Origin of the sequence: Rhodococcus oxybenzonivorans (genome assembly GCF_003130705.1) — a bacterium.
Taxonomy (GTDB): domain Bacteria; phylum Actinomycetota; class Actinomycetes; order Mycobacteriales; family Mycobacteriaceae; genus Rhodococcus_F; species Rhodococcus_F oxybenzonivorans.
Genome location: NZ_CP021354.1, coordinates 1,197,024 through 1,254,694, shown reverse-complemented (window position 1 = coordinate 1,254,694; position 57,671 = coordinate 1,197,024). Strand labels below are relative to the sequence as shown.

Genomic DNA, 57,671 nt, shown 5'->3' with positions numbered 1-57,671 from the left:
ATCATGTCCACCCCGGTGGGATTGGGCGCGACCACCCAGGGTTGGCGGCCCATCTCGGTGAAGATCCAGCCGGCGCTGTTGGCGAGGAAGGGTGTCGGGATCGCGGCGATGCTGAGCCACGAGAACCACTTCTGGTCGGGGACACGGTTGCCGCGGGTGAGCCACAACCCGGCCACCGCAAGCAGAGCGGACCCGGCGGCCAGACCGATCATCGCGCGGAACGACCAGTAGGTGACGAATAGGTTGGGGCGATAGTTGCCCGGACCGAACTGTTCCTCGTACTGGGCCTGCAAATCCTCGACGCCCTGCAACGTCACCCCGGTGAACTCGCCCTCGGCGAGATAGGACAGGACGAACGGCACCTCGAGCACATGCTTCACACCGTCGCAGTTGTTGTGGGTGCCGACCGTGAGAATGGAAAAGTCGGGGTCGGTTGCGGTGTGACACAACGATTCTGCCGACGCCATCTTCATGGGTTGCTGCTCGAACATCAGCTTGCCCTGCACGTCGCCGGTGTAGACGAGTCCGACACCGGCGGCAATCACCACCAGGAGCGACAGGCGCGCGGCCGGACGGAACATGGTCCGTGCGTCACCTTCGAGCTTCGCCGCCTCGGGTGCGGTGGCCGTCCGCGCCCGTCGCATGTTGCGCACCATCCACCATCCGGAGATACCCGCGACGAACGTTCCGGCGGTCAGGAACGCCCCTGCCACCGCATGCGGGAAAGCTGCCATCGCCGTGTTGTTGGTGAGCAGCGCCCAGATGCTGGTGAGTTCTGCGCGACCGGTGTCGGGGTTGTACGTGGCGCCGACCGGATGCTGCATGAATGAGTTGGCCGCGATGATGAAGTACGCGGACGCATTCACCCCGACCGCGACCAGCCAGATGGTCGCCAGGTGGACGAGCTTCGGCAGCCGGCCCCAGCCGAAGATCCACAGCCCCAGGAAGGTCGACTCGAGGAAGAATGCGACGAGCCCCTCGAGCGCCAACGGGGCGCCGAACACGTCTCCCACGAAGCGCGAGTACTCGCTCCAGTTCATGCCGAACTGGAATTCCTGCACAATGCCGGTCGCGACCCCGAGCGCGAAGTTGATCAGAAAGAGCTTGCCGAAGAATTTGGTGAGCCGATACCAGTGGGCCTTGCCGGTGACCACCCACATCGTCTGCATTGCAGCGATCAGAGGCGCGAGCCCGATCGTCAGCGGGACGAGAATGAAGTGATAAACGGTGGTGATGCCGAACTGCCACCGAGAGACATCCAGGGTATCCATGGCTACTCCGAAACTGGGCCCTAGGACAGGCTTCGGGGTCGAGGCGTGGGCATCCGCTCGATCCCTGTGCGCGTGATCCTGTCGAGGCAGTCCTTTTTGCGAGACGCTTCCCTCGCACGACTTCCCCGACGGGACCTAGCTACTACCGAATGTAGTAGGCCTGTCAAGCCTCGGCAGACTCCGAGCCCGCGGTCTCGACCGCAAGGTCCACCAGCTTCACGATCTCGTCAGCGAGAGGGGGCTCCGGAAGCACCAGTCCGTCGATCTTGCGCACCCGAGCCGCCATGGTGACGCTGGAGATCAGCCAAACACCTTCTGCAGTAATGAGATCCGCAGGACGCAGTGCAGCATACTCACAGCGGAAGCCTCTTTTGGACGCCACGTCGTACAGCGCCTGCTGCGTAGTCCCCGGCAGGATGCCGTGCTCCGGCGGCGGGGTGAGGAGCGTTTTCTCCCGGGCGATGACGACCGTGGAACGTGGCCCTTCCAACACATTGCCTTCACTACTGACGAAGATCACATCGTCGGCGCCCAACGTCGCCGCGTAGCGCAGAGCCGCCATGTTGGTCGCATATGACAAGGTCTTGGCCCCGAGCAGCTGCCACGGCGCACTCGCCGACAGGTCCACGGAGTACCCACGCGCCAGTGTGAGAACCGACACGCCGTCGCGACGAGCGTCGAGAATGCGATCGGACACCGCACCGATCGTGACGAACGCCGTCGGGTCACCCCCAGATTCCCTCCCTCGGCTGAGCACCAGACGCATCGCACCCTCGCGTTCTGAGCCCCACTGTTCCACGGCAAGTTCGATCGCGAGGCGCCACTCGTCGAGATCCAGCATCGGCAGGGCGAGTGCCCGGGCGGACGTCACGAGCCGGGACAGATGCGGTTCCACCTTGAGCGCCCGGCCGCCGCGCACGAGCAGTGTCTCGAAGACACCGTCGCCGCGCACCACCGCCAGATCGTCCGCGTACAGGAGCGGGGCGTTCGCATCGCGTACCTCGTGGTCCAGCGTCACCAGCACTGCATCAGACATGGAGCCAGCCTATCTACCCTGCCTGCCGCCCCACCCCCTCCGTGGTCCCTAGACTGGGTTCGTGGTCGACAAACTGCCCGTTTCACCCAGTCCACTTCTCACGGCCCCGGGCGCTGTCCGCGCGCCCGACGACTCGCCGGACGCCGGGGTCGCATGGCACCACGGCGACCCCCTCGGGGAACAGCGCAGCGCCGAGCGTTCCGCCGTGGTCATCGATCGGTCTCACCGTTTCGTCCTCGCTGTCGCGGGTGCCGAACGACTGACCTGGCTGCACACCATCTCCAGCCAGCACATCGCCGCCCTCGCCGACGGCGAGGGTGCGGAGAACCTCAGCCTCGACGTCAACGGCCGCGTCGAACACCACTTCGTGCAGACCGACCTCGCCGGCGTCACCTGGATCGACACCGAGACCGGTCGCGGACCCGACCTCCTGTCGTTCCTCACCAAGATGGTGTTCTGGGCCAAGGCTGAGCCCCGCGACGGGAACGAGCTGGCGGTCCTGAGCGTGATCGGACCGGACGCTCCCGCCGCACTCGAGGGAGCCGGAGCCGCCGCACCCACCGAGCCTTACGCCGCCGCCGCGCTGGCGGGCGGCGGATTCGTTCGCCGCATGCCATGGCCTACCGACTCCTCGTTCGACCTGCTGGTGCCACGCGAGCAGCTGACCGACTGGTGGGCCCGGCTCACCACGGCGGGAGCCGCACCAGCCGGAACGTGGGCCTTCGAGGCGCTCCGGGTCGCGGCCCTGCGGCCCCGCCTCGGACTCGACACCGACGAACGCACCATCCCGCACGAGGTCCGGTGGATCGGCGGTCCTGCCGAGCACGGGGCCGTCCACCTGGAGAAGGGCTGCTACCGCGGGCAGGAGACGGTGGCCCGTGTTCACAATCTCGGCAAGCCGCCCCGGCACCTCGTGCTGCTGCACCTCGACGGGAGCGCCGAAGGTCGCCCGGAAACCGGTGATCCTGTCACCGCAGGCGGCCGCACAGTGGGCCGTGTGGGCACGGTGATCGACCATCACGAATTCGGTCCCATCGCCCTCGCCCTGATCAAACGCTCCATTCCCATCGACACCGAGTTGGTCACGGGACCGTGCGCCGCCTCCATCGATCCCGACTCCGTTCCCACCGAGGAGACCGTGCAGGCCGGCCGGGCCGCCGTCGAGCGGCTGCGCGGACGGTGAGCGCAGGCGCCGGGGCGGCCGGCGAGGTGCTGGCCATCTGTGTCCTGCACACCGAGCGGGACAGTGGTATCCGACGCGTGGAACGCACGGCTATCGACAAGCGTCCCGTGGACGGTCCGATACGGGTGACGGCAACCGGGCTGGCAGGCGACTACGTCTGCGACACCAAGTACCACGGCGGCCCGTTCAAAGCCGTGTACGCGTATCAGGAAGACGAGGCGCGGCGGTGGGAGGCGGACCTCGGCCGCGAGTTACCACCGGGCTGGTTCGGCGAAAATCTGCGGGTACGCGGCGTCCCGACGAGCGACGCGGTGATCGGGGAGCGTTTGCGGATCGGCACCACCGAGCTGGAAGTCGACAGCCCCCGGACGCCCTGCCGCACCTTTGCGGTGTGGGCAGGCGAGGAGCACTGGGTCAAGCGCTTCACTCAGCGCGGGGACACGGGGGCCTACCTGCGGGTGGTGACGGAAGGGTCGATCAGTGCCGGTGACACCGTGCACCGCCACCATGTACCCGCGCACGGTGTCACCGTGCGTGATCTCTTCACCGGCCGCGACGCCGAGCGCTGCGCCGCTCTCCTCGCGCAGCAGGAGGATCTCTCGCCGGCCGCCGCCCAGATGGCCCGGCGCATCGTCGAGCGAGCGGGCATCGCCGAGCCGGAGGACAGGGTGACGACGTGAGCATCGAACTCGTCGAGGTGGTTCGATCGGGTTTCCGCGAGTGCGTTCATCGAGGATCCGCGGTGATCCTGGGTCCGGACGGCGACACTGCCGTCGCGGTCGGTGAGGTGCACACGCCGATCTACCCGCGCTCGTCCAACAAACCCTGGCAAACGGTGACCCTCCTCAGGAACGGCTTCGCGCCGACGAGTGCGGAGGAACTCGCGATTGCGACCGCCTCGCACGAAGGGGAATCGGACCACGTCGAGCTGGTCGAGGAACTACTTCTCCGCCACGGACTCGACGAGGATCAGCTCCGCTGTCCCGCGGACCTCCCGTCCAACGAACTCGCCCGCGCCGAACTGCTGGCGGCCGGAGAGCTCCCCCGGCCGGTCTACATGAACTGCTCGGGCAAGCATGCCGCGATGCTCGCCACCTGCCTGGCCAACGACTGGCCGCTGGACAGCTACCTCGAGCCGACGCACCCGTTGCAACTCGCGGTGGTCGAGACCCTCGGGTCGATCAGCGGTGACGTCGACGCGGAGTTAGGTATCGACGGTTGCGGCCTCCCGATCGTCCCGCTGTCGTTGACGCATCTGGCGCGGGCATTCGCGCGACTCGTCACGGCCGAGCCCGATTCACCGGAGCGCGCCGTCGCCGATGCCATTCGGGAGCACCCCTATCTGATCTCGGGCACCGGAAAGGACGACGCCCGGCTGATGCCGGTGGTGCCCGGCCTGGTGTCGAAGGCCGGCGCCGAGGGCGTCTACGCCGGAGCACTGCCGGACGGTTCGGCGTTCGCGCTCAAGATCGAGGACGGCCACGAGCGGGCCCGCCTGCCGCTGGCGGCAGCCCTGCTGCACAGGATGGGCGCGGAGTGGACGGAGGACCTCGCTGCCCTCGCCTCGCAGCCCGTGCTCGGTGGCGGCGTCCGGGTGGGAACGGTCCGCGCGATTCCCGGAGTGTTCTGAGCCGAATAATTTCGGCATTCTGGCTGCTCGCGCACTGGGTGAGACACAACAGACACCACGACAGGCGGTGGATGGAAGCGCGAGCGACTTTTCCACGCTAGAGTGTGGGCAGGAACTTACACACTCAAACGGGGCCGCCAAATTCCCCAGGCCGCCCCGCGAAAGCGCGAGGGGGTCAGCCATGGGCCGCGGCCGGGCTAAGGCAAAGCAGACCAAGGTTGCACGCGAGTTGAAGTACAGCGTACCGACCACGGATTTTGACAGCCTGCAACGAGAGCTCTCAGGTGGGTCGTCCAACTCGCATCGGGACGAGGTCTTTGCTGACCAGCGTGCCGACAGGGAGGGGTACTCCTTGGAGGACGATGACGACTGGCGGCGCTGATAGTAGCGACAACGAAATGAGGGGGAGCCGAGTCCGGCTCCCCCTCATTTCCACATCTTCAGCCGGACAGGGCCGCTAGCTCGCCCCGTCCGGCTTTGTCAGATCGTCGTCAGAATCGCGGGTGGTCCCCGGCGAGCTGAGCCCGCAGCTCCGAGGCGTCGTGCGACTTCTTGATGCTGCCCAACGTCCAGCAGTCGATGTGCCGTGCCGTCAGGACGGCCAGCGCACGATCGACGTCTTCGGGAGCCACGATGGCAACCATGCCGACACCCATGTTGAACGTCTGTTCCATCTCACTGCGCTCGACGCGACCGCGCTGCGCGATCATCGCGAAGATGGGAGCGGGGCTCCAGGTTCCGCGATCGAGTTCGGCGACGAGCCCCTTGGGCATGACCCGGGCCAGGTTGTTGGCAAGTCCCCCGCCGGTGACGTGACAGAACGTGCGCACGTCGGTCTCGGCGGCGAGGGCCAGGCAGTCCTTTGCGTAGATCTTCGTGGGCTCGAGCATTTCTTCGCCCAGCGTGCGGCCGAACTCGTCGACGTGGGCCGTCAAGCTCATGTGGTCGATCTCGAGCAGCACCTTGCGAGCGAGCGAGTAACCATTGGAATGCAGACCGGAGGAGCCCATGGCGATCACGACGTCGCCGGGCCGGACCCGGTCGGGACCGAGGACCTGGTCGGCCTCGACTACGCCGATGCCGGTCGCCGACAGGTCGTAGTCACCGTCGGCCATCACGCCGGGGTGCTCTGCCGTCTCGCCGCCCAGCAGCGCGCAGCCGGCCTGGATGCAGCCCTCGGCGATGCCGCTGACCAGCTCGGCGACCCGCTCGGGGACGACCCGTCCGACAGCGATGTAGTCCTGGAGGAACAGCGGCTCGGCGCCGCACACCACGAGATCGTCGACGACCATCGCGACCAGGTCGAGTCCGACCGTGTCGTGCTTGTCGAGCGCCTGGGCGACGGCGAGCTTGGTGCCGACACCGTCCGTGGAGGCCGCGAGCAGCGGCTCCTTGTAATCACCCTTGAGCGCGAACAGACCCGCGAATCCACCCAGACCCCCGAGAACCTCGGGACGGCTGGCCTTCTTGGCCAGGGGCGCGAAGAGTTCCACCGCCCGATCGCCTGCGGCGATGTCGACTCCCGCGGCGGCGTAGGACGCTCCAGGGCGACTTGTCGGATCCTCGGTCATGTGGTTGTTACTCCAGCCTTCTGTTGCTCGTCAATGTGGTGTCGGTCGGGCAATCGAGTGCTGTGATTGCGCCCTTACGGTACCGGAGCACATTCGACGGCCGACCCGATGTACTGGCCTAGGGTCGGCTGAGCGCGTGCGCGTTGTCGTTGTCCCGGGTGGCGGGACCGCCTGCCGCGCTCTCGAGCATTCCTTCGAGGACGTTCTTGCCGATCGACGTTTCCGTCGGAAGTGCGATGGGATAGGTGCCGGTGAAGCACGCCGTGCACAGCCGCGTGGCGGGCTGCTCGGTGGCCGCGATCATCCCGTCGGTGGAGATATAGCCGAGGGTGTCGGCGCCGATGGATCGGCGGACGCCTTCAAGCATCTCGTCGAAGCTTCCGGGCTCGGCTCCGCCACCGGCGCCGTTGGCGATCAGCTCGGCGGGCGAGGCGAAGTCGATGCCGTAGAAGCAGGGCCATTTGACCGGCGGTGAGGCGATCCGGACGTGGATTTCGAGAGCACCCGCCTCCCGCAGCATACGGATGAGTGCACGCTGCGTGTTGCCGCGGACGATGGAGTCGTCCACCACGACGAGACGTTTACCTCGGATGACTTCCTTGAGCGGATTGAGTTTGAGCCGGATACCGAGCTGACGAATGGTCTGGGACGGCTGGATGAATGTACGGCCCACGTAGGCGTTCTTCATCAACCCCTGGCCGTACGGAATTCCCGACCCCTGCGCGTACCCGACCGCGGCGGGGGTGCCCGACTCCGGAACCGGAATCACGAGGTCGCCGTCGGCCGGATGCTCGGTGGCGAGTCGACGGCCGATCTCGACGCGGGTGGAGTGCACCGAACGGCCGGCGATCACGCTGTCCGGGCGCGCCAGGTACACGTACTCGAACACGCAGCCCTTGGGCTCGGGGTTCGCGAAGCGGGAGGAGCGGACTCCGTCGGCATCGATGGCGAGGAGTTCACCGGGCTCGATGTCGCGGACGAAGGATGCACCGACGATGTCGAGGGCGGCGGTCTCGCTGGCGACCACCCAGCCGCGGTCCAGGCGGCCGAGACAGAGTGGGCGGATGCCGTGCGGGTCTCGGGCCGCGTAGAGAGTGTGCTCGTCCATGAAGGTGAGACAGAACGCGCCGCGCAGCGTCGGCAGCAGCTTCATGGCCGCCTGCTCGATGGTGCTGTCCGTGGCGGCATGCGCGAGGAGCGCACCGACGACATCCGAATCGGAGGTGGCGCCGCCAGGGCGCTTGTCGTTGACCAGCCCGGCTTCCCGCGCCCGTCCGGCCAACTCCGCCGTGTTCACCAGGTTGCCGTTGTGTCCGAGAGCGATGCCGCTGCCCGCGGCGGTGGTCCGGAAGATCGGCTGGGCGTTCTCCCACGTGGTCGATCCCGTGGTCGAGTACCGGCAGTGCCCTACGGCGACGTGCCCGGGCATGGCGGCCAACGTCTGCTCGTCGAACACCTGACTGACCAGACCGAGGTCTTTGAACACCAGCACCTGGGAGCCGTCCGCGACGGCAATGCCTGCCGCTTCCTGTCCACGGTGCTGCAGAGCATAGAGCCCGTAGTACGTGAGTTTCGCCACATCCTCTCCCGGCGCCCAGACGCCGAAGACGCCGCATTCTTCGCGGGGTTCGTTCTCGTCCTCGTCGGACGGGTTCGAAGAGAGGAGATTAGGACTGTTGACCGACAGATCGGCTCTGGTCACCGGGGTGCTCCCTGGGGATGGGCGTGTGAGGGGCACCCACAGTCTACGTGCCGTCGGCGGTCGGCTCGGCCACGGTGCCCTATGCGTGTGTGCAGATCCGGGACGGACGGGCCGACATCGGTTAGTTTCGATACCGATCGGAAGCTCGGATCGACAGAGTGGGGTCTTCCGTTGACTGTCCGCACCACGGCTCCGACCGCGGCCACACGCCTCCTCGACGCCTTCGAGGGCGTCATCGGAATACCACTTCCGGTGCGCGTCCGATGCTGGGACGGCTCCGAGGCGGGGGCCGATGCGGACCTCACCGTCGTGTTCCGGAACCGCCGGGCGATCCGCCGAGTGCTGTGGTCGCCGAACGAGCTGGGGTTCGTGCGGGCCTACGTGTCCGGCGACCTCGAGATCGACGGCGACATCTTCCGGTTGCTGACCCTCCCCCAACTCGTCGACCGGCTGGGTAAATTGAGCCTCCGCAGCCCGGATCGGCGCATCGTCCTGCGGTCACTGGCCACGTTCCTCCGTCTCGCCGGTCCCGGCCTGCCACCGCGGCCGCCGTCCGTGGAGGTGTCGCGACGCCGCGGCGCCAAGCACACCAAGGCGCGCGACGCATCATCCGTCTCCCACCACTACGACGTGGGCAACGATTTCTACCGGCTCTTCTTGGGCCCGACGATGGTGTATTCGTGCGGATACTGGGACCGGCAACCGAAGAGTTCCGGCGACAGCGGAACGCTCGACGACGCGCAGATCGACAAACTGGATCTGATCTGCCGCAAGCTCGGACTCGGACCGGGCATGCGACTGCTGGACATCGGTTGCGGCTGGGGGTCGATGGCGCTCCATGCCGCCGAGAAGTACGACGTGTCCGTCGTCGGGATCACGCTGAGCCGTGAGCAGTGCCAATGGGCGCGGGCGCGGGTGGAGGAGGCGGGACTGACCGACCGGATCGAGATTCGGGTGCAGGACTATCGCGACGTCGCCGACGGGCCCTACGACGCCATCTCCAGCATCGGTATGTCGGAACACGTGGGCGCGTCGGCCCTGCCCGGATACGCCGCGAAGCTGTTCGGCCTCCTGAAGCCGGAAGGACGCCTCCTCAACCATGCCATCGCGTCGGTCGTCGCACGCGAGGGCGGCAACGGCAACGGCCTGATCGACAACTACATCTTCCCCGACGGGGAGGTGCTGCCGTTGAGCAGAACGGTGGACGCATTCGAACGCGCCGGACTCGAAGTCCGCGACACCGAGGCGCTGCGCGAGCACTACGCGCTCACTCTGCGCGCCTGGGTCGACCGGTTACGCGACTCCTGGGACGACGCGGTTCGTCTCGTCGGCGGTGAACGCGCCCGTACCTGGCTGCTCTATCTCGCCGCCAGCGCGCTGGGCTTCGAGGAGAAGGACCGGCTGACGATTCATCAGGTGCTCGCCGTTCGTCCGTCCGACGACGGGTCGAGCGGGCTGCCGCGCACCCGTTCGTTGTGGCTGGGCTGACTACACCCGCAGCAGCGGCAACCAGTGGGCGATCTCCCCGGCGCGGGCCCCCGACACGGTGACCCCGCCGCCCTGAGTCGCCTCATCGAAGTCGATCAGGCCCGTCACGAGGAGCAACCACGTCCGCGGGTCGGTTTCCACCACGTTGGGTGGTGTGCCCCTCGTGTGGCGCGGGCCCTCGATGCACTGCACCGCCACGAACGGGGGAACCCTCACCTCGACACTCGATCCGGGGGCCACCTGCTCGAGAGTTCGGGCGCTGAGCCGGACCGCCGCAGCGAGGACGGTCCGGGACGGCTTCTCGACGGTGTCCCCGCGTAACCACGGGCCGATTTCCAGGACGGCCGCCCTCATCTCGGCTGGGTTCACGGCTCGACGCGGCATGCCTTCAATCTACTGGTCCGGGTTCCGCGGCCCGGGCGGCCACCGCGCCGGCGACGTTGACCGAAAGGTGCAGCAGTGCGGGCGCTACGACGCTGCCGCTCCGGCGCCTCAGCTCTTCGAACAACACCCCCGATGCGGCGGTGACGATCACCGTGCCGAGGACACTCTCGTGCGCGAGTCGGGCGGCCCGAACGTGCCAGAGTCCGAACGTCACCGCATGCAACGCACGCGCGGTCCGCGGTGACCACACCCGTTGCAGGACGGCGCTCAGGACGCTGCGGAACAGCAGTTCCTCGGCGACCACCGTGCCCACGGGTATCCGAAAACCGACCCAGCCGTAGAAGTCCGCGGAATACGCTGCGCGCGGTATCCCACTTCGCCACGGCTGCGCCACTACGGCCGTGGCACCTGCGACCACCGGGATCAGAGCGGCCGCCGCGCCGTATCGCAGTCCCGCAGGCACTGTGGAAGGGGACACCCCTAGTTCGTTCCGGCTGTACCCGGCGGCGCGCGCCACTCCCACCGCTGTCAGCGCCGTTGCGGCGCCGGCGACCGCGCGCCCGTACGGCCCCCACCCGCACCGCGGAAGTATCCCGTTGTTCCACACCACGACCGCCGTTGCCACCAACACGGACGACGATCTGCTCACTTCTCGGGACCCTCGCTACCGGCAAGCATGTCGAGGGCCGTCCGGACCCGCATGGTGTCGAGCGGTGTCCATCCCTCGGGCTGAGCAACGGTGACCCACCCGTCGAGCACCAGCGTCCCGTAATTGTGACCGTGCCCGTCCGGAACTCCGGCCGCGTTGGTGAGATCGGCCGACACCTGCCAGAACGTCACGAAGGGAAACCATTTCATCGACGGTGAGCGGTCGTCGCCCGGCGGTTCCTTCAACCAGTCCGGTCTGGTGAACGCGAGGTCCGGCGACCACCACACCACCGGATCGGATGCGTGTTGCACGTAGAGGATCCGGGGAGAGAGCCACTCCCCGGTGTTGTCGACCATGTCGGCGGCGTCGTCGGCGAATCGCACCACCAGACCCGCGGAGTACTCCGGATCCACCTCAGAGGTGCCGGGGTCACGACGCTCGATCAACTGCCCCCACAAGCGGTTTGCATTGGGCGGGCCGACCCAGAGCACACCGTCGACGGTCTGCCGGATGTCGGTCAGCGTGTCGAAGGCACCCTCCCCCGCCTGAGTCCCGAGACTCTCGCCGTAGACCAGCAATTTGGGACGGGTTGCCTCGGGCTCCTGGAGCCAACGTTCGTGCACCCGGCCGATGAGTTGCCTTCCCGCCTCGGCGGCCTTGTCTCGGTCGGCGAGGAAGGACACCCAACTCGGCAGGAAGGAATACTGACTGGCCACCAACGCGGTGTTTCCGTTGTGAACGAGCTCGATAGCCTGCGCTGCAGTGGGATTCACCCATCCCGTTCCCGTGGTCGGAATGATCACCAGCACCTCGCGCTGGAATGCCCCGGTCCGCTCGAGTTCGTCGATGACGATGTCCATGCGGGCCTCCGCGTCCTCGGCCGTCTCGAGGCCGGCATAGACACGGATCGGGTTTACGGCCGGTGTGCCGTTCGCTGCAGTGAGTCCGGCTGCGTCCAGCCCCCGGGAGACGAAGTTGCGGCCCTCGTACCCGAGCGTGTCCCACGGCGCGAACGACGCCGGGCTGCCCGACTTTTCGGGGTCGACCGGCTGGACGACACCGTCCCGGGTGGACGAATTCTGCAGGCTGAACCCGAGATTGGCGACGGCATAGATGCCGCGTACCAGAACCCCGTCGACGAGGAGCAGGAACAACACCGTGACGATGAGGATGCCCGCTGTCGTGGCGGTGGGAATTGCGAGGTGCCAGCGCCGGATCAAACGGCCCGCTATCCATCGCACCAACTCGCGCAGCAGCCGCCACCCCGAGACGATGGCCCCACCGACCAGCAAGCTGAGCCCACCGGTACGGATGTATCCCGTGGTCGAGGTGCCCTCGGCGCCCATGAGGCCGGCGATCTCCCGCTGCCACGCCGCCGAGTACCCGAGCATCACCAGGCTCACCACCACGGAGGTGACCGTGACGAATACCGTGATCGTGGTGGACCGTGACTCCGGCAGCGGCCACCACGCCTTGCGTCGCAAAAAGTACCGGCGCACGGCCCAACCGAGCGCCGTACCGAACGCGTAGCCGATCGCGGCGTTGATCCCCCCGATCAGACCCTGGAACAGCCAGTCGCGAGGCAGCAACGACGGCGTGAGCGACCAGCAGAAGAACAGCGTCGCACAGGCGATGCCGGTGACGTCGAGACGCAGTAGACGCCACAATCTTTCGAGCCGGGAGTCGCGAAGACGGATCGATCCACCGAGCCGCGGGCGTTCCCGCGGCTCGGTGTCAATCCTGTCCAGCGCCCCCGATTCGACCACGCATCACCCGAACAACGCCGGCAGGGTCGCTTCTGACGTCGCCCGCAGTTCGGCAAGGGTGATCGAGAATTGTCCCTGGATCTCCACGGAGTCGGAGCCTTCGTCCACCACACCGATGCGCACCCACGGGAGGTTACGTGCCGTGCACATTCCGGTAAAGCGAGTTTCTTCCGTACGCGGGACGGCGACGAGCACGCGGCCCGACGACTCGGAGAACAAGGTGACGAACGGATCGGCGTCGTCGGGAAGCAGGATGCGGCAACCGGTTTCACCGGCGAGCGCGGCCTCGACGACAGCCTGCGCGAGGCCACCCTCCGACAGATCGTGTGCGGCAGACACCAGCCCGTCACGCGACGACGCCAGAAGGATGTCGGCGAGAAGCTGCTCGCGGTCGAGATCGACCCGCGGGGGAACGCCGCCGAGATGTCCGTGCTCGACCTGCGACCAGATCGAACCGTCGAATTCGTCGCGCGTCTCGCCGAGCAGGATCAGCGTTTCACCGGGTTCGAGACCGAGGCCCGTGGGGATGCGCCGGTGCACGTCGTCGATGACGCCGAGCACCGCGACCACCGGGGTGGGCAGGATCGGCGTGGAACCGGTCTGGTTGTAGAAGCTCACGTTGCCACCGGTGACGGGAATGCCCAGCTTGGCGCAGCCATCGGCCAGACCGCGCACGGCCTGCTGGAACTGCCACATCACGCCCGGGTCTTCCGGGGATCCGAAATTGAGGCAGTTGCTGACGGCCTTCGGGGTGGCTCCGGTGACGGCAACGTTGCGGAACGCCTCGGCGAGTGCCAGCTGCGCTCCGGTGTACGGGTCGAGTGCGGTGTAGCGACCGGACGCATCGGTGGCCAGGGCGATGCCGCGGCCCGTCTCCTCGTCGATCCGGATGACACCGGAATCGGCATTTTCGGCCAGTACCGTGTTGCCGCGGACGTAACGGTCGTACTGCTCGGTGATCCACTTCCGGCTGCACAGCGCCGGCGACGCGATCATCTTCAGCAGCGTCGCCTTCAGCTCGTCGGCGGACTCGGGCCGCTTCAGCCCCGCCGTGGTGTTCGCGACCAGCGCATCCTGGCTCGCGGGCCGCTGCACGGGACGCTCGTAGACAGGGCCCTCGTGGGCGACGGTGCGCGGCGGCACGTCGACGACGGTTTCGCCGTGCCAGGAAATGGTGAGATGGTCACCGTCGGTGACCTCGCCGATCACCGTGGCGAGAACGTCCCACTTCTTGCACACGGCCATGAACGCATCCACGTTCTCGGGAGTCACGACGGCACACATACGTTCCTGCGACTCGCTGGACAGCACCTCCGCCGCCGTCATGCCCGTCGCGCGCATCGGGACCTGCTCGAGGTCGATGTGCATGCCGCCGTCGCCCGCCGCGGCCAACTCGGACGTGGCGCAGGACAGTCCGGCACCACCGAGGTCCTGGATACCGACCACGAGCTTGGCGGCATACAGCTCGAGACAGCACTCGATGAGCACCTTCTCGGTGAACGGATCACCCACCTGCACCGCCGGGAGCTTCTTTCTGCTCTTCGATGCTCCGCCGTCGGCTTCGTCCCCGCTCTCGTCGCCGTCGAACGTCTCCGACGCAAGCACGGACACGCCGCCGATGCCGTCGAGTCCGGTGCGGGCACCGAACAGAATGATCTTGTTACCGGCACCCGAGGCGAAGGCGAGATGCAGATCCTCGACGCGCATGGCACCAGCACACAGGGCGTTGACCAGAGGATTTCCGGCGTACGACTCGTCGAACACGGTTTCGCCGCCCACGTTGGGCAGCCCGAGCGAGTTGCCGTAGCCACCGACACCGCGCACCACACCGTCGACCACGCGCCGCGTGTCGGGGGCATCCGCCGCACCGAAACGCAGCTGGTCCATGACGGCAATGGGCCGCGCGCCCATGGCCATGATGTCGCGGACGATGCCGCCGACACCGGTGGCCGCACCCTGGTAGGGCTCGACGTAGGACGGATGGTTGTGGCTTTCGACCTTGAAGGTGACGGCCCAGCCGTCACCGATATCGACCACGCCGGCGTTCTCCCCGATACCGGCGAGCATCGAGGAACGCATCTCGTCGGTGGTGGTCTCACCGAAGTACTTCAGGTGCACCTTGGAAGACTTGTACGAGCAGTGCTCACTCCACATCACCGAGTACATCGCCAGCTCGGCCTCGGTGGGGCGCCGGCCCAGGATCTCCTTGATACGGGCGTACTCGTCGTCCTTGAGGCCGAGCTCCTTGTAAGGCTGCGCGACTTCGGGGTTCGCGGCGGCGGCGGTGACGGTATCGACCGGGTGTGCTGACACTGGAGGTGTGGTCCCTTCCCTACGGGAGTCAAGAGCGGCAAGCCGGAGTCAGGGCCGGCCGGTGAGCCGGGTGGCGACGAGCCGTACGTCAGTCTATCCGGCACCTTCTTCCGCCATCGACCTGGCGCTCACCGGCCTGCCCGGCATCAGGTTGTCGGTGTGAGGAACGCCGCAAGGGCGTCGGAGTATGCCCGCACGTCGCGGGCACCCATCAGCTCCCGGGACGAGTGCATTCCCAACTGAGCGGCACCGACGTCGACGGTGCTCAGACCGGTTCGTGAGGCGGTGATCGGGCCGATGGTCGACCCGCACGGCAGATCGGCGCGGTGCACATACCTCTGCAACGGCACGCCGGCCTGATCGCACGCCAGCGCGAACGCTCCTGCGCCCGCCGCGTCGGTGGCGTAGCGCAGATTCTGATTGACCTTGAGGACCGGCCCGGCGTTGACGGCGATCTGGTGTGCGGGTTCGTGGCGGTCCGGATAGTTGGGGTGGGTGGCGTGCGCCATATCGCCCGACGCACACACCGAGCCGGCCATGGCCTGCAGGAATTCTTCGCGCCCGCCACCCCGGCCGAGCACGATGCGCTCGAGAACGGTGTTGAGGAGGTCCGAGAACGCGCCGCGATCCGACATACTCCCGACCTCCTCGTGATCGAAGAGCGCGAGCACGGGCACGTGATCACCTGCCGGGTACTCGGCGGCGGCGAGCAGCGCCTGGGTTCCGGCGTAGCAGGTGCCCTGGTTGTCGAGCCGCGGCGCGCTGACGAGATCCTCATCCGTCCCGACCACCGCACTGGGCGCGAGGTCGTGGGTCATCAGTTCCCAGCCGAGCACCGAATCGGCAGGCACCTCGGCCCGGTCCGCGACGAAGTCGATGAAGGATCGACGCTCCGAACCGACACCCCAGACCGCGTTGAGGTGTCGTTGCGGGTCGAGATGCACTCCCTTGCGATCCTCCGACAGGTGAATCGCGAGCTGCGGGACCCGCAGGATCGGTTGGTCGATGCGGACGAGTTTCTGTTCCACCACGTTGCCGACCCGCACGCTCAGGCGTCCCGAGATACCCAGGTCGCGGTCGAGCCACGAATTGAGCCACGCACCCCCGTACGGCTCGAGACCCACCATCTGCCACCCGGCCGACCACAGATCGGGATGCTGCTTGACGCGCAGGTTCGGGCTGTCGGTGTGCCCGCCGACGATGCGGAACGGCGCCGTCCGCCCGACCCTCTCGGTGCTCCAGGCGATGAGCGATCCGCCGCGAACCAGGAAGTAGCGGCCAGGTTCGCCGGGCCATGAGTCCGTCTCGTGCAGCTCGGTGAATCCGTTGCCGGACAGCAACATCGACACCGTCGCGCACACATGGAAAGGCGACGGTGACGCATCGACGAAGGTGCACAGGCCCTGGGCGTCGGCCCACGTAGTGGAATGCATGGAGCCAATCATGCAGGACGCGGTGTTAGCTGTGGGGACCCGAGACGCAGAACTGATTGCCGTCTGGATCGGCGAGGGTGACCCAGCGGAACCCGCCCATCTCACGTTGCGCCACCTCCGTCGCGCCCCCGGCGGTCAGTCTGCCCACCTCGCCGTCGAGATTCTCGGACGTCAGGTCGAGGTGAATGCGATTCTTCCCCGGCGTGGGGTCGTCCACCTTCTGGAAGGCGAGCTTGTACGGCGAGTTCGGAAGCGTGACGACATAGAACCATCCGTCGTTCTCCTGCTCGACGGTGCCCGCAGTCTGCTCCGCCCACCAGGTGGCCAGGGGTCCGGGATCTGTGCTGTCGAAGGTGATCATGCCGAGTTCGAGTGCCATGGGCGCACCCTATCCCCGCTCACCGACACGTTTTCAGCTCCTGCGCAAGCCGCTGTGTCACTCCGTTGCCGGTGTGATGTGCAGGATCCCGAGGATCGACAACAGATCCTTGCAATCGTGGGCATCGCGCGATCGCGACGCGACCGCCCGCTGCGCCTTCCGGATCGTGTCGGCATCGACTTCGTGCTCCACCTCGAAGACGGAAGCTTTACGTTCGGCCACGTCGATTTCCTTCCCCGATGTCACCGTGTGGTGTATTGCGTGCGGTGTCGGTCTTCAATGAACGGTGTCATGCTCGCGGATCGCAGCGGGCCACGAACCCGCGAGCGTGCAGCGAGCTGCGACCGACACCACGTCAGCCGCGTCCTGTCGCCGGGAGAACGCCTCCCGCTGCCGCGTAGCGCCGTTGCCCTGAGACAGGATCTTCTTCATCATCTTCTCCACCCTGCTGCGTTCACCGAACTCGTCGAGTTCCGTCTGCACGTGACGGATCAGCGAGGACAGCTGGCGCGCAGGTGAGGTCAACCGCGAAGAGGTGATGTCGAGCAATTGCCCGCTGACGCCTTCGCGCGCGGCACGCAGATATGCGGCCCGCAGCACTTCGGGAGCCACCGGAAGCGCTAGCCGTCCGGCATGTACCGAACGCTCCGCTGCTGCGACCAGGGCACGAATCAGCGTGGCCACGACCACCGTTTCGTCGACAGTGCCGGGCACGTCACTGACCCGGACCTCGACGGTGGGAAGGTGCGCGGAGGGGCGGACGTCCCAGTACACCATCGCCTCGTCGAGAATGCCCCCGGATTCGATCATCACGCCGACCACCGAGTCGTAGTGATCGGCCGATGTGAAGTACGGGGGTGCCCACGAGCACGCCCATCTGCCTCCGAGCACCGCCCGCCAGCTCGCGAATCCGGTGTCGCGGCCTCGATGGATCGGAGAGTTCGCGGTCAGCGCGAGGAGAGTCGGCAGCCAGAGCCGCAGATAATTGCACACCTGCACCGCGGTCTCGCGGTCACTGATCGCCACGTGCACGTGGCAACCGCACACCTCGTGCTCGGACACGAGAGACCCGTACCGCTCGGCCATCCGCTGGTAACGGGGTACATCGGTGACCGTCGAGAACTCGCCGCACACCGGCGGCACCCCCGTGGACAACAGGGCCGCCCCATGCTGGGTCGCTGCCGCCGCCGCAACCGAGCGAGCCCCCGCGATCTGGTCGTACAACTGGCGCATTCCCCGGCAGACCGGGGTGTTGGTCTCCACCTGGCTCGTCTTGAGCTCCAGATCGAGCGTGCCGCCCAGGCTTCGGGCACTGTCGACGACCTCCCGATTGCACGCGAGCATTCGGTTCGTCGACGCGTCGACGAGGAAGAATTCTTCCTCCACTCCGACCGACGGACCGCGGCTGGAGCCGGGTACGTCCGATCGTGCGCTGTCGAGTGGTCGCAAGCTCATCGTCGCACCCCCACGACGAACCGCGGAACGTCTATCAGCACGGCGCACCCCACTTTCTCCGCGGTGAGGCGTGGGGCAGCACTCGCACCCAACGCCTCTCTTTCGGCGTCGGCGCACTTCCTGACCGACCGGTGACAGAATCCGAATACCCCGGCGCCGGTTTTCGAATCACTGCCGCAATTGCAGGTTCGCCAACTTTTTCACGAGCTTTGCGCCCAGGGATGCATACCGCGCCCCGAGCGGGGCGCTCTGACCGGTCCACACCGGACACGCGTCACCACGGACCGTCGCCGGCGACCGTCGCTCTCACCATCCCGACAGCCGCCGAGGCGGCACCCGTTCAGGCATCACCGCAGCCCCCGTCAAGGAATGCACGTGTTGACGCAAGCCAGAGTCAGGAGTGCCCTTGCGCTGTGACCGCCTCGCATTCGACGTAGCTGTAGTCGGCCCGCGCCAGGTCCTCGAGAGGAACCGCCTTACCTGAGCCGTCTGCCAGGGGAATCTTCCAGTTCGGGTACTGGGCATCGCCCGTGCCTGGTTGATTCTGGATGCGGTGCTCGCCGACGAGGTCGACGAGTGCAACTCCCAGCAACATGGAGGGACTCCGGCCGATCAACGCGTACAACGCCTTCACGGTGTCCTCGATCGACGCGCCGTCCTCCGACAGCCCGCGGTCCCGGGCCATCTGCAGAACGGATTCTCGCTGACGCGTGTCGTGCTGCTTCTCGGATTCGAGGTCCCGCTCGAGAAGGCCCAGCCGCGAACGCAATTCGATGTGCTCGCCCGCGAGATACCCGGCTGTCGGTGGAAGATCATGCGTCGTCACGGAAGTCAGACACAGGGAACGGTATTTCTCGGGCGGAATGGGGCCGTCGTCGTCGCGTTCGAACCACAGAATCGAGGTCCCCAACACGCCGCGTTCGGCGAGATACTTTTGCACCATCGGCTCGAAGACACCCAGGTCTTCGCCGATGACGACGGCCCCCGCGCGTTCCGCCTCGAGAACCAGAATCCCGATGAGGGCTTCGTGGTCGTAGGTGACGTAGGTCCCTTCCGCCGGTGACGCTGCACCCTCCGGTATCCACCACAGTCGGAACAGGCCGAGGATATGGTCGACGCGCAGCCCACCTGCATGCTTGAGCACGGTGCGCAGCATGTCGCGATAGGGGGCATAGCCCAATTCGGCGAGCCGACCGGGCCGCCAGGGCGGCTGATCCCAGGACTGGCCCTGCTGGTTGAAGTCGTCAGGTGGAGCGCCGACCGTAATACCTTCCGCGAGAGCGGATCGGAGCGACCAGGCGTCCGCTCCGCCATGCTGGACACCGACCGCCAGGTCGTGCACGACACCGATGTCCATGCCTGCCGCGCGGGCAGCGTGCTGAGCCTCGGCGAGTTGTTCGTCGCAGATCCACTGCAACCAAGAATGGAATTCGATCCGGTCGGAGAGCTTGTCGCGTTGCGCTCGCACCCATTCGGTGTCGGGCGAGGCAGCCTTCGTCTGCCATCGCGGGTCCCGCGGAGACAATTTCTCGGCGAGGGCGCACCAGGTTGCGAAGTCGCGGAGCCCGTCTCCTTCGGTGCGGCGGAATTCGTCGAACGCCTGCTGCCGACTCGCGCTGCGCTCGACTCGGAACACCCGCTCGAGTGTCCGAAGCTTGGCGCGGTAGGACCTGTCCCTGTCGATCCGATCGGCCTTGCCGTTGGCCCGCTCGAAACGGGCCGCCGCCTCACGCATACGGGCGTAGTGCGGACGGGGCAGGTACGCGGCCTCCCGGATGTTCTCGACGCGGATGTACAGCGGATTGACGAACCTACGCGTGGTCGGCAGGTAGGGAGACGCCTCGACCGGGGGCTGCGGTTGCGCCGCATGCAGCGGATTTACCAGAACGTAGTCGGCGCCGTGCACGGAACCGAAGATTGTGGCCAGTTCCCCCAGGTCCCCGAAGTCGCCGAGACCCCACGAGCGCCGGGAACGCACCGAGTACAGCTGGGCAAGGACTCCCCACCGTTGCCGGTCGCTGAGAGAATCCGATGTCGACAGCCGGGCCGGCGTGACGACGAGCGTGCACGACTCGGACGTAGCGTCGGACGGCTCCGTCCCGTCGCTCCATGTCGACGCGCGGATCTCGTGCCACCCCGAGGGCACGTCGGCGGGGACGGCGAAAGTCGCGCGACCGATCAGGGCGCCATCGACCTCTCGCGGATCGACCCACACGTCGAGCTGCCGCGCCGCGACCTCGTCGCCGGATTCAGTGACGATCGTGACGGTGACGGGGTCGCCGTGCGGCACGTGGACGACGAAGCGTGCCTCGGTGCCCTGCACTCCGACGACGACCGGTGGCAGTACACGCCGCCAAGGCGCCAGTTCGCACTCTGCGAGCGCATCCTCGACCTCGACGTCGGTGTCGGCCGGGACATCCATCGCCGCGAGGACGGTGCGCAGTGTCTCGTCCCCGACCCCGTGACGTTGCTCGTCCCATCCCTCGTACGACGTCGCCACGCCGTGCCGGGCCGCTAGATTCCGCAACTGCTGGCTGTAGCTCACCTTGTCGATCGTGCCAGGTCGACGGTGCGCTCGCGCGCCGTAAACACGGAACTGATTGATTCGGGCGCGTCCCGGGTAATTGGACCCCAATCGACACTGCCGTTCGACTCGACATTGCCGAGAGTGCCCGGTGACAGACTTCGGACTCACCTCGTACTCTCACCGACCAAGGAGCCCAGATGCTGCTACGTCTTCCTGGAGTCTATCGCCCACAGGACGATACGGAGATGCTGGCTGACGTGATCGCATCCGAGGAGCTAGGGCCTTCCTCACGCGTTCTCGACCTCTGTGCAGGCACCGGCGCCCTGAGCGTCCGGGCAGCTGAGGCCGGTGCCGGATCGGTCACCGCGGTGGACGTGTCGCTCCGCGCAGTGCTCAGCATCCGGCTCAACGCGCTGACGAGGAGACTCCCGATTCGGGTTCTCCGCGGCGACCTCACCGAGTCGATCCGGTCCGAGCGATTCGACCTCATCGTGTCCAACCCGCCGTACGTTCCCGCACACGACGACGCCCTTCCCGCGCGAGGTGTTGCCCGGGCGTGGGACGCGGGCAAGAACGGTCGCGCCCTGCTCGACAGGATCTGCGCTCAATCACCGGACGTGCTGGCGCCCGGTGGGGTACTCCTCCTCACCCAATCCGCGCTCAGTGGGATCGAGAAGACCCAGACGATGCTCGAAGAGCAGAATTTGAGGGTCGAGTTAGCAGCCACGGCAGAAATTCCCTTCGGGCCGGTTCTCGAGGGACGGCGGAAGATGCTCGAGGAGCGCGGCCTCATCGAGCCCGGGCAGTCCCGCGAGCAGATCGTCGTGTTTCGAGCCGCGAAATAGTAGGCGACAACGGTATGCCCTTTGCTGAGTGACAACACATTTCCACTCGTTACTCGGCAGTTTCATTGCCGAAACATGCGCGGCACGCTATCCTAAGCAAAGGTTGAGCACGCAGCCGACGCAGGGATTCGCCGCCGCGCGGAAACTCGAGACTCAACCCCATTCGGCTTTCGCGATTTTCGCGCCTTCCTTCCCGAGGCAAGGTAGGACCACACTATGGGTGTCGCGGTGGACGATGTTGCCCTCACACAACCTCGACGACGCCTGCAGCGAATCGGCCGGAATGTCCGGTCGGATCCTCACACCTCTGTTCGCTGCTCGATGTACTTGTCTCCGTCCGGATTCGACCGGACATTCAGTGGGAATACTGCTATCACACGATGATTCGGCATCGAGTCGAGGCAATCCCTCGATCGGCGCTCGATTGCAACCACTTTCGAAGAGAGAACCGATGTCCCACAACGTAGTCGATCTACGATCACAGCCCCTACGACAGCAGCGCACCGAGCGTGACGTACTGGCCACGGCGGAGCACATCTTGATCGAGTGCCGCGGATACAGTGGCGACGCAGCGTTCGACGAACTGATGGATGTGGCGCGCAGGCACCACGTCGATGTTCGCCGCGCCGCCGAACGTCTCATCGATCTCGCGGCGAAGGATTCTCGTGCAGTAGTAGAGGCCAGTCGACTCCACGGCGCCGAGACGGCCGCCCTGGACGAGACCTGGGCACCCATGCTCGCCAACCGGCACGCAAGTTGAGAGAGCCGATACCGACAATGACCGGACCGAAGACGCACACCGCGCCCGCAACGGCGACCCCGGCGAAACGCAGGTCGTCGATGAGTACCGAAGAGATCAAATCACGGATCGAAGCGATGTTCGCGCAGGACGAAGCCCCGAGAACCGCAACTGACAGAGAACCGCAACTGACAGAGGGCCGCAACTGACAACGGAGGGGCGTGTGACGTCGAGAGTGAAGCATCCTGTGCGGCGGTTGTTGTTCATCGGCAACCCCACCCAGTTCATCGAGGTGATTCATTGGGCCGCGATGCGGGTGTGGGCGACCGGCCACGGGCTGGAAACCACCAGGACATTCGCCGGCGGGCCGGTGGTGTGTGCGGTCGCCACCGAAGACGTTCTCGATGGGCTCTGTCTTCCTTCAGAGGCCACCATGTTGCAGCGAGTCCGCAGAGAAGGCATTCCGTGCATCAGCGTGCACGACGCTCCCGAACGCATCAACGATGAGATCGGTGCACTGACGCCGATAACGGCCCTGCACACCGAAGCCGACGCCGAGTCGCTCATCGAGAGCGACAAGGCATCGGCGTAGGGCGAAACGTCCAGGTCAGGCGGAAATGACGCTGTCGAGGACGGAATAGAACATGCCGAGCCCATCGTCGCTGGGACCGGTGAGAGCTTCGGTGGCGTGCTCCGGGTGTGGCATCAGGCCGACGACGCGTCCGTTGGCTGAGGAGATGCCGGCGATTGCGCCCTGAGACCCGTTGGGGTTGTCGCCCGCGAACCGGAAGACGACCCGGCCTTCACCCTCGAGCTCGTCCAGTACATTCTTGGGAGCCTGGTAACGGCCCTCGCCCGACTTCAGCGGAATGAGAATCTCGGCACCCGACTCGTAACGCGAGGTCCACGCCGTCGATGTGGATTCCACCCTGAGCCACTCGTCACGGCAGATGAAATGCAGGCCTTCGTTGCGGGTGAGTGCGCCCGGCAGCAGACCGGCCTCGCACAGCACCTGGAAACCGTTGCAGATACCGAGGACGGGCATGCCCCCCTGAGCTGCCTGAACGACCTTGCCCATGACGGGGGCGAAGCGCGCGATCGCGCCTGCTCGCAAATAGTCACCGTACGAGAACCCACCCGGGACGATGACCGCGTCGACGCCCTTGAGGTCGGCGTCTCCGTGCCAGAGGTTCACGGCCTCGCCACCGGCGAGTTTCACCGCACGGACGGCGTCGACGTCGTCGAGGGTGCCGGGGAAAGTGATGACTCCGACGCGTGCGCTCATGCTTCGACGCGCCTCACGGTCCAGTCCTCGATCACCGTGTTGGCCAGCAGGGCCTCGGCGATCTTCTCGAGCTGCGCGTCGTCGACGCTGCCGTCGACCTCGAGCTCGAAACGCTTCCCCTGGCGGACATCCGAGATTCCAGCGAACCCGAGCCGCGGCAGGGCCCCGGCAATGGCCTGCCCCTGGGGGTCGAGAATCTCGGCCTTGGGCATGACTTCGACGACGACACGGGCCACGTGCTGCTCCTCGTTAGTAGTGCGCGAGCCCAGAGTGGAACACCGGGCACTAGGGAGTTTACCGGGCCACCGGTGTGCAGCCCGCATCGGACGGAGGGCGCGCATACTCGAATCCATGCGACTGACTCACTTCGGCCACAGCTGCGTCCTCGTCGAGTTGAACGGTTCCACCATCCTGTTCGATCCGGGCAACTTCTCGCACGGATTCGAGGGCCTCACCGGGCTCGACGCGATCCTGGTCACGCATCAGCACCCCGACCATGTCGACCAGCAGCGATTGCCGGCTCTCGTCGAGGCGAACGCCGACGCAGCCCTGTACTCGGATCCACAAACCGCGGCGCAGCTCGGCGGTAGATGGACGGGGGTGCATGCCGGCGACGAGTTCGACATCGGCAACGTCCATGTCACCGGCACCGGCGGTACGCACGCCGTGATCCACCCCGACATCCCGATGATCGACAACACCGCTTACCTACTCGGCGACTCCAGCGATCCGGCACAGCTCTTGCATCCGGGCGACTCGCTGTTCGTCCCGGAACAGAAAGTCGACGTGCTGGCTCTGCCCGCCGCGGCGCCGTGGTTGAAGATATCCGAGGCGATCGACTACCTGCGCGCCGTCGCGCCCCGGGTCGCCGTACCCATTCATCAGGCGATCATCGCCGACCAGGCCACCGGCATCTTCTACGGTCGTTACACCGACATGGCACCGGCGGGAACCGAATTCCGCACCCTTCCCAGCGAATCGAGCGTCGAGGTGGCCTGACGCCCCTGTGAGTACTTCTCAACCGCCCGCTGTTAAGAAGTACTCACGGGTCAGGCGGCGCCCACCCGGGGATGTCGCGGCTGCCACCGGTAGACCGTCGGCTCCGCGCCGTACTGAAGGGCCAGGTCGACGGCGTCGAGAATCGCCTGCCGCGGGCCGGGGGTACCCAGCTGCTTGGCCGTGACCGCGAGGCGGACCACTCCCCCGCGCTTCGCCGCGCGCCCCGAGCCGTGGACGAGCGCCCGACACCACCACGGCTCCGCCCGGAACCCCTCGCCGATGCCCAGTACGCGCGACCGTACGGACGACCCCCGTTCGAGGTCGTGAATAGCGGTCATGTTCGCGAGGAGGCGGAACCCCGCGGAAGGCAGGGCCGCGACGGCACCCTGCGACGCCAGCCAGCGCGGCGGGGCGAACACCCGGGTGCGCAGGCCGGTCTGCTCCATCACGCGGTCGGCGGCGATCAACCGCAGTCGGGCTTCGTGTTCGGGAAGTGCCGCGAACTCTGCGCGACGACGTTTTGTGGCGGCTTGGTCGTAGCCGTGCAGGACAACGGCGTCGCCCCGGGAAAGGCGCAGACGCAGCCAGTCCTGGGTCGCCGAGTCGTTGACCAGGCGGTATTTGTCTTTCAGGCGCGGAGCGACCAGCAGCGACAGCGGCACACCCCGCGCGTCCATCTCCTCGGCGAACGCGGCGGCGAAGTCGCGCGTTTCCTGTCGAAGTCCTGACACCGACACGAGCAACTGTCCGGTCATGACTTCCAGGGTGACAGCCCAAGGTGAACGCCAGGCAAAGGTCGTGCGCCTTTCTGGTCGCCTGGGCCACCAGAAAGGCGCACGAGCCCGAAGGGCCTACTTCGGCAGGACAGCCTCGATCGCGGCCACGACCTCGGGGGCGTCGGGTTCGGTGCGCGGACGGAACCGGTTCACGACGGTGCCGTCGGGTGCGACGAGGAACTTCTCGAAGTTCCATTGCACGTCCCCCGCCTCCCCGTCGGCGTCGGCAGCCTTGGTCAGCTCCTCGTACAGCGGATGACGATTGTCGCCGTTCACCTCGATCTTCTCGAGCAGGGGGAAGGTGACGCCGTAGGTGGTGGAGCAGAACGTCTCGATTTCCTCGGCAGTCCCTGGCTCCTGTCCCATGAACTGGTTGCACGGAATCCCGATGACGGTGAGACCGCGGTCGGCGTAATCGGTCGCCAGCTTTTCGAGGGTCTTGTACTGGGGGGTGAGCCCACACTTGGAGGCCACGTTCACCACGAGAACTGCGCGCCCGTCGTATTCGCCGAGCGAGGTGGGCACGCCGCCCAGGGTTTTGATGGCAATATTCTGCACAGGAGTCGTCATGACACCCAACGTAGCGACAACAAGCGCTGTGCGCCCAAGCGGAGATCCGCCCGGGCGCACAGCGCTTCTTTGTTCGTTCGTGGTGTCAGTGGGTGAGCAGCACGCGGGAGTCGTCTTCGCGGGCAGGGGTTGCCTTCTCCTGCTCGACGACCTGACCGTGACCGTCGTCGACCATGGTCTCCTCGTCGAAGGGCAGCTTCCCGTCGAGGACCTTGCGGACGCGGTCGTTGTCGACGGTGTCCGTCCACGAGCCGACGAGCAGCGTCGCGACGGCATTGCCGGAGAAGTTGGTGACTGCGCGCGCCTCGGACATGAACCGGTCGATGCCGACGATCAGCCCGACCCCGTCGAGCAATTCGGGGCGGTGGCTCTGCAGCCCACCGGCGAGGGTAGCGAGACCTGCACCGCTCACCCCGGCGGCGCCCTTGGACGCGATGATCATGAACAGCAGCAGCGACAGCTGCTCGGGAAGCGACAGCGGCTGGCCCATCGCGTCTGCGATGAAGATCGATGCCATGGTCAGGTAGATCGCGGTGCCGTCGAGGTTGAACGAGTATCCGGTCGGGACCACGACGCCGACGGTGGTGCGCTCGACGCCGATGTGCTCCATCTTCGCGATGAGGCGGGGCAGGGCCGACTCGGACGAGGACGTGGCGAAGATCAGCAGGTACTCGCGGGCCAGGTAGCGGACGAGCTTGAAGATGGACACTCCGGCGACGACGCGCAGGATCGATCCGAGAACTCCGAAGACGAAGATCAGGCAGGTCAGGTAGAAGCCCAGCATCAGGGTCGCGAGCTGAACGACTGCGCCGAGTCCGGTCTGTCCGACGACGTTGGCGATGGCGCCGAAGGCACCGATCGGGGCCAGCCACAGGATCATCGACAGGATCTTGAACACGAGCTTCTGCACGTAGCCGACCCCGCGCAGGATCGGCTCACCCTGCTTACCCAGCGCCTGCAGACCGAAGCCGACGAGCAGGGCCACGAAGAGGGTCTGCAGGACGTTCCCCTCGGTGAGCGCGGACAGCAGTGACGTGGGAATGATCGACCCGATGAACTCGACGGTGCCGCCTGCGCCGTGCGCCTTCTCGGCCAGCTGGGCGCCGGTTCCGGCGGTGTCTGGGCTGACGTTCAGGCCGCTACCCGGGTCGAGGAGGTTGCCCACCACCAAGCCGATGCCGAGGGCGACGGTCGACATGCCGATGAAGTAGGTGAGAGCGAGCCCGCCGACCTTGCCGACCTTGGCCGCTGCTTTCACCGACCCGATTCCCAGCACGATGGTGCAGAAGATCACCGGGCTGATCATCATCTTGATCAGGTCGACAAACATCGTGCCCAGGACACCGAGCGATTTGCCTGCCCCCGGCGCGAGCCATCCGACGAGTACGCCCGCGACCACGGCGACGATGACCCCCATGTACAACCAGTGGGTACGGTCGCGTTTCTTCGTTTTCCCTGTCGCAGTACTCATGGGGTGGTCCTCCAGTTCGAATGGCAAGCTGATCGATAAGCCGGGTAGTGACCGCGATCACGTCTTGTGGAGAATCTTGTAAGCGATCGCTCGGTTGGAGAAGTTTGTGTTCATTACGTTCAGGAGAGTGCTGTGCGACGACCACTGCCGAGACGGCCCATGAGCGTGGCGCGTCAACTGTTCCTCCTGCAGTTGGCGGTCTTGACGCTGGTGATCGCTGCGGGAACTTTGCTTGCCGTCCTCGATCAGCGACGCGACAGCGACGACAGCACCCGGCGTGCGGTGACGGCAGTGGCCACGGCGCTGGCCCTGTCCGACGGAACCGTTGCAGCGCTGCGCACTCCCGACCCCAGCGCGATTCTCCAACCGCAGACCGAACGGATCCGCACGGCCACCGGAACCGACTTCATCGTGGTGATGGCCCCGGACCGCACGCGCTTCACGCACACCAGCCCGGAGCTCATCGGTGGCACGTTCTCCGGAAACATCGAGCGTGCGCTCGCCGGGGAAACGTTCACCGAGACCTACGCCGGTTCGCTCGGTCCGTCCATCAGGGCGGTGGCCCCCATCTACGACGGCGGCCGCATCGTCGGTCTCGTCTCGGTGGGTGTCACCCGCGAGAAGATCGGCGACCAGGTGGCGAAGAGCCTGCCCACTATCTTCGCCGTCGCCGCAATCGGACTCGTGGTGTCCGCGGCCGGCTCGTTCCTGCTGAGCCGGCGGCTGCGCCGTCAGACACTCGGAATGGCGCCCGATGAACTGCGGCGTATGTACGAGCACCACGCCGCCGTTCTCCATTCGATCGGCGAGGGTCTGGTGGTTCTCGGTCGAACCGACGGCGACGACGCGACCGCCGAGGTAGTGAACGACGAGGCCCGCCGACTACTCGATCTACCCGACGGCCCGGTGCCCGTTTCCGCCCTGCCACCGTCGCTGCGTACGGCCACCGCCCCCGCCCCGTCGGACACCGGCGAGCCGCGCGACGAGATACATCTGACCACCGACCGCGTTCTCCTCGTCAGCCGTGAACCCGTCGAATGGGAGGGACAGCGCATCGGCACGGTACTGACCCTGCGTGACCGCACCGAAATGCAAAGCGTGATGGGTGAACTCGACTCGGTACGTGGGTTCGCCGAGTCCTTGCGTTCACAGGCCCACGAGTCGGCCAACCGGCTACACACCATCATCACGATGGTGGAACTGGGCCGCTACGACGACGCGATCGCGTTCGCCACGGATGATCTGCGTCTGTCCCAGGAGCTGATCGACCGGCTGATGACGGCGGTACACGAACCGGCACTGGCAGCGCTGCTGCTCGGCAAGGTGGGCGTTGCGGCGGAACGGGGCGTCGACTTGATCGTCACCGAGGACACCGCACTGGGTCCCGTCACGCCGCTCACCGCGCGGGAACTGGTCACGCTGGTGGGTAACCTCGTGGACAATGCCATCGACGCCGCGCGCGGTTCTGCGGAGCAGACGACCGACGGACCCTGGGTGGAAGTCACTGTATGCGAGGAGGATTCGTCGATGGTCGTGCGCGTTGCGGATAGTGGTCCGGGTATTCCCGCGGAGGTGTTCGACAAGGCCGTAACCCGTGGCTATTCGACGAAATCCGGCCAGCGCGGGCTGGGACTCGCCCTCGTCGTGCAGGTCGTGACACGCCACGGGGGAACGATCCGCACCGAACCGTCACTGGGCTCGATGATCGTCGTCGAGATACCGATCGCCGGAGCGCCTTCGTGATTCGAGTGATGATCGTCGAGGACGAGCCGCTGATCGCCGAGGCTCATCGTGCGTATGTCGAGCGGGTGCCCGGGTTCTCCGTGCATACCGTCGTCCATGACGGCAGCAGTGCGATGCGCGCCGTGGCGGAAGCCGGCAGCACCGGGGATCCGATCGACCTCGTCCTGCTGGACTTCGGTTTGCCGGATTCGAGTGGTCTCGATGTTGCGGCCGCGCTGAGCGGGATCCGGCCCAGCCCCGACGTCATCGCTGTCACCTCGGCCCGCGACCTCGAGTTGGTGCGTACCGCGGTGGCCCGCGGGATCGCGTTGTATCTGCTGAAGCCGTTCACCTTCGCCGCGTTCCGCGACAAACTCGAACGGTACCGCGAGTTCCGGGACGCACTTCCTGCTGGCAGTAACGCGTTGAGCCAGCAGGACATCGACCGGGCAATGTCTGCCCTGCGCACCTCGGATGAACGCGCGAGTTCGCCGAAAGGTGTGGCTCCGCAGACCCTCGACCACGTCTCCGCGTGCATCCGGGACGCAGCAGGACCCCTGACTGCCGCCGAGGTGGCCGCCGCGATCGGTGTGTCCCGTGTGACCGCATGGCGGTACCTCGAACGACTGGCCGACGACGGCGTCCTCGCCCGGCACACGGAGTACGGCCGGGCGGGACGACCGCAAATTCGGTACGCGTTGCGCTGAGGAAACCGTATGTCCGTCAGCCACCCCGCTTGCTGCGGAGAGCGCCGACGCCGTTCCGGTTGATCATCGACGCCGCGGTCTTCCACCACGGCCGATCGAGGTCGGGGTCCATGCCGGCACCGAGCCGCTCCAGCTGGTCGGTGTGCCATTGCAGATCCAGGGCGCCGTCCAGGGCCCGGAGGTTCGCGATCCGGGACAGTCCGCCACGCAGACCGAAAGAGACCGGGATGGCGTCGACTCGGTCGCCGCCCGCCACGAGAAGCGCCGATCCCGCGTCGGGGGTGGTCACCGTCGGACGGCCGAGGCCGATCACGTCGCACACTCCGGAATCGACGGCCCGGGCCATGGCGGAGCGTGACCGGAATCCGCCGGTGACCGCAAGCGGTACGTCACCCGCCGCCTCGCGCACCGACGCGGCGTAGTCGAGGAAATAGGCCTCCCGCTGCCTCGTACTGGTGGATACGCTCGCGTTCCGGCCCATCATGGCCGGGGATTCGTAGCTACCGCCACTGATTTCGACCAGGTCGATGCTCTCCACGGACAGTTGCTCGACCACCGAGCGTGACTCCGTTTCGGTGAATCCACCGCGCTGGAAATCTGCCGAGTTCAGTTTGATGCCGACAGCGAAGCTCGGTGCCACGACGGAGCGGATACGGCGGACTATTTCGAGAACGAACCGCATTCTCCGTTCGGAGTCGCCGCCCCAGCGGTCTGTGCGCTGATTGGAGAGGGGTGAGAGGAACTGCGAAACCAGGTATCCATGCGCACCGTGAATCTCGACACCGTTGAATCCCGCCGTTTCCGCTATGCCCGCTGCCGCGGCGAAACGATCGATGATGTTCTCGATCTCCGATTCGGTCAGTGCACGTGGTGTGGTCATTCCCGGGATGTTCGACGCCACCGCCGACGGAGCGACGGGGCGAGTGCGAGTGACGAGTGGATTCGCCTGCCGTCCGGGATGATTCAGCTGCATCCAGATGGGTGCGCCGCCGTCCTGGGTTGCCTTGGCCCATCGTTGGAGCCCGTCGAGGTCTCGGTCGTCATCGAGGACCACATTGCCCGGTTCGCCCAGGTGGCTGCGATCGACCATGACGTTTCCGGTGACCACCAGTCCGTAGCCGCCACTGCCCCAGCGGGTGTACAGGCGTTCGAGGCGCGGGTCGGGACCGTGGTCCTTGTTCGCGAGTCCCTCACTGAGTGCCGCCTTCATCAACCGGTTGGGCAAGCGCTGACCGCAAGGAAGCTCCAGTGCGTCGATCAGGTCGGCGCTCATGTTCTTTCCCGTGGGGACGTTGTTCATACGAGGTTCCTTCTGTTCGAGGCCCGACTACTTCGCGGACGGTTCTTTCCAGGCCAGCAGAACGGATTCGGCGGCCGGTTTCCACGGCAGGAAGACGGCCACCGCAACAGCGACGAGCAGCGAGACCGATACGGTGACGTAGGAGGCCAGTTGGAAGCCCTCCAGCGACGCCGCCTTCATGGCGTAGACGAGGTCGGCCTTCTGCTGCGCGAACGCGGGAACGGTGGGTCGCTTCACGATTTCGAGCACACTGATCACCGTTTCGCGCGCAAAGCTCTTCTCGTAGGGCGTCATCAGGAAGTCGGGGATGGCATCGATGCGCGGTCCGACCTTGGTCGTATACACCGAAGCGACGATCGACCCCAGTACTGCGACGCCGAGGGTGCCGCCCGCCTCACGGGTGGTGTCGTTGACAGCGGAACCGGCTCCGGCCTCCTCGAGCGGCACCGAGGACATGATCGACTCGGTGGCCGGCCCCTGCACGATGGCCAGTCCCAGCCCCATCAACACCATCGAGACGACCACCGCTCCTAGGTAGGGGGTTTCGACCTTCACCTGCCCGGCGATGAACATTCCGACACTCATGACGACGAGACCGAACACGATGACTGCGGTGGTGCCGATCCGTTGCGCGATCAGCGTGGCCAGCGGCGCGCCGACGGCGATCGCCGCGGCGAACGGCAACGAGTGGATCCCGAACTGCAGCGGCGTCAGTTCCATCACGCCCTGGAAGTACTGGGTGATCATGAAGAGGAATCCGAACATGCTGAAGTAGGCAACCGCGATCGCCAGCGCCGGTAACGAGAAACGCCGGATGCGGAAGAGCTGCATGTTGAGGACCGGGGAGTCGGTGCGCAGTTCCCACCACACGAACGCCGCGAAGAACACGACCGACATCGCGTAGCCGGACAGGCTGATCGCCGAAACCCATCCTTGGTGCGGCGCTTCGATGATGGTCCACACCAACGTGGTCACACTGAGCAGCGAGAAGGCGATGCCGAGCAGGTCGAGCCTGCCGACGTGTGTGGTCTTCGACTCGGGAATCAGGAGCCGAGCGAGAACCAGCACGACCAATGCCACCGGCACGTTGATCCAGAACACCGAATGCCACGAGAAGTGCTCGAGGAGCCAGCCACCTGCGGTCGGGCCGATCGCGATCGCGATTCCCGCCATTGCCGTCCAGGCGGCGATGGCAACCGCCCGTTCCTTCACATCGGTGAAGATGTTGATGATCAGCGCGAGTGTCGCCGGGAACACCGCGGCGGCGAACACACCCATGGCGGCCCGGGCGGCGATCACCTGCCCCAGATCGGTCGCGAGTGCGCCGCCCACGGACATGACGGCGACACCGGCCAGCCCGATCATCATGACCCGCCGCCGCCCGTATCTGTCGCCGAGGTGGCCGAACGCGAGCAGCAAGCCCGCGAAGGTCAGGGTGTAGGCGTCCACCACCCACTGCAGGCCGCTGATGTCGGTATGCAACTCGACGCCGAGTGAGGGCAGCGCGACGTTGACGATGGTGTTGTCGAGAACGACGAGCAGTTCGGCCAGGCAGATGACGAGGAGCGCGAGGTAGCGCGCTCGACGACTCATGCCGCTGTCGGTAGTTCGAGGCGCGGCTGGATGAACCGCTGTGGTGTGTGGCACTGGAATCGACTCCTCGTCGCTGTTATGCGGGACTGCATATCTTCTGCGGCGAGAGTATGCGTTACGCCTAGTTACAGTCAATGGGCGGTTGCCGTGTTTCCGCACGAAGTCCGGCAGGGAGTTCGAGAACGACTTCCGGGAGCAGGTCGACGAGCTATGCTGGTCCACATAATGAGTAAGCGACCGACAGCACGCGACCGAATGCTGCTGAGCGCCGTCACCCTCTTCCGCGAGCGGGGCGTGGACGCGACGTCGCTGGCCGACGTCGTCGCGCACGCAGACGCGCCCCGCGGGTCCATCTACCACCACTTTCCCGGCGGGAAGAGTCAGCTGGCCGAGGAGGCCACGCACCGGGCCGGTGGCCTGATGGGCTCCCTCATCAGCGAGAGCCTCTCGAACAAGGGCCCCGTCGAGACACTCGTCCTGATCATCGATCTGTTCCGCCGGGAACTCGTGGAGACGGATTTCTCGTCCGGGTGCCCGGTCGCCGCCGGCGCATTGTCGAGTGGCGAATGCCCCACTGCCAAGGATGCGGCGGGTGAAGCCTTCAGTTCCTGGGAGGCCACCATCGCTGCCTCACTCTGGCAGCACGGCGTACGGATGTCCCGTGCCCAATCCGTCGCCACCATGTCGATCTCCGCGATCGAAGGCGCACTCGTGCTGTCGAGAGCGCAACGCAGCACGCAGGCGCTCGATCGGGTGGCCGCCGAACTCGTGGCGATGGCCGAGGACGTGCTCGCCGACGCGACCTCGACCGGCCGGCGAGCCGACGCACCGGACCGTTAACGCCAGTCGCGGATCAGCCGGCTGAAGAACTCGATCCCGTTCCGTAACCCGGCAATCGACAGGCGTTCGTCCGTGGAATGAATGAGCGCCCGGCTCCGGGCGTCGAGCTCGAAGGGATAGAAGCGATAGACGTACTCACTGATCCGGGCCATGTGTCGGGCGTCGGTGGCGCCGACCAGGAGAAACGGTGACACGATCGCCCCGGGAAAGGTATCGGCTACCACCTGCCGGAGTCGGGCGAACACCTCGTCGTCCGTCCGCGACACCGGTGACGGTTCAGTGGAGCCGAGGATGTCGAGTTGTATGTCGTTGTCGCGGATCGTCTTCCGTATCCGTTCCACGGTGCCGTTCACGGTGTCGCCCGGCAGTATGCGGATATCGAGCACTGCACGCGCCGTCTCCGCCATCACGTTGTTGGCGGCACTGCCTTCCAGGACGGTAGCGACTGCCGTGGTGCGGCACATGGCGTTCATCAGGGCACCGGCGCTCGGCAGCACCCTCGCCAGCAGTGGTCCGAAGGTGTCGGTCCGGGAGAGCACCGTGCCCAGCGGACCTTTCGCATGGACGCCTACGTTGGTGAGCAGGTCGACGGTGGGTTCGGTGAGCCGGGCCGGGAACTTGTGGTGGTCGACGCGGGTGATGGCGCGGGCAAGCCGGGCGGTAGCGGTCTTCCTCCCCGGCATCGACGCGTGACCACCAGGGTCCTTCGCCGTCAACTGCAGGTCGAGGATCCCTTTTTCGGCAGTTCCGAGGACCGCGAGCGTCGCGTCGACTCCGGGAAACGCGTCGCCGGCAACTCCACCGCCCTCGTCGATGACCACGCCCGGCACGATCCCCCGCTCCCGGAACGTGTGCACCACCTGTGGAATGCCGTCTCCTCCGACCTCCTCGTTGTGGCCGAAAACCAGATAGACGTCACGGGCCGGGACGACACCACTGCGCAGCAGCCCTTCGACTGCCTCGAGAATGCTGACCAGCACGCCCTTGTCGTCGATGGCACCGCGCCCCCAGACGGCGTCGTCCGCCACTACCCCGCCGAACGGTGGATGAGTCCATCCCTCGTCGTGTGCGGGCACGACGTCCTGGTGCGCCATCAGCACGATCGGCTTGTCGGGCACCCCGACATCCCAGTGGTACACGAGCGAATGCGAGGCAATGATCTCCTTGTCGAGATTCTCCCGCACCAGCGGGTACAACTCGTCGACAAGACTCCGGAAACGCGCGAAGAACGTCCAGTCCGTGTTCGCGTCGCCCCGGGTGGACACCGTGGGGACACGGAGCATCGCCGCGAAATGCTCGACCGCTCGCGCCGTGTCGATCGCCATCTCTGTCACGAGCGTCACCTCCTCGTCGCGTCGGAACCAGGATGACGATCAGCTTAAACCTGTCGCTCGAATGGCAGGCCCGAGTTCGCCCATGGTTCCGGAACGAGGACGCTCATGTCGGGCGGACCTGGTGTCAGGCCCTCCCGACTATGTGGAGCACCCAGGCGAACTCGAACGCCACTTCCTTCCACTTCTCGTAGCGCCCGCTCACGCCTCCGTGGCCCGCGCTCATCTCGGTTTTGAGAAGCAGCGGCGAGTCGCCCGTCTTGGTGGCCCGAAGCTTGGCCACCCATTTCGCCGGCTCGACGTAGAGGACCCTCGTGTCGTTGATGCTGGTGATCGCGAGGATGGCCGGATAATCCTTGGCCTCCACGTTCTCGTACGGGCTGTACGAACGCATGTACTCGTACACCTCGGGGTTCTCGAGCGGATTACCCCACTCGTCCCACTCGATCACCGTCAGCGGAAGCGACGGATCGAGGATGGAGGTGAGCGGGTCCACGAAGGGAACGTTGGCGAGGATGCCTGCGAAGAGTTCCGGAGCCAGGTTGGCCACTGCGCCCATCAGGAGACCGCCGGCACTGCCGCCGTCCGCGACGAGTTGGTTCGGAGTGGTGCGGCCGGTGTCCACGAGGTGACGTGCACAGTCGACGAAATCGGTGAAGGTGTTCTTCTTCGTCAGTGTCTTGCCGTTCTCGTACCAATGCCGGCCCATCTCGCCGCCGCCACGCACGTGTGCGACGACGAACACGACTCCCCGATCGAGGAGCGAGAGCCGTGCGACGGAGAACGCGGGATCCATGCTGGCCTCGTACGAGCCGTAGCCGTACAGGAGTGTCGGCGCCGGTTCGTCCGGGGCACCGTCGGCACGCCTCACAATCGACAGCGGAATCCGGGTACCGTCGGCGGCGATGGCCCAATCACGTTGCTGCACATAGTTGCGCGCGTCGAAGTCCCCGAGCACGGGTTGCGACTTCCGTAGCGCCAGTTCGCCCGTCGACAACACGTAGTCGTACACCTGCCCGGGCGTGATGAACGAGGTGAACGCCATCCGCAGAGTCGGCTGCTGCCATTCCGGATTGGCGCCGAGGCCCACGCTGAACAGTTCCTCGTCGAAGGCGATCTCCGTGAACTCGCCGTACCCCTCCGGGCCGAGCGGCCAGATCGCCAAGCGAGTCAACGCTTCCCGCCGGTAGCTGAGCACCAGATGGTCGGCGAAGGCGTCGACCTCCTCGAGTCGTACATCCGACCGATGCGAGATCAGCGTGGTCAAGGACGTCGGATCCGACACCGGCGCCTCGGCAAGCACGAAATTCTCGGCCTTCTCACCGTCGACGACGTCGTTGTGCATGATCAGGAAACGATCTTCGCCCGCGACCACTGCATGTTCGACGCCGTATTCGACGCCTTCGCGCCGCGGAAGAATTACCCGGAACTCACCTTCAGGATTTGCCGATTCCAGGACCCGGGCTTCGCTGGTGATCTTGGAACCCACCCAGATCATCAGGTACTTCTCACTGCGGGTGGATCCGACGGAAACCCAGAACCGCTCGTCGGGCTCCCGGAAGACGGCGACGTCCTCCTCGCGGGCGGTGCCGAGCCGGTGACGCCACACGGTGTCGGGGCGCCAGGACTCGTCGACCGTGAGGTAGAAGACATGCCGGTGGTCGATCGCCCAGGTAACTCCCGGTGCGGTGCCGGTGATCTCGTCGGGCAGCAATTCGCCGGTGACGAGGTTCTTGAACCGGAGCGTGTAGCGCTCGTCGCCGACCACGTCCACCGAGTACGCGAGCAGCGTGCCGTCGTGACTGAGGGAGAAGGCTCCGACGGAGAAGAAGTCGTGACCCTCGGCCTCCGCGTTGCCGTCGAGCAGGATCTGCTCACCGGGGAGTTCGACCCCCGGGGTCAGCTCCGGCGGCGTCCAGTCGTCGGGACCCGCGATCGGTGTCCGGCACTGCACGCCGTACTGCTTACCCTCGATGGTCCGGGCGTAGTACCAGTACTCCCCCATCCGGGTGGGCACCGACATGTCGGTTTCCTGTGTCCGGGATTTGATCTCCGAAAAGATCTGGTCGCGCAAGGGAGCCAGATGGGCGGTCTCCTGCTCGGTGTACGCATTCTCGGCTTCGAGGTAGGCGATCACCTCCGCGTCTTCCTTGTCGCGCAACCATTCGTACTCGTCGACGAAAGTGTGTCCGTGATGGACCCGCTCGGTGGGAACCTTCTTGGCAACGGGCGGGGTCAGAATCTTGTTCTCGGTGGTCATCGCTCAGCCCACCCACTCCGCGAACGACAATCCCGAAATGCGCTCGTACGCGTCGATGTAGCGTTGCCGCGTTGCCGCGACGATCTCCGCGGGAAGCGGCGGCGGCGGCGTGTCGGACGCGCGGTCCCAGCCCGACTCGGGGCTGGTGAGCCAGTTACGGACGAACTGCTTGTCGAAGCTCGGCTGCACCTTCCCGGCCTCGTACCCGTCGGCCGGCCAGTAGCGGGACGAGTCGGGTGTGAGGACCTCGTCGGCGAGCACGAGGTTGCCCTTCTTGTCGAGGCCGAACTCGAGCTTGGTGTCGGCGAGAATGATCCCACGGTCGGCGGCGAAGTTGGCTGCTCTGCCGTAGATGTCCAGGGTGTCGTCCCGCAGTTTGATCGCCAGGTCTTGACCGACCTTGTCGACCACGACGTCGAAGGTGATGTTCTCGTCGTGCTCCCCCAGCTCCGCCTTGCTGGCCGGGGTGAAGATCGGATCAGGGAGCCGGCTGGCCTCCACCAACCCCTCGGGCAGGGGCACCCCGCACACCGAACCGGTCTCGTTGTAGTCGATCAGGCCGGAACCGGTGAGGTAACCGCGGGCGACACATTCGATCGGAACCATCTCGAGCTTGCGCACCACGAGTGCGCGGCCGAGGACCTCCTCGGGGATGCGACTGTCGTCGGGCTCACCCGCCAGATGGTTGCTGCCACCGAGCACGCCGAAGAAGAAGACACTCATCGCGGTGAGTACCCGGCCCTTGTCCGGAATCGTGGTACCGAGAACGTGGTCGTAGGCGGAGATGCGATCGCTCGCGACCAACAGCAGGTGCTCGTCGTCGATCGTGTAGAGGTCGCGGACCTTGCCACCGGCCAGATGGGCGTAGGAATCGAGTGAGGGGCGCACGGTGAGCCAGCCTATCGGTCCTGCCGGACAGACCGGGCGCTGACCTTGCGGCGCTCACAGCGTTCCGGGGTCGATCGTTGCGCTCTACCGTGAGGTCGGGCCCCTGAGCCGACCGCGCGGAACACCCTCCTGAGCCATGTCGTTACCGTGGGTTACGACACGATGTGATCCCAGGTACGAATCAGGTGAGCAATGACAACCGACACAGCGCCCGTCGATGTGGGGTTCCGGTCGGAGCGCGGTCCGGTACTCGTAGCGCTGATGCTCACGACATCCCTGGTTGCCCTCGACGCCACCATCATCTCCACCGCGGTCTTCACCATCGTCGGCGATCTCGGTGGATTCACCCAGTTCCCCTGGCTCTTCTCCATCTATCTACTCACCCAGGCCGTGTCCGTGCCGATCTACGGCAAACTCGCCGACATCTTCGGCCGGAAACCGGTCATGCTTCTGGGGATCGGCCTCTTCGCGCTCGGGTCGGTCCTGTGCGGGCTTGCCTGGAGCATGCCGGCACTCATCGCCTTCCGCGCCGTGCAGGGTCTTGGGGCAGGCGCGGTCCAGCCGATGAGCATGACCATCGCCGGCGACATCTACACGCTCGCCGAACGTGCGAAAGCGCAGGGTTACCTCGCGAGCGTGTGGGGAATGTCGGCGGTGGTCGGACCGACGCTGGGCGGCGTGTTCTCCGAGTATCTGTCGTGGCGCTGGATCTTCTTCGTCAACATTCCGCTCTGCCTCCTGGCCGCGGTGATGCTGATCCGCAACTTCGACGAGAAGCGGGCGCGGACCCGCCGGTCCATCGACTACACGGGGGCCGGACTGCTCGCCGTGGGCGCAACGCTCCTCATTCTGGGCCTGCTCGAAGGCGGCCAGGCCTGGGCGTGGAGTTCGCCGGTCAGTCTGGGCATCTTCGCCGCCGGCGGCGTGTTCCTGTTCGTCTTCGTCCTGGTGGAACGGCGAGCCGCGGAACCCATCCTCCCGCTGTGGGTGTTGACGCGACGAGTCCTCGCCGCGAGTAGCGTCGTCTCGCTTCTGGTCGGCGCCATCGTCCTGGGCCTCACCACGTATGTGCCGACCTTTGCCCAGGGTGTGCTCGGGACGGGCGCGTTGGTGGCCGGGTTCGCACTGGCCACCCTGACCATCGGCTGGCCGATCGCCGCGTCGCTGTCCGGGCGTGTGTACCTGCGCTTCGGATTCCGGGTCACGGCCACGGCGGGCAGTTTGCTGGTCGTCGCGGGCACCGCCCTCACGACCATCCTGTCCATCGAGTCGGCGGTGTGGCAGGTGGCGCTCTGCTGCTTCGTCATCGGCGGCGGGATGGGCCTCGTCGCCAGCCCCACCCTCATCGCCGCGCAGGCCAGCGTCGACTGGTCGGAGCGCGGTGTCGTCACGTCCACCAACATGTTCGCCCGGTCTATCGGCAGCGCCGTCGGGGTCGCCCTCTTCGGAGCCCTCGTCAACGCCCGCCTCGGCGGCACCGAGGACCCCGCCCGCGCCGATCTCGCCGAAGCCCTGCACCTGGTCTTCGTAGCCGCCCTCGGCGCCGCCGTGATTCTCGTGCTCGCTGCCGTGGCGATGCCGAAGAAATCCGCCGCTGCGCCTGCGCCGAGTACCGCGCCGCCGGCCGGCGAATGACGGTCGCGTCGGGCCCCCGTTGCGAAAGCCTGCCCTCCCCGCCGCGTGCGGGTGACGTCGACCAGCATCGAAATCGGCACCGAACCAAAGGTTAGGCTAACCATATAGTCTGACGTGAGTTCGCCGGTTATCGAGAGGGGATCACACATGGAATCGACGGCAGTCGCCGAATCCGCCGACATCGGAGCGGATTCACCGTCGAGCACACCGTTCATCCTTTCCCGCCCCCACGGCACGGTCGTTGCCGTGGGAACCCGCGCGCAGTACGACTCCACCCTCGCAGCAGCCGAGGCGCTGCGCGACGGCCGTGCCACCGCCATAGTCGGCGCGCTCCCCTTCGACCCCGAACACCCGTCCGCACTCGTCACGCCGCAGTCGCTGAAACACGAATCCGGGAGCTGGAACGGCGAATACCGCGAGCTCCCGCGCATCCGGATCGGACCAGCGGCCCCCACGGAGGCCGAGCACGTCGCCCGGGTGGAAGCCGCGCTACGCGAATTGCATTCGCCGGACAACACTCTGGAGAAGGTGGTCCTCGCCCGGTCACTCACACTGCACGCGGACGAACGTCTGCACCCCCATGCATTGCTCGCCCGACTGGTCGCACACGACCAGGGCGGCAACGGTTTCAGCGTCGCTCTGGGCGCGGCTGGAGACGCCTGGTCGGGAAAGCACCTCGTCGGTTCGAGTCCCGAGGTGCTGATCCGGCGCCGAGGAGACGCGGTGAGCTGCCACCCCCTGGCCGGTTCTGCGCCGCGCCGCAGCGACCCCGAGTCGGATCGTCGGACAGGTGAAGGTCTCGCCGCGTCCGAGAAGAATCTGCGTGAACACGCGCTGGTCGTCGACGCGCTCCGGGCGAGCCTCGCACCGCTGTGCACTGAACTCGACATCCCCGACAGTCCGTCCCTCACCCGCACCCCCCACCTCTGGCACCTCGGCACACCCGTCTCCGGTCGGTTGCGAGACCGCTCGGTCACAGCCCTCGACCTCGCCGTAGCGGTGCACCCGACACCCGCCGTCTGTGGCACTCCCACCGACGCCGCACGCCGGCTGATCGCCGAACTCGAGGGCGACCGCGGCTTCTACGCCGGAGCGGTGGGCTGGACCGACTCCGACGGGGACGGCGAATGGATGGTCGGCATCCGGTGCGCCGAGATCGACGCCCGCGGCACCACGATCGTCGCGCACGCGGGCGGTGGCATCGTCGCCGCATCCGACCCTCACGACGAACTCGCCGAGACGACAACGAAATTGGGGACGATCCTGGCCGGTTTGGGAGTGGAGCCGTGAGCGACGGAGTCACCCTCGTCGTCGGCGCGGCACACGGTATCGGGCAGGCCACCGCCGTCACTCTGTCCCGGCGAGGTCATCGCCTGGCGCTGCTCGACCGCGACGGCGACGGGTTGCGCAGCGCTGCCGCCCTCCTGGACCGGTCGCCGCTCGACACCGAGGTCGTCGACATCCGCAACTCCGACGCCGTCACAGAATCCGTACGACACATCGAGGACCGGCACGGCCCCGTCACCGCACTCGCGCACGTCGCCGGAATACTCGAAACCGGTTCGATACTCGACGCCGATCCCGCGAGCTGGCAACGCGTCTTCGACGTCAATGTCACCGGACTGGTCAACGTGCTGAGGGCCGTCGGAATCGAAATGCGCCAGCGCAGAAAGGGTTCGATTGTCGTGGTGGGCTCCAATGCTGCCGGCGTGCCGCGCACAGGAATGGGCGCGTACGGCGCATCCAAGGCCGCAGTCGCGATGATCGTCCGGGTCCTCGGACTCGAGTTGGCCGAGTACGGGATCCGCGCCAACATCGTGGCACCGGGTTCGACCGACACCGCCATGCAGCGGTCGCTGTGGTCCGACCCCGCCGACGACGAGGGGGCCCGCGCCGCGATCGACGGCGATCTCGCATCGTTCAAGGTCGGCATCCCCCTGGGCCGGATCGCGGACGCCGCTGACATCGCCGATTCCGTCGAATTCCTGCTCTCCGATCGCGCGCGGCACATCACCATGCAGGCCCTGTACGTCGACGGCGGCGCCACCCTCCGGGCGTGAGACCGAACAGCAAGTTGCGAAAGGACTTTCGATGACCACGAGCCTGCGCGCGCCCCTCTCCGACACCACCGGATATCCCGCCTCCTTCGCCGAACGGTATCGGCAGGCCGGTTACTGGACGGACGAGACGTTCCAGCAGTTTCTCGGCGCACGCGCAGCGGAGTTCGAGGATGCCGTTGCGGTGGTGGGGCCGGACGCCACCGGAGGAGAAACGAGCCTCACCTACCGCCAACTCACCGACCGCGCCGGTCGATTGGCGGCCGGACTTCTCGAGTCGGGCATCCACCCCGGTGATCGGGTCGTCGTGCAGTTACCGAACATCGTCGAGTACGTGGAAGTGGTCTTCGCGCTCTTTCGCCTCGGCGCGTTGCCCGTGTTCGCCTTGCCCGCGCACCGCGAGCACGAGGTCTCCTACTTCTGCAGTTTCACCGACGCGGCCGCATACATCGTCACCGACCGGCACGCCGGTTTCGATTACCGCGCACTGGCCCGCCAGGTGGTGTCGTCTTCGGAAAAGCCGCCGACGGTGATCGTCGCCGGAGACGCGCAGGAATTCGTTGCGCTCGACGATCTGCGGGGCTCGGCCCCGATCACCGTCGAGGCGCCGGTCGACGCGGAGTCGGTGGCCTTCCTGCAACTGTCGGGTGGCACCACCGGGGTGTCGAAACTGATTCCTCGCACGCACGCCGACTACCTGTACTCGGTGCGCGAATCGGCTCGCATCTGTGGCGTCGACGAGCACACCCGCATGCTCGTTGTTCTGCCTGCTGCACATAACTTTCCGATGAGCTCGCCCGGCATCCTCGGTGTCCTGCACGCAGGCGGTCGCGTCGTGCTGGCACCGGATCCCAGTCCCGACACTGCCTTCGCCCTCATCGAGCGTGAAGGCATCACCATGGCGTCGCTCGTTCCACCGCTGGCACTGGCGTGGTTGGCCGCCGCCGCCCGCACCGAACGTGACCTGTCGAGTCTCGAGGTGTTACAGGTCGGCGGCGCAAAATTCAGTGCCGAGGCGGCCAAGCGGGTGCGGCCCGAACTGGGATGCACAGTGCAGCAGGTGTTCGGCATGGCGGAGGGCCTCGTCAACTACACGAGACTCGACGACCCGGAGAGCATCCTAGTCTCCACGCAGGGCAGGCCGATCAGCCCCGACGACGAGGTGCTCGTCGTCGACGACCACGACGTACCCGTTGCCGCCGGCGCCTCCGGTCACCTACTCACCCGCGGCCCGTACACCATTCGTGGTTATTACCGGGCACCCGAACACAATTCGACGGCGTTCACCGAGGACGGTTTCTACCGCACCGGTGACATCGTTCGCCTCACCGACGACGGATACCTCGTCGTCGAGGGCCGGGCCAAGGACCAAATCAACCGCGGTGGCGAGAAAGTAGCCGCAGAGGAGGTAGAGAACCATCTTCTGGCACATCCCCGCGTCGCCGACGTCGCAGTGGTGTCGATGCCCGATCCCTACCTCGGCGAACGCACCTGCGCCTTCGTCGTCGTCCTCGGCGAACAACCGACGCAAGGAGAACTCAAGAAATTCGTGCGCGGCCGCGGCCTCGCCGAGTACAAGGTCCCCGACAAGGTGATGTTCGTCGAACACTTCCCGGTCACAGGCGTTGGCAAGATCAGCAAGTCCGAACTGCGCCGAGCCCTGGAGAAGACGCTCGCGACACCGTAGTCTGCGCTGTCGTAGTGCCTCGCTTCGCGATGGCAGGTGCTGTCGAAATACTTCGGGGTCCAGCGCACACTACTGTCGGAAGCATGTGTCTGGTCCTGTTCGCGTGGCATACCCACCCCGACCTTCCCTTGGTCGTGGCAGCCAACCGCGACGAGTTCTACGCCCGCCCCACCGAGCCGCTGCACCGCTGGGACGAGGGTTTCGTCGCCGGCCGGGACCTCCTCGCGGGCGGCACCTGGATGGGAATCAGTGACGGATTACGGTTCGCGGCCGTGACCAACGTCCGCGATGGGTCCCCTGCGGCCGGGGCGTTGTCCCGCGGGCGGCTGCCCGTCGATTTCCTCCTCTCCGAGGACTCGGCGGCCTTTCATGCCGACAGCGTCGCCGCAACCGGCAGTGCCTACGGCAGCTTCAACCTGCTCGTCGCCGACCGGGAGGAACTGTGGTGGTCCACCAACCGGCCGCACGGCCGCCGGCAGCGTGTCGAACCCGGCATCCACGGGTTGTCCAACGCCGAACTCGACACCCCATGGCCGAAGGTCACCGAGGGCACCCGCGCGTTCGGCGCCGCCCTCGCCGCCGACGACGGTAAGCCGGACGCCGACCTCGAGGCGTATTTCGCCGTCCTCGCCCAGAGCGAGCCGGCACCGTGGGAGTCGCTGCCCGACACCGGGGTCGGGCCGGACCTCGAACGGGCACTGTCGTCGCGTTTCATCCACTACGGCGAGTACGGCACCCGGGCGTCGACCGTCCTCCGTGTCCGCTCGGACGGCACTTACGACATCACCGAACGCCGCTTCGATCCGAACGGGGTCGCCGGCGAAGTCCGGTTCGACTCGGCGCAGGTCAGGTAAGCGACGATCGGATGACGCCGGCAGTTTGCTCCAGCGCCATCCGGCTGGGCGACGTCGGCATTCCGCGCAACCCGAATCCGTCACCGTTCGTGCGGGGAACGACGTGGAGGTGAACATGGAACACCTCCTGACCGGCGGCGATTCCGTCGGCCAGGAAGAGGTTTACGCCATGGGCGCGTAACGACCCGTGCCGCAACGTGGTCGCGATCCGCTGTCCCGCGGTGAACACTGCGGCACCATCGGCGGGGTCGAGGTCGGACAGTCCGGTCGCGTGCCGCTTGGGAACCACCAGCAGGTGTCCGGGGGTCCACGGCCGGATGTCCATGAACGCCATCACCTCGTCGTTGTCGTACACGACGCTGGCTTCGGCGCGACCGGCGACAATTTCGCAGAAAGTGCAGTTCATGGGGTAGGCACCTCCGGTGCTTGTGAGTGGTTGACGAGTCCCTGCACTCGTTAACCACTCACGGGCGGCGAAGCCGCCTACAGGATCGGGGACGGCTGGTAGGCAGCCGCCTCGGGGTTGGCGTCGACGAGCTTCTGTACCTCGGTCACCACTGCGGCCACCTGAGCTTCGGCCGCGCCGATGAACGCCTTCTTGTCGGCGAGCGCCTCGTCGAGGGCTGCCCGGTCGAGGGGCAGCCGGTCGTCGGCGGCGAGCCGGTCGAGGAGGTCGGGTTCCTTGCCCTGCTCGCGCATGGCCAGTGCGACGGCGACGGCGTGTTCCTTGATGACCTCGTGCGCGGTTTCGCGGCCCACACCGGCCCGCACGAGCGCCATGAGGACCTTGGTGGTGGCGAGGAACGGCAGGTACCGGGTGAGTTCCTTCTCGATCACGGCCGGGTAGGCGCCGAATTCGGCGAGCACGGTGAGGAACGTTTCGATCAGTCCGTCGATGGCGAAGAATGCGTCCGGCAGGGCGACCCGGCGCACCACGGAGCAGAACACGTCGCCTTCGTTCCATTGGGCGCCTGCGAGTTCTGCGGCCATCGACGCGTAGCCGCGGAGGACGACCTGCAGTCCGTTGACACGTTCGCAGGAGCGGGTGTTCATCTTGTGCGGCATCGCGGAGGACCCGACCTGGCCGGGTTGGAAGCCCTCGGTGACCAGTTCGTGCCCGGCCATCAGGCGGATGGTGTGGGCGAAGGAGGACGGCCCGGCGGCGACCTGGACCAGCGTGGACAGCACGTCGTGGTCGAGCGAGCGCGGGTAGACCTGCCCGACACTGGTGAAGACGTGAGCAAAACCGAGGTGCTGGGCCACCTTCCGCTCGAGGGTGTCGAGTTTGGCGGCGTCGCCGTCGAGAAGGTCGAGCATGTCCTGCGCGGTGCCCATCGGACCCTTGATTCCGCGCAGCGGGTAACGGTCGATCAGTTCCCGTAGCCGGGTGAGGGCGACGAGCAGTTCGTCGGCGGCGGAGGCGAAGCGCTTGCCCAGGGTGGTGGCCTGCGCCGCCACGTTGTGCGAACGGCCGGCCATGACGAGGCCGCTGTACTCGGCGGCACGCTCGGACAGCCGTGCGGCCACCGCGACACCGTGTGCGTACACGTGCTCGAGAGACCGCAGGATCTGCAGCTGTTCGACGTTCTCGGTGAGGTCGCGGCTGGTGAGACCCTTGTGTACCTGCTCGTGACCGGCGAGTGCGTTGAACTCCTCGATGCGGGCCTTCACGTCGTGCCGGGTGACCCGTTCGCGGGCGGCGATGGAGTCGAGGTCCACCTGATCGATGACCCGCTCGTAGTCGGCGAGCGCCTCGGCCGGCACGTCGATCCCGAGTTCCGCCTGGGCACGCAGCACCGCGAGCCACAGCTGGCGTTCGAGCACGATCTTGTGCTCGGGCGACCACAACTCGACGAGTTCAGGGCTGGCGTAACGGTTGGCGAGGACGTTCGGGATGCGGGTCACGAGACTTCAGTTTACGGCGGCGCTAGAGGTGAACGTGGTCCGGCCGGTCCAGCGCCGGCGCGACGAGGTCGACGACGTCGAGCAGCATGGCCCGGGCGAGCCCACGAAGGTCGGGGTCGTGCTCGCCGAGGGCAGTCACCACGGCGCCGTCCACGGTGGCGACCAGGCGACGCAGTTGTCCTTGCCGCACGTCACGGTCGGAACGACGCAGGGCCTCGGTGAGGATGTCGTCGAGCTGTGCTCGCAACCGCAGCTGAACCTCGCGTAGTTCGGGTCGCCGCGCGCACGCGGTGAGCCGCTCGTACCGGCAGATCAAGCGTTCGCGACTGTCGTCGGTGATCAGTGCCGGCCCGACGAGTAGTTCCACGAGAAGGTCGACGGTGGACTCGCGACCGCGACGACGGTGGGTGACGTCCTCTACCCGCGCCCGCATGACGGTGAGGTCGCGTTCACCGTTGCACTCGACGGCCTTCGCGATCAGCTCTTCGAGCGACGCGAAATAGTAGGTGGTCGATGCCAGCGGAAGGTTCGCGCGCGCGGCCACCGACCGGTGCCGCACCGCTTCGAAGCCGCCCTCCAGAAGCAGGTCGGCGGCAGCGTCGACAAGCGCCTGTCGGCGCCGTTCGCCCTTGGGAGTTGCCGCTGTCGACACCAATTCATCCTGCCAGCCGGGGGTGCCGCACCAGAGCGGATTGGGCTACAGACCGCGAAGTTTGCGCCGGGCGAAGTCACCAGGCTCGGCACGAACGGCGACCGAGGTGATGCCGTGCGAGGACGAGCCAGATGATCGGAAGGAAGACGAGAGGCGGCACGCGGACAACGAAGACCCACAGGACCGCGGCGAGCACCGCGATCACGAACAGCAGCGTGCGCAGGGCCGCGGCCTCGCGTCCCGGATCCCGGCGGCTCGGCTCCGGCTCGTACTCGACTTCGGTCCCGAAGCGCTGTTCGCCCGGAAGATCCGCGAACAGAGGTGCGAGGTCGGCTGCGGTCTTGGCGAGGTACGCCTGACGGACCCGGGAATCGAACTCGTCGGTGTCGAGGCGGCCGGCCGCAAAGTGTGCGGCGAGTGCCGTTGCGGCCTGCTCCCGCTCCAAGGTTCCTATGCGGAGTCCACCAGGAGTGGAAGGGTCTGGGTTGCTGATTTCGCTCATGGTTTCGCCTTTTGCCCGCGTGCGCCGCAACACTGTAATCCTGGTCATAGTGTAGGCCGACTTCGGTCGATCGCTAGAGCCAGCGCCGCAAGCGGATCAGTGCTTCCCGCACTTCCGCCGTGGACCCGGCGAACGAGAGACGGATGGTCCTGTTCCCGTGGACGGTGTCGAAGTCGATGCCGGGTGCCAGTGCCAGACCCGTGTCCTGCAGCAGTCGCGAGCACCACTGCGTCGACGTGTCACCATGGGCCCCACCGAGAAGGTGACCGATGTCGGCGTACACGTAGAACGCACCGTCCGCGGGCGCCAGCTCGGTGATACCCAGTTCCGGTAGCCCCGTGAGGAGCAGTTCGCGGTTCACGGCGTAACGCTGGACGTGCGAATCGAGTTCGGCCCGCGACTCCGGTGTGAACGCCGCGATCGCCGCGTACTGCGAAATCGCCGGTGGGCACACTGTCATGTTCGACGCCAGGCGCTGCAGGGCACCCCTCAGCCCGGCGGGTACCAGCATCCACCCCAGCCGCCAGCCCGTCATCGAGAAGTACTTGGACACCGACCCGACGACGACGGATTCCCGCGACGTCTCCCAGGCGCTCGTCATCGTCTGCCCGCCGTATCCGATGCCGTGGTAGATCTCGTCGGATATCAGGAGGGTGCCGTGGTCGTCGCACCACCGAGCGAGACCCGCCAATTCTTCGGGATCGATCACGGTTCCGGTGGGGTTGGCGGGACTCGCGACGATCAGACCGGCCGGGGGTTCGGGGAGCGCCTCGAGCATCGCGACCGTCGGCTGGAACCGGGTGTCGGCACCGCAATCGAGTTCGACGACGTGGCAACCGAGGGCGGCGAGGGTATTGCGGTACGCCGGGTAACCCGGGCGAGCGACGACCACGGTGTCGCCCGCATCGAAAGCGGCGAGGAACAGCAACGTGAAGGCTCCGGAGGACCCCGTGGTCACCACCACGTCCTCGGCGTCGACAGCGATACCGGATTTGGTGGAGTGGTACTCGGCGATCGCATCGCGGAGTCCCAAGATTCCGAACGTCTCGGTGTAGCCGAGCAGGTGTCCGTCGAGGACCTGCCGGGTGGCGCTCAGCACGGGCTTCGGCGCCGGGGTCGAAGGCTGACCTGCTGCGAGAGTCAGCACGTCCCCGTGGGTCCGTTCGCGCTCGGCGGCGGCCTTCCACACGTCCATCACGTGGAAGGTCTGAATGTCGGATCGCTGAGATTCGGAGCGCACACCTCGACGCTAGCGTGACACCGTCAACGCCCGGCCAACGCGTCCCGTTGGGACTCGACCGTCTCGCGGACGGCAGCCACGACTGCAGCCACCTCGGGTCTGCGGAGCGATTCGGGACGCGCGACGAGCCAGTACGCGAGCGTCGCCTCCACCTGTCCGGGCAGTACGCGAACGAGGTCGTCGTGCCGGTCGGCCATGAAGCACGGCAACAGCCCGATCCCCGCGGCGGCGCGGGTGGCCTCCACATGGACGAACACGTTCGTCGAGGTCACCGACTCCCGCATCGACACAGTGAGCCGGCGCGCCAGGTCCAGTTCATCGACCTGCAGCATCGAGTCGATGAAGTACACCAGGGAATGGTCGGTGAGGTCCGCGACGGTCCGAGGAGTGCCCTTCCGCGCGAGATACGACCGCGACGCATACAGACCGAGGGTGTAATCGGCCAGCCAGACGGCCTCGGCGCGGTGCACCTGCGGTTTGCCCACGACCACCTCGATGTCGAGACCCGAACGGTGCTGGGAGGCCCGGCGCGTGACGGCGACGATCTCTACGGACACCTCGGGGTGCCGGCGGCGAATCAACGCGCCCGCGGGTGCTGCGATGTACGCACTGAACCCGTCGGTCGCCGACACTCGCACCACGCCTTTGAGGCCGTCACCGCCGCCTGGCTCGGCGACGAGCCCGTGCACAGCAGCTTCTACCCGCTCGGCCGCGGTCAGGGCCTGCTGTCCCAGTTCGGTGAGTTCCCATCCGCCGGCGGCCTTCACGAGTACGCGACCGCCGAGGGTTTTCTCGAGGTTTGTGATGCGCCGGGAGATGGTGGTGTGATTTACACCGAGGTCGTCGGCCGCGGTGTTGAAGCGGCCGGTGCGTCCCACCGCCAACAGCACGAGCAGGTCATCTGCGCTGGGCATGGACGTTTCGGAAGTCATGTCTGCATATTTGCACACGGGGGTTGCATCATGCGCCATTGTGTGCGCACAAATATGCATCAATACTCGGCAGGCAACACTCGATGTGTCCCCAGTCACAGGGCAGCAAGGAGCGGCAGATGAGCGTCGACGAGACACTACGCACGGAAGAGACCCCACCGTCGGGGCTGAAGAAGGTGGTCGGCGCGTCGATGGCCGGCACCGTGGTCGAGTGGTACGAGTTCTTCCTCTACGGCACGGCGGCAACCCTGGTCTTCAGCAAAGTGTTCTTCGCGGCCGGAGACAACGAACTCGACGCCATCATCGCGGCCTTCGTCACCTACGCGGTCGGTTTCGTCGCCCGACCGCTCGGCGGCATCGTCTTCGGCCACTTCGGTGACAAGTTCGGCCGCAAACAGCTGCTGCAGTTCAGCCTCGTCCTCGTGGGCACCGCCACCTTCCTCATGGGCTGCCTGCCCACCTTCGCTCAAATCGGTTACTGGGCGCCGGCGTTACTCGTCACGCTTCGCTTCATCCAGGGCTTCGCGGTCGGTGGCGAATGGGGCGGCGCGGTGCTGCTCGTCGCCGAGCACAGCCCCAGCCGATCGCGTGGGTTCTGGGCTTCCTGGCCGCAGGCCGGCGTTCCGGCCGGCAACCTCGTGGCCACCGTCGTACTGCTCATCCTGACGACGACCCTCCCGGACGCCGCCTTCCTGAGCTGGGGCTGGCGTGTGGCCTTCTGGCTCTCCGCCGTGATCGTCCTGGTCGGCTACTACATTCGCACCAAGGTGACCGATGCGCCGATCTTCCTCCAGGCCCAGAAGGATGCCGAGAAGATCAAGGAGACGTCGTTCAACGTCTTCGAGGTGGTCAAACGCTACCCGCGCGGCGTGTTCACCGCGATGGGACTGCGGTTCGGCGAGAACGTCATGTACTACCTCGTCGTCACCTTTTCGATCACCTACCTCAAGGTGGTGGTCCACACCGACACCGCGCAGATCCTGTGGTGGATGCTGATCGCGCATGCGGTGCACTTCGCGGTCATCCCGCTGGTGGGACGGTTGTCCGACAGCATCGGCCGCCGCCCTGTTTACATGATCGGTGCCCTGACCGCGGGAACCTGGGGTTTCTTCGCCTTCCCGATGATGAACAGCGGCCACAACGCCGTCATTCTCGGAGCCATCGTCATCGGCCTGGTGTTCCACGCCTTCATGTACGCCGGCCAGCCCGCGATCATGGCGGAGATGTTCCCCACCCGGATGCGCTACTCGGGTGTCTCCCTCGGCTACCAAGTGACGTCGATCGTGGCCGGCTCTCTGGCCCCCATCATCGCGGCGACCCTGTTGAACAGGTACCACTCCTCGGTCCCCATCGCGATCTATCTCGCGATCGCCTCGCTCATCACCGTCGTCGCCGTGATCGTCGCCAAGGAGACCAAGGGCATCTCCCTCGAATCGATCGACGCGGCCGACGCCCGTACCCTGGCCGCGGAAAAGGCCGGAGCGCCGGCATGACCGCCCGCGACCTCTCCGGCCGCGCCGCACTCGTCACCGGTGGTGCGAGCGGAATCGGTGCAGCATGCGCGCGACACCTGGCCGCACGTGGAGCACAGGTCACCGTCGCAGACCTCGACGATGTCGCGGCCAAGACGCTCGCCGAGGAGATCGACGGAAGCGCCTGGCACGTGGACCTTCTCGACACCGATCAGCTCGCCGATCTGCGCCTGAAGACAGACATCCTCGTCAACAACGCCGGTATCCAGACCGTCAGCCCCATCGAGGAATTCCGCGTCGACGATTTCCGCCGGATCCAAACACTGATGGTGGAGGCACCGTTCCTGCTCATCCGTGCCGCTCTCCCCCACATGTACGCGCAGGGATTCGGTCGGATAGTGAACGTGTCCTCCGTGCACGGACTTCGGGCTTCGGCATTCAAGGTGGCGTACGTGACGGCCAAACACGCGCTCGAGGGCATGTCCAAGGTGACCGCCCTCGAGGGTGGCCCGCACGGCGTGACCAGCAACTGCGTCAACCCCGGTTACGTGTCGACGCCGTTGGTGCAGAAGCAGATCGCCGATCAGGCACAGCTGCACGGCGTCAGTGAGGCCGACGTAGTCGAGAAGGTGATGCTCACCGAGAGCGCGATCAAACGGCTGGTGGAACCGGCCGAGGTCGCATCCCTCGTCGGATGGCTGGCCTCAGCGGACGCCGGTATGGTCACCGGCGCGTCGTACACCATCGACGGCGGGTGGACTGCGCGATAGCCAATCGGCCCGAAAGACGTGCACCCCTGGAATACTCCGGGGTGCACGTCTTTCAGTACTCGAACGGGAACAGAACTACGGGATGGCGATACGCCCCTCGACTGCGGCTAGCCCGATGTCCTTGCGGAAGTGGCTGCCGGGCAGCTTGATTGCGGCGATCTTGGCGTAGGCGTCCTCGCGTGCTTCGCTGAGGTTCGCGCCGACCCCGACGACACTCAGTACACGCCCGCCTGCCGACACCACCTGTCCGTCGACGAGCTTCGTGCCGGCATGGAGCACGCCCTCCCCGTCGGCGCCGCTGATCACGTCACCCGTGCGGGGCGTCGCCGGATAATGTTCGGCCGCCACCACCACGGTGACCGCCGAACCGTCCTGCCATTCGAGCGGCGGGACCTGATCAAGCGTGCCGGTGGCCGCCGCGTTCAGCAGCTCACCCAGCGGACTCTTCAGCAGGGCGAGTACCGCCTGGGTCTCGGGGTCGCCGAAGCGGCAGTTGAACTCGACCACGGCGGGGCCATCCTTGCCGATCGCCAGACCGGCGTACAGCAAACCGCTGAAAGAGCTGCCCCGGGCGACGAGCTCCGCCGCGACCGGCTTGACGACGTCGTCGACGATCTGCGTGACCATCTGCTCGGGCAGCCACGGCAGCGGGGTGTACGCACCCATGCCGCCGGTGTTGGGTCCGGTGTCGCCGTCGCCGACGCGCTTGTGGTCCTGGGCCGGGAGGAGCGGCACCACGGTGTCGCCGTCGACGACGCAGAACAGCGACACCTCGGGGCCGTCGAGGAACGATTCGAGGAGGACCGGGTGCCCGTTCTCGAGCAATTCGGCGGCGTGATCGCGGGCGGCGTCCCGGTCGGTGGTGACCACGACGCCCTTGCCTGCCGCGAGGCCGTCATCCTTGACGACCCAGTTGGGTCCGAAGCGGTCGAGTGCTTCGTCCAGCTTGGCGGGAGAATCGACGATCTCACTGTGCGCGGTCTTCACACCGGCGGCGGCCATCACGTCCTTGGCGAACGCCTTGGAACCCTCGATGCGCGCGGCGTCGGCCGACGGGCCGAAGCAGGCGATTCCCGCAGCGCGGACGGCGTCCGCAACACCCAGAACCAGCGGGACCTCGGGGCCCACCACGACCAGGTCGGCTTCGACCTTCTTCGCGAGATCGGCGACGGCCTCCCCGGAGGCGATGTCGACGGAATGCTGCTCGGCGATCTTGGCGATCCCAGCGTTCCCGGGAGCGCACATCAGGGCAGTGACACCCGGATCGCGAGCGAGGGCGAGGAGGAGGGCATGTTCACGGGCTCCGGAGCCGATAACGAGTACGCGCACGGTGTCAGCGTACGGGCCGCGTAATGCCACCGGTGAGGGTGGCCGGGAACACCCCCTGTGAGTACTTCTTAACACCGGGCGGTTAACAAGTACTCACGGCTGTCAGTCCGTGAGGTCGTACAGCGCCACTCCGTCGACCGTGACGGCGGTGAAGTTCTCCTGCACCCAGGTGGTGATCTCCGACGCCGTGCCGCCACCACCCATTCCCCCTCCGCGACCGCCGGAAATGAAGTAGTGGATCTCACCGTTGGTCACATACTGCTGAAACTGCTCGAGCGTGGGTGACGGGTCGCTCCCGTTGAAACCGCCGATCGGCATCACCGGATCCTCCGTGGCCAGCTGGTACCCCGCCGCGCTGTTGGAGCCGATTGCCGCGGCCACCCAGGTGTAGTCGTCGGCGTTCACTTCGAGGAGCCCTACCAGTTCGGCGCTCGGGGTACTGCCGGAGAGTAGGCCGCCGGCGGCCCCAGCCCCACCTGCGGCTCCAGGAGGCGCTGGGGGTGGTGCCGTGCCGGCTCCCGTGCGTCCAGGTCCGTCCGTTCCGGCCGGCCGGACCATTCCGCCCGGACCTCCACGGCCTCCGACGACGGTGGGTCCGGCCGAGACGATCGAGCCGGTGTGCGGGGTGGCGATCGTGTCGATCGCATAGGCGGCCGGTCCGGCGAGCCCCGCGAACAGAGCCGCCAGGACGGTTGCGACTGCGATGCGACCCCGGGTCGGCGCCGGGATCAGAAGTGCGAGGGCGGACACGACACCCACCGCGACCACCGCCCATTTCACCCACGGCACGAACGACGCGGTGCGGCCGAGCAGGATCCAGGACGTGGCAACGGTGGCCAGCACTGTCGCGGCGAGCACCGCCCTCACCCACAGCGCGTCCCGTCGACGCCACATCGTCACCGATCCGATCGCTACCAGGGCGGCCACGGCCGGTGCGAGCGCGACCGTGTAGTAGGCATGGAAGATGCCGGCCATGAAGCTGAAGGTCAGTCCGGTGACGAGTAGCCAGAGACCCCAGACGAGGAACGACGCGCGCTGGGTGTCGACACGAGGCGCCCAGCTGCGCACTACGAGTCCGGCGACCAGCAGAATCAGCGCTGCCGGGATCAGCCAGGCGATCTGGCCGCCCTGAGCGGACTCGAACATCCGGGTGATGCCCGTGCTGCCCCACATTCCGCCGCCAGGCATACCGCCGTCCATCGCGGCTTCCGCGGCGCCACCCATGGTGGTGGCCGCCACGCCGCGGCCGGGAATGACACTGCCCGTCTCTTCGCCGTTCAATCGGCCGAGTCCGTTGTATCCCAGCGTCAGTTCGAGGATCGAGTTGTTCTGCGAGCCACCGATCCACGGGCGCGACGACGCCGGCCACAATTCGACGGTGAGCAGCCACAGGCCCGCGGACACGATCATCGCGCCGAGTGCGGCGAAGCACTGGGCCAGGCGCGTGCCGAACTTCGGGGGTCCCGCGATCAGATAGGTCAGGGCGAGCGGCGGAACGACGAGCATCACCTGAAGCTGCTTGGTGAGGAAGCCGAATCCGACGAATACACCGGTCAGCACCATCCAGCGGGTGCGTCCGTCCTCTACTGCCCGCAGCATCGCCCAGACGGAGGCGATCATCAGGAGCACGAGCAGGGCGTCGGGGTTGTTGAAGCGGAACATGAGCGCGGCAATGGGCGTCAGCGCGAACACGAGGCCGGCGAGCAGACCGGCCGGGGCACCGAACCACCGCTTCACCGTGGCGTGCAACAGGGCCACCGAACCGACGCCCAGAAGCGCTTGCGGCACCAGCATGGCCCAGGAACTCAAACCGAAGGCCCGGACCGACAATTCCATGACCCACAACGACATCGGAGGCTTGTCGACGGTGATGGAATTGGCGGCGTCCGAGGAGCCGAAGAAGAAGGCCTTCCACGATTCCGACCCGGCCTGGACCGCGGCAGCGTAGAAGGAGTTGGCCCATCCGGAGGCGCCGAGCCCCCACGTGTACGCGACCGCGGTTCCCACCAGAAGGGCGCCGAGCGCCCACAGTTCCCAGCGTTTACGTACCGGTGGTCCGGCCGTCTCGACCTTCGGTGCGTCGAGAGTCGTGGTCATGCAGAAGCTCCTTCGGTTCGAGCGTTCCGGAACACCCAGCGAAGGGCTATGAAACGGCTGACGGTGGCGACGAGGTTGGCGAGCACGAGCACAGCCAGTTCGACGTGCTTGGACGCGTCCGGGGCCGCCGAGTGCAGAACGAACAGTGAACCGCTGGTGAGGAACAATCCGAAGGCGAACACGAACAGGCCCTGCAGCTGGTGTCGGGCGACGCCGTCGGAGCCGCGCACACCGAAAGTGAAGGCGCGGTTCGCGGCCGTGTTGAGGACGGCGGTGACGAGAAGCGAGACGGCGTTGGCCCACTGTGCACCCATCAGTGGATGCAGAATCAGGTACAGCAGCGCATAGGCCAGGGTGGATGCCACTCCTACCACCGCGAATCTGACCAGCTGCCCGACCATTCCGCGCGGCACCCCCGGAACGAGCGGCTCACGACCGAAGCTGGCGCGAAGGCCGCCCAGCGGCAACGAGCCCGTGGACAGGGCGCGGCCCACCCGCCAGACCCCCTTCATGTCGGCGATCGCGGTCGCGACGATGTCGACCCGGCTGTCCGGGTCGTCGACCCAGTCGACCGGGACTTCGTGGATGCGGAGGCCGGCACGCTCGGCGAGGACCAGCAGTTCGGTGTCGAAGAACCAGCCGGTGTCCTCGACCAGGGGAAGTAGACGCTGGGCTACGTCGGCCCGCATTGCTTTGAAGCCGCACTGTGCGTCCGAGAAGCGTGCGTGCAGTGCGCCGCGGAGGATCAGGTTGTAACTGCGGGAGATGAACTCGCGTTTCGGCCCTCGCACCACCCGGGACGAGCGGACGAGTCGCGAGCCGATCGCGACGTCGGAATGCCCGGACAGCAGAGGGGCGATCAGCGGCATGAGGGCGTTGAGGTCAGTCGACAGGTCTACGTCCATGTAGGCCACGACCTCGGCGTCCGATGCACCCCACACCTCCCGCAGCGCGCGGCCCCGCCCCTTCAGGTCGAGGTGGACGACGCGCACGTCGCGGACTTCGGTGGCGAGCCGTTCCGCTACGGCGAGGGTGGCGTCGACGCTGGCGTTGTCGGCAATCGTGATGCGGGCGGAGAAGGGAACATTGTCGTCGAGGTGCCGTCGCAGCCGCCGTACGCAGTGGTCGAGGCCGGCCTCCTCGTTGTACACCGGCACGACAACGTCCAGCACGGGCGCGGTCGGCGAGGTCTCTGTTCGTAACGGTGCACCCGATCCGCGGGAGAGGGAGTTCGTCGTCATGCGTCCCAGATTCGGCCCGAACTCTCCGGCCTCCCTGGACACCGCCTGGCAGTTTCCTGTGCGCTTCGCGCCTGCGAGTACTTGTTAACCGGGGATGGTTAATAAGTACTCACGGGCGGCGAAGCCGCATAATGGCGGCCATGGGATCTGTATTCAGCGCCATCATCAACGGAGATCTACCCGGAAGGTTCGTGTGGGAGGACGAGGATGTCGTCGCGTTCCTCACCATCGCACCCATCACACAAGGCCACACCCTCATCGTGCCGCGGAAAGAGGTGGACCACTGGCAGGAGGTCGACGGTGAGCTGTGGGCCAAGGTGATGGATGTGGCCCGCATCGTCGGGCAGGCTGTGCGCCCGGCGTTCGACGCGCCCCGTGCCGGACTGTTGATCGCCGGACTCGAGGTCCCACACCTGCATGTGCACGTCTTCCCGGCATACGACCTCGGTGATTTCAACATCAGCAATGCAAATCCGGATCCGTCTCAGGAGTCGCAGGACGACGCTATGACGAAGCTCCGCGGCGCCCTCCGCGATCTCGGATACGCAGACAACGTTCCCGACTGAGACATGTGATCTAGAGCGCCCGGGGCAGTTCCACCCGGAAGGTGGCGCCCTCGCCCGGCCGGCTGTCGACGGTCACGGTGCCCTGGTGCGCGGCCACGAGCGCCGCCACGATCGACAGGCCGAGTCCGCTTCCCCCACTCTCTCGGGTGCGGGACGCGTCGGCTCGGTAGAACCGTTCGAATACCCGCGCCGCATCGTCTTCGCTGAGACCCGGGCCGGTGTCGGTTACCTCCAGCACGACCCGGTTCTCCGTGGTCTGCAGTCGAACCGTCACGTCCGCGGTCGCGGGAGTGTGCTTGACGGCGTTGGTAAGTAGGTTGCCGAGCACCTGCCGCAGCCGCGCCTCGTCACCGAGGACTTCGGGGGTTCCCGGTCCGGAACCCACTTCCAGGGCGAAGGAGCGTTCGGGCGCCACCGCGCGGGCAGCGTGCACGGCGTCGGACACCACGGACAGCAGGTCGACCGGCCGATTCTCGAGGGGCCGCTGGGCGTCGAGCCGAGCGAGCATGAGTAGGTCCTCCACGAGTAGACCCATCCGGGAGGCCTCTCCCTCGATACGGCTCATCAACGTCTCGGTGTCGGTCATCGCGCCCTGCCGATACAGTTCGGCGAAACCGCG

General features: G+C 66.5%; 53 protein-coding genes (2 of these 53 cut by a window edge). 20 read left to right on the top strand and 33 right to left on the bottom strand.

Features of this window, described 5'->3' with window-relative positions:
* A protein-coding gene (locus CBI38_RS05995) for a cytochrome ubiquinol oxidase subunit I (RefSeq protein WP_109327233.1) crosses the window boundary here: on the bottom strand, positions 1-1,271 show its 5' portion. It extends 226 nt beyond the left edge of the window; only the first 1,271 of its 1,497 coding nucleotides appear in the window; it begins with the start codon at positions 1,269-1,271; its stop codon lies beyond the left edge, outside the window.
* A gap of 163 nt (positions 1,272-1,434) precedes the next feature.
* On the bottom strand, positions 1,435-2,307 hold the full coding sequence (locus tag CBI38_RS05990) for an aminodeoxychorismate lyase (RefSeq protein ID WP_109327232.1): 873 nt from the start codon (positions 2,305-2,307) through the stop codon (positions 1,435-1,437).
* 61 nt (positions 2,308-2,368) lie between these two features.
* Between CBI38_RS05990 and ygfZ the strand changes: the two genes are divergently transcribed.
* The 4 genes from ygfZ (at position 2,369) to CBI38_RS05970 (ending at position 5,502) form a co-directional block, all read left to right on the top strand.
* Entirely contained in the window at positions 2,369-3,490 is a 1,122-nt protein-coding gene (ygfZ, locus tag CBI38_RS05985; protein ID WP_109327231.1) for a CAF17-like 4Fe-4S cluster assembly/insertion protein YgfZ, read from the top strand.
* Positions 3,487-4,170 (top strand): MOSC domain-containing protein, encoded by a 684-nt coding sequence (locus CBI38_RS05980; protein ID WP_109327230.1) that lies wholly within the window; start codon positions 3,487-3,489, stop codon positions 4,168-4,170. The genes ygfZ and CBI38_RS05980 overlap by 4 nt, the downstream gene beginning before the upstream one ends.
* Positions 4,167-5,120, top strand: a complete 954-nt coding sequence (locus CBI38_RS05975; RefSeq protein ID WP_109327229.1) for an asparaginase — start codon at positions 4,167-4,169, stop codon at positions 5,118-5,120. The genes CBI38_RS05980 and CBI38_RS05975 overlap by 4 nt, the downstream gene beginning before the upstream one ends.
* A 181-nt stretch (positions 5,121-5,301) precedes the next feature.
* A complete protein-coding gene (locus CBI38_RS05970) occupies positions 5,302-5,502 on the top strand; it encodes a DUF3073 domain-containing protein (RefSeq protein ID WP_109327228.1) in 201 nt (66 codons plus the stop codon).
* Positions 5,503-5,611: 109 nt separating this feature from the next.
* On the opposite strand, the gene purM is transcribed toward CBI38_RS05970, so the two are convergent.
* Both purM and purF read right to left on the bottom strand, forming a co-directional pair.
* Positions 5,612-6,691 carry a phosphoribosylformylglycinamidine cyclo-ligase gene (gene purM / locus CBI38_RS05965; RefSeq protein ID WP_109327226.1) on the bottom strand — a complete coding sequence of 360 codons (1,080 nt, stop codon included), beginning with the start codon at positions 6,689-6,691 and terminating at the stop codon, positions 5,612-5,614.
* A gap of 118 nt (positions 6,692-6,809) precedes the next feature.
* Complete coding sequence (purF, locus tag CBI38_RS05960; protein WP_109327225.1) at positions 6,810-8,393, bottom strand: amidophosphoribosyltransferase; 1,584 nt, start codon at positions 8,391-8,393, stop codon at positions 6,810-6,812.
* Positions 8,394-8,564: 171 nt separating this feature from the next.
* On the opposite strand from purF, the gene CBI38_RS05955 reads away from it, so the two are divergent.
* Positions 8,565-9,881 (top strand): class I SAM-dependent methyltransferase, encoded by a 1,317-nt coding sequence (locus CBI38_RS05955; protein ID WP_109327224.1) that lies wholly within the window; start codon positions 8,565-8,567, stop codon positions 9,879-9,881.
* Here CBI38_RS05955 and CBI38_RS05950 read toward each other — a convergent pair whose 3' ends face one another.
* The 9 genes from CBI38_RS05950 to malQ form a co-directional block, all read right to left on the bottom strand.
* Positions 9,882-10,265, bottom strand: a complete 384-nt coding sequence (locus tag CBI38_RS05950; RefSeq protein ID WP_109327215.1) for a sterol carrier family protein — start codon at positions 10,263-10,265, stop codon at positions 9,882-9,884. It abuts the gene before it with no gap.
* A 4-nt stretch (positions 10,266-10,269) separates the two neighbouring features.
* The gene (locus CBI38_RS05945) at positions 10,270-10,914 is read right to left on the bottom strand and encodes a CPBP family intramembrane glutamic endopeptidase (protein WP_109327212.1); all 645 of its coding nucleotides are present in this window, start codon (positions 10,912-10,914) and stop codon (positions 10,270-10,272) included.
* Complete coding sequence (locus CBI38_RS05940; RefSeq protein ID WP_109327199.1) at positions 10,911-12,680, bottom strand: alpha/beta hydrolase; 1,770 nt, start codon at positions 12,678-12,680, stop codon at positions 10,911-10,913. The genes CBI38_RS05945 and CBI38_RS05940 overlap by 4 nt, the downstream gene beginning before the upstream one ends.
* 3 nt (positions 12,681-12,683) lie before the next feature.
* Positions 12,684-14,993 (bottom strand): phosphoribosylformylglycinamidine synthase subunit PurL, encoded by a 2,310-nt coding sequence (gene purL, locus CBI38_RS05935; protein ID WP_109327194.1) that lies wholly within the window; start codon positions 14,991-14,993, stop codon positions 12,684-12,686.
* 146 nt (positions 14,994-15,139) lie between these two features.
* Positions 15,140-16,426, bottom strand: coding sequence for a M18 family aminopeptidase (locus tag CBI38_RS05930; RefSeq protein ID WP_109327193.1), 1,287 nt, complete (start codon positions 16,424-16,426; stop codon positions 15,140-15,142).
* A 25-nt stretch (positions 16,427-16,451) separates the two neighbouring features.
* On the bottom strand, positions 16,452-16,805 hold the full coding sequence (locus CBI38_RS05925) for a VOC family protein (RefSeq protein ID WP_109327181.1): 354 nt from the start codon (positions 16,803-16,805) through the stop codon (positions 16,452-16,454).
* Between the two features lie 57 nt (positions 16,806-16,862).
* Positions 16,863-17,027 (bottom strand): hypothetical protein, encoded by a 165-nt coding sequence (locus CBI38_RS38340; protein ID WP_204164878.1) that lies wholly within the window; start codon positions 17,025-17,027, stop codon positions 16,863-16,865.
* 54 nt (positions 17,028-17,081) lie between these two features.
* Entirely contained in the window at positions 17,082-18,260 is a 1,179-nt protein-coding gene (locus CBI38_RS05920) for a carboxylate-amine ligase (RefSeq protein WP_109327175.1), read from the bottom strand.
* Positions 18,261-18,654: 394 nt separating this feature from the next.
* Positions 18,655-20,805, bottom strand: coding sequence for a 4-alpha-glucanotransferase (malQ, locus tag CBI38_RS05915; RefSeq protein ID WP_109334884.1), 2,151 nt, complete (start codon positions 20,803-20,805; stop codon positions 18,655-18,657).
* 179 nt (positions 20,806-20,984) lie between these two features.
* Between malQ and CBI38_RS05910 the strand changes: the two genes are divergently transcribed.
* From CBI38_RS05910 to CBI38_RS05895, 3 genes are all read left to right on the top strand, one after another.
* A complete protein-coding gene (locus CBI38_RS05910) occupies positions 20,985-21,632 on the top strand; it encodes a HemK2/MTQ2 family protein methyltransferase (RefSeq protein ID WP_109327163.1) in 648 nt (215 codons plus the stop codon).
* 451 nt (positions 21,633-22,083) lie between these two features.
* Positions 22,084-22,392, top strand: coding sequence for an ANTAR domain-containing protein (locus tag CBI38_RS37740; RefSeq protein WP_162603184.1), 309 nt, complete (start codon positions 22,084-22,086; stop codon positions 22,390-22,392).
* A gap of 202 nt (positions 22,393-22,594) precedes the next feature.
* Positions 22,595-22,963, top strand: coding sequence for a hypothetical protein (locus tag CBI38_RS05895; RefSeq protein ID WP_162603183.1), 369 nt, complete (start codon positions 22,595-22,597; stop codon positions 22,961-22,963).
* 15 nt (positions 22,964-22,978) lie between these two features.
* Here the strand turns inward: CBI38_RS05895 and purQ are convergent, their stop codons facing one another.
* Both purQ and purS read right to left on the bottom strand, forming a co-directional pair.
* Complete coding sequence (gene purQ, locus CBI38_RS05890; RefSeq protein ID WP_109327159.1) at positions 22,979-23,656, bottom strand: phosphoribosylformylglycinamidine synthase subunit PurQ; 678 nt, start codon at positions 23,654-23,656, stop codon at positions 22,979-22,981.
* Positions 23,653-23,892, bottom strand: a complete 240-nt coding sequence (gene purS / locus CBI38_RS05885; RefSeq protein WP_109327158.1) for a phosphoribosylformylglycinamidine synthase subunit PurS — start codon at positions 23,890-23,892, stop codon at positions 23,653-23,655. The genes purQ and purS overlap by 4 nt, the downstream gene beginning before the upstream one ends.
* A gap of 115 nt (positions 23,893-24,007) precedes the next feature.
* Here purS and CBI38_RS05880 point away from each other — a divergent pair, with 115 nt between their 5' ends.
* Complete coding sequence (locus CBI38_RS05880) at positions 24,008-24,655, top strand: MBL fold metallo-hydrolase (protein WP_109327157.1); 648 nt, start codon at positions 24,008-24,010, stop codon at positions 24,653-24,655.
* Positions 24,656-24,705: 50 nt separating this feature from the next.
* Here CBI38_RS05880 and CBI38_RS05875 read toward each other — a convergent pair whose 3' ends face one another.
* The 3 genes from CBI38_RS05875 to CBI38_RS05865 form a co-directional block, all read right to left on the bottom strand.
* Positions 24,706-25,410, bottom strand: a complete 705-nt coding sequence (locus tag CBI38_RS05875; RefSeq protein ID WP_109327156.1) for a DUF2334 domain-containing protein — start codon at positions 25,408-25,410, stop codon at positions 24,706-24,708.
* A gap of 96 nt (positions 25,411-25,506) precedes the next feature.
* The gene (locus CBI38_RS05870; RefSeq protein WP_109327155.1) at positions 25,507-26,001 is read right to left on the bottom strand and encodes a glutathione peroxidase; all 495 of its coding nucleotides are present in this window, start codon (positions 25,999-26,001) and stop codon (positions 25,507-25,509) included.
* An 85-nt stretch (positions 26,002-26,086) separates the two neighbouring features.
* Positions 26,087-27,472 (bottom strand): cation:dicarboxylate symporter family transporter, encoded by a 1,386-nt coding sequence (locus CBI38_RS05865; protein ID WP_109327154.1) that lies wholly within the window; start codon positions 27,470-27,472, stop codon positions 26,087-26,089.
* A gap of 159 nt (positions 27,473-27,631) precedes the next feature.
* On the opposite strand from CBI38_RS05865, the gene CBI38_RS05860 reads away from it, so the two are divergent.
* The gene (locus CBI38_RS05860) at positions 27,632-29,215 is read left to right on the top strand and encodes a sensor histidine kinase (protein WP_109327153.1); all 1,584 of its coding nucleotides are present in this window, start codon (positions 27,632-27,634) and stop codon (positions 29,213-29,215) included.
* Entirely contained in the window at positions 29,212-29,901 is a 690-nt protein-coding gene (locus tag CBI38_RS05855) for a response regulator (RefSeq protein ID WP_109327145.1), read from the top strand. Before CBI38_RS05860 ends, CBI38_RS05855 begins: the two co-directional genes overlap by 4 nt.
* A gap of 16 nt (positions 29,902-29,917) precedes the next feature.
* Here CBI38_RS05855 and CBI38_RS05850 read toward each other — a convergent pair whose 3' ends face one another.
* Positions 29,918-31,201 (bottom strand): NADH:flavin oxidoreductase/NADH oxidase family protein, encoded by a 1,284-nt coding sequence (locus tag CBI38_RS05850; protein WP_230990093.1) that lies wholly within the window; start codon positions 31,199-31,201, stop codon positions 29,918-29,920.
* A gap of 27 nt (positions 31,202-31,228) precedes the next feature.
* Positions 31,229-32,794: an MFS transporter gene (locus CBI38_RS05845; RefSeq protein ID WP_109327141.1), complete on the bottom strand. Its 1,566-nt coding sequence runs from the start codon at positions 32,792-32,794 to the stop codon at positions 31,229-31,231.
* A 225-nt stretch (positions 32,795-33,019) separates the two neighbouring features.
* Here CBI38_RS05845 and CBI38_RS05840 point away from each other — a divergent pair, with 225 nt between their 5' ends.
* A complete protein-coding gene (locus CBI38_RS05840) occupies positions 33,020-33,634 on the top strand; it encodes a TetR/AcrR family transcriptional regulator (RefSeq protein WP_230990092.1) in 615 nt (204 codons plus the stop codon).
* Here the strand turns inward: CBI38_RS05840 and CBI38_RS05835 are convergent.
* The 3 genes from CBI38_RS05835 to CBI38_RS05825 all read right to left on the bottom strand — a co-directional run bounded on the left by CBI38_RS05835 (position 33,631) and on the right by CBI38_RS05825 (position 38,113).
* Positions 33,631-34,959: a M20/M25/M40 family metallo-hydrolase gene (locus CBI38_RS05835; protein ID WP_230990204.1), complete on the bottom strand. Its 1,329-nt coding sequence runs from the start codon at positions 34,957-34,959 to the stop codon at positions 33,631-33,633. The two genes, CBI38_RS05840 and CBI38_RS05835, sit on opposite strands and share 4 nt — an antisense overlap.
* A 133-nt stretch (positions 34,960-35,092) precedes the next feature.
* Positions 35,093-37,225, bottom strand: a complete 2,133-nt coding sequence (locus CBI38_RS05830; RefSeq protein ID WP_109327136.1) for a S9 family peptidase — start codon at positions 37,223-37,225, stop codon at positions 35,093-35,095.
* A 3-nt stretch (positions 37,226-37,228) separates the two neighbouring features.
* A complete protein-coding gene (locus CBI38_RS05825; protein WP_109327135.1) occupies positions 37,229-38,113 on the bottom strand; it encodes a phosphoribosylaminoimidazolesuccinocarboxamide synthase in 885 nt (294 codons plus the stop codon).
* A 192-nt stretch (positions 38,114-38,305) separates the two neighbouring features.
* Here CBI38_RS05825 and CBI38_RS05820 point away from each other — a divergent pair, with 192 nt between their 5' ends.
* The 5 genes from CBI38_RS05820 to CBI38_RS05800 all read left to right on the top strand — a co-directional run bounded on the left by CBI38_RS05820 (position 38,306) and on the right by CBI38_RS05800 (position 44,346).
* Positions 38,306-39,748, top strand: coding sequence for an MDR family MFS transporter (locus tag CBI38_RS05820; RefSeq protein ID WP_109327134.1), 1,443 nt, complete (start codon positions 38,306-38,308; stop codon positions 39,746-39,748).
* Between the two features lie 147 nt (positions 39,749-39,895).
* A complete protein-coding gene (locus CBI38_RS05815; RefSeq protein ID WP_109327132.1) occupies positions 39,896-41,038 on the top strand; it encodes an isochorismate synthase in 1,143 nt (380 codons plus the stop codon).
* Complete coding sequence (locus CBI38_RS05810; RefSeq protein ID WP_109327131.1) at positions 41,035-41,808, top strand: SDR family oxidoreductase; 774 nt, start codon at positions 41,035-41,037, stop codon at positions 41,806-41,808. Before CBI38_RS05815 ends, CBI38_RS05810 begins: the two co-directional genes overlap by 4 nt.
* Before the next feature lie 31 nt (positions 41,809-41,839).
* A complete protein-coding gene (locus CBI38_RS05805; RefSeq protein ID WP_109327130.1) occupies positions 41,840-43,492 on the top strand; it encodes a (2,3-dihydroxybenzoyl)adenylate synthase in 1,653 nt (550 codons plus the stop codon).
* Between the two features lie 83 nt (positions 43,493-43,575).
* Positions 43,576-44,346: an NRDE family protein gene (locus CBI38_RS05800; RefSeq protein ID WP_109327129.1), complete on the top strand. Its 771-nt coding sequence runs from the start codon at positions 43,576-43,578 to the stop codon at positions 44,344-44,346.
* Here the strand turns inward: CBI38_RS05800 and CBI38_RS05795 are convergent.
* From CBI38_RS05795 to CBI38_RS05770, 6 genes are all read right to left on the bottom strand, one after another.
* Complete coding sequence (locus CBI38_RS05795; protein WP_109327128.1) at positions 44,339-44,752, bottom strand: HIT family protein; 414 nt, start codon at positions 44,750-44,752, stop codon at positions 44,339-44,341. The two genes, CBI38_RS05800 and CBI38_RS05795, sit on opposite strands and share 8 nt — an antisense overlap.
* Positions 44,753-44,829: 77 nt before the next feature.
* Entirely contained in the window at positions 44,830-46,251 is a 1,422-nt protein-coding gene (purB, locus tag CBI38_RS05790; protein ID WP_109327127.1) for an adenylosuccinate lyase, read from the bottom strand.
* Between the two features lie 22 nt (positions 46,252-46,273).
* Positions 46,274-46,903, bottom strand: a complete 630-nt coding sequence (locus tag CBI38_RS05785) for a TetR/AcrR family transcriptional regulator (RefSeq protein ID WP_109327126.1) — start codon at positions 46,901-46,903, stop codon at positions 46,274-46,276.
* A 76-nt stretch (positions 46,904-46,979) separates the two neighbouring features.
* On the bottom strand, positions 46,980-47,405 hold the full coding sequence (locus CBI38_RS05780; RefSeq protein WP_109327125.1) for a DUF1707 SHOCT-like domain-containing protein: 426 nt from the start codon (positions 47,403-47,405) through the stop codon (positions 46,980-46,982).
* Positions 47,406-47,478: 73 nt separating this feature from the next.
* A complete protein-coding gene (locus tag CBI38_RS05775) occupies positions 47,479-48,645 on the bottom strand; it encodes a pyridoxal phosphate-dependent aminotransferase (RefSeq protein WP_109327124.1) in 1,167 nt (388 codons plus the stop codon).
* A 23-nt stretch (positions 48,646-48,668) separates the two neighbouring features.
* On the bottom strand, positions 48,669-49,577 hold the full coding sequence (locus CBI38_RS05770; RefSeq protein ID WP_109327123.1) for a LysR family transcriptional regulator: 909 nt from the start codon (positions 49,575-49,577) through the stop codon (positions 48,669-48,671).
* 119 nt (positions 49,578-49,696) lie between these two features.
* On the opposite strand from CBI38_RS05770, the gene CBI38_RS05765 reads away from it, so the two are divergent.
* Together CBI38_RS05765 and CBI38_RS05760 are read left to right on the top strand one after the other, a co-directional pair.
* On the top strand, positions 49,697-51,070 hold the full coding sequence (locus CBI38_RS05765; protein WP_109327122.1) for an MFS transporter: 1,374 nt from the start codon (positions 49,697-49,699) through the stop codon (positions 51,068-51,070).
* On the top strand, positions 51,067-51,819 hold the full coding sequence (locus CBI38_RS05760) for a 3-hydroxybutyrate dehydrogenase (protein WP_109327119.1): 753 nt from the start codon (positions 51,067-51,069) through the stop codon (positions 51,817-51,819). The genes CBI38_RS05765 and CBI38_RS05760 overlap by 4 nt, the downstream gene beginning before the upstream one ends.
* Before the next feature lie 75 nt (positions 51,820-51,894).
* Here CBI38_RS05760 and purD read toward each other — a convergent pair whose 3' ends face one another.
* The 3 genes from purD to CBI38_RS05745 form a co-directional block, all read right to left on the bottom strand.
* Positions 51,895-53,148 (bottom strand): phosphoribosylamine--glycine ligase, encoded by a 1,254-nt coding sequence (purD, locus tag CBI38_RS05755; protein WP_109327118.1) that lies wholly within the window; start codon positions 53,146-53,148, stop codon positions 51,895-51,897.
* Positions 53,149-53,250: 102 nt separating this feature from the next.
* On the bottom strand, positions 53,251-55,245 hold the full coding sequence (locus CBI38_RS05750; protein WP_109327117.1) for an ArnT family glycosyltransferase: 1,995 nt from the start codon (positions 55,243-55,245) through the stop codon (positions 53,251-53,253).
* Positions 55,242-56,486 (bottom strand): bifunctional glycosyltransferase family 2/GtrA family protein, encoded by a 1,245-nt coding sequence (locus CBI38_RS05745; RefSeq protein WP_109334882.1) that lies wholly within the window; start codon positions 56,484-56,486, stop codon positions 55,242-55,244. Before CBI38_RS05745 ends, CBI38_RS05750 begins: the two co-directional genes overlap by 4 nt.
* Before the next feature lie 140 nt (positions 56,487-56,626).
* Between CBI38_RS05745 and CBI38_RS05740 the strand changes: the two genes are divergently transcribed.
* The gene (locus CBI38_RS05740) at positions 56,627-57,052 is read left to right on the top strand and encodes an HIT family protein (RefSeq protein WP_109334881.1); all 426 of its coding nucleotides are present in this window, start codon (positions 56,627-56,629) and stop codon (positions 57,050-57,052) included.
* Between the two features lie 10 nt (positions 57,053-57,062).
* Here the strand turns inward: CBI38_RS05740 and CBI38_RS05735 are convergent, their stop codons facing one another.
* Positions 57,063-57,671, bottom strand: the 3' portion of a protein-coding gene (locus tag CBI38_RS05735) for a sensor histidine kinase (RefSeq protein WP_109334880.1). The gene runs 774 nt beyond the window's last position; only the last 609 of its 1,383 coding nucleotides appear in the window; the start codon falls outside the window, past its right edge; the stop codon is at positions 57,063-57,065.

Coding starts and splice junctions, on each gene's coding strand:
- CBI38_RS05990 (WP_109327232.1), bottom strand. CDS start 2,307: ATGTCTGATGCAGTGCTGGTGACGCTGGACCACGAGGTACGCGATGCG.
- CBI38_RS05970 (WP_109327228.1), top strand. CDS start 5,302: ATGGGCCGCGGCCGGGCTAAGGCAAAGCAGACCAAGGTTGCACGCGAG.
- purM (WP_109327226.1), bottom strand. CDS start 6,691: ATGACCGAGGATCCGACAAGTCGCCCTGGAGCGTCCTACGCCGCCGCG.
- CBI38_RS05950 (WP_109327215.1), bottom strand. CDS start 10,265: ATGCCGCGTCGAGCCGTGAACCCAGCCGAGATGAGGGCGGCCGTCCTG.
- CBI38_RS05930 (WP_109327193.1), bottom strand. CDS start 16,426: ATGCATTCCACTACGTGGGCCGACGCCCAGGGCCTGTGCACCTTCGTC.
- CBI38_RS05925 (WP_109327181.1), bottom strand. CDS start 16,805: ATGGCACTCGAACTCGGCATGATCACCTTCGACAGCACAGATCCCGGA.
- CBI38_RS05920 (WP_109327175.1), bottom strand. CDS start 18,260: ATGAGCTTGCGACCACTCGACAGCGCACGATCGGACGTACCCGGCTCC.
- CBI38_RS05910 (WP_109327163.1), top strand. CDS start 20,985: ATGCTGCTACGTCTTCCTGGAGTCTATCGCCCACAGGACGATACGGAG.
- CBI38_RS37740 (WP_162603184.1), top strand. CDS start 22,084: ATGTCCCACAACGTAGTCGATCTACGATCACAGCCCCTACGACAGCAG.
- purQ (WP_109327159.1), bottom strand. CDS start 23,656: ATGAGCGCACGCGTCGGAGTCATCACTTTCCCCGGCACCCTCGACGAC.
- CBI38_RS05880 (WP_109327157.1), top strand. CDS start 24,008: ATGCGACTGACTCACTTCGGCCACAGCTGCGTCCTCGTCGAGTTGAAC.
- CBI38_RS05875 (WP_109327156.1), bottom strand. CDS start 25,410: ATGACCGGACAGTTGCTCGTGTCGGTGTCAGGACTTCGACAGGAAACG.
- CBI38_RS05870 (WP_109327155.1), bottom strand. CDS start 26,001: ATGACGACTCCTGTGCAGAATATTGCCATCAAAACCCTGGGCGGCGTG.
- CBI38_RS05865 (WP_109327154.1), bottom strand. CDS start 27,472: ATGAGTACTGCGACAGGGAAAACGAAGAAACGCGACCGTACCCACTGG.
- CBI38_RS05860 (WP_109327153.1), top strand. CDS start 27,632: ATGAGCGTGGCGCGTCAACTGTTCCTCCTGCAGTTGGCGGTCTTGACG.
- CBI38_RS05850 (WP_230990093.1), bottom strand. CDS start 31,201: ATGAACAACGTCCCCACGGGAAAGAACATGAGCGCCGACCTGATCGAC.
- CBI38_RS05845 (WP_109327141.1), bottom strand. CDS start 32,794: ATGAGTCGTCGAGCGCGCTACCTCGCGCTCCTCGTCATCTGCCTGGCC.
- CBI38_RS05840 (WP_230990092.1), top strand. CDS start 33,020: ATGAGTAAGCGACCGACAGCACGCGACCGAATGCTGCTGAGCGCCGTC.
- CBI38_RS05835 (WP_230990204.1), bottom strand. CDS start 34,959: ATGGCGATCGACACGGCGCGAGCGGTCGAGCATTTCGCGGCGATGCTC.
- CBI38_RS05830 (WP_109327136.1), bottom strand. CDS start 37,225: ATGACCACCGAGAACAAGATTCTGACCCCGCCCGTTGCCAAGAAGGTT.
- CBI38_RS05820 (WP_109327134.1), top strand. CDS start 38,306: ATGACAACCGACACAGCGCCCGTCGATGTGGGGTTCCGGTCGGAGCGC.
- CBI38_RS05815 (WP_109327132.1), top strand. CDS start 39,896: ATGGAATCGACGGCAGTCGCCGAATCCGCCGACATCGGAGCGGATTCA.
- CBI38_RS05805 (WP_109327130.1), top strand. CDS start 41,840: ATGACCACGAGCCTGCGCGCGCCCCTCTCCGACACCACCGGATATCCC.
- CBI38_RS05800 (WP_109327129.1), top strand. CDS start 43,576: ATGTGTCTGGTCCTGTTCGCGTGGCATACCCACCCCGACCTTCCCTTG.
- CBI38_RS05795 (WP_109327128.1), bottom strand. CDS start 44,752: ATGAACTGCACTTTCTGCGAAATTGTCGCCGGTCGCGCCGAAGCCAGC.
- CBI38_RS05780 (WP_109327125.1), bottom strand. CDS start 47,405: ATGAGCGAAATCAGCAACCCAGACCCTTCCACTCCTGGTGGACTCCGC.
- CBI38_RS05770 (WP_109327123.1), bottom strand. CDS start 49,577: ATGACTTCCGAAACGTCCATGCCCAGCGCAGATGACCTGCTCGTGCTG.
- CBI38_RS05765 (WP_109327122.1), top strand. CDS start 49,697: ATGAGCGTCGACGAGACACTACGCACGGAAGAGACCCCACCGTCGGGG.
- CBI38_RS05760 (WP_109327119.1), top strand. CDS start 51,067: ATGACCGCCCGCGACCTCTCCGGCCGCGCCGCACTCGTCACCGGTGGT.
- CBI38_RS05750 (WP_109327117.1), bottom strand. CDS start 55,245: ATGACCACGACTCTCGACGCACCGAAGGTCGAGACGGCCGGACCACCG.
- CBI38_RS05745 (WP_109334882.1), bottom strand. CDS start 56,486: ATGACGACGAACTCCCTCTCCCGCGGATCGGGTGCACCGTTACGAACA.
- CBI38_RS05740 (WP_109334881.1), top strand. CDS start 56,627: ATGGGATCTGTATTCAGCGCCATCATCAACGGAGATCTACCCGGAAGG.